The sequence below is a fragment of the Aeromonas sp. 61P genome, from assembly GCF_051919545.1.
GTDB lineage: Bacteria > Pseudomonadota > Gammaproteobacteria > Enterobacterales > Aeromonadaceae > Aeromonas > Aeromonas veronii.
Genome location: NZ_JBQBEL010000001.1, coordinates 275,001 through 330,683, shown reverse-complemented (window position 1 = coordinate 330,683; position 55,683 = coordinate 275,001). Strand labels below are relative to the sequence as shown.

Genomic DNA, 55,683 nt, shown 5'->3' with positions numbered 1-55,683 from the left:
GAGGTAAGCAGAACAGTGAGAGATGGATATTTATCATGATGCTACTGGGCGTTTTTCTTATTGCGGCAATCTACATTTTTGCTGGTTTTGGGCGGCTTGAGGATAAGAGTTTTTTATTTGGTTCGCTCTTGATGATATTCTACCTTATCCTCTATTACACTTTCCCAGTTACTACTTTCGGCACTTCAATTTATATTGGCCGCTTGACCCAATATCTCCCTGTTTTTTCATATGGCTTGATATTGTTTGGTTCATCATTTATCCCATTTAAAAAAGAAGTTGTATATATAGCTGGGTTTTTAGGGTTGTTGCTCTCCATTTTTTCTCAATTTTTGTTAAATGTCATTATTTAGCTTGGTAGTGGTTTTTTGACAAGTTTGAAAAATGGAGGGGTAACTCATGGAGTTTGTCCAACCGATGGTTATGTATATGGCAATTCGATTTCTCTAAAATTCAAGGCGAATTGATACTTGCTTAAGCTAGCTTGATAGCAAGGTATTTTCTTAAATGAATTTTCCTCGAATGCTAATTTTCCTAGTGATATTTTGTCTGATTCGGTTAGCCTACAACCTAAAAATATCCCAGTAATACATTCTACAGGGATATCAAAAAGGAAAATGGATGTCGGAACAGCAGCAATAAAAGAAAGTAGCTCGTTTAATATTGTCCCGCTTGGAGAAAATCTCATCTCCTCCATATCATCTGTAGCACTGCCATCTTTTTCTTGTTTATCCATTAAGTCGCATAATTGATGGTTTATGGATATTTTAATCACCCCTTTACATTCTTGAAAATTAAGAAGTGCAAGGTAGTTCTCATCATAGAAGTCTAGGATGTATTCATAGGTGTCTTTATTTATGATAAAGTAATCAGCATTCGATACTTTAGTTATTACTCGATGTTCTTTTTCATAAATCCAGTCATCACTCTTAGTTAATAAATTTCTTTTGGGTGAGGTGGTATATGGTAGTACCTCATGTCTTTCTCTATTATATAATACACGTTCAATAGAGTTACTCACAGATAGTATTTTATTGAAGTGAGTCTTCAAAGCATTGTAGTCAAACTCAATAACAATACCCTTATGCTCGTCAGCGTAGTGAGACCACATCAATAAGTTATTGTAACTTTCCGTGAAAGAGATGATTCCTGTATCATCAAACCCTTCATCACTTGCATATTCTGCAATTTGTTGGAAGAAATCCTCTCGATGAGCATCTTCTAATATTTTATCTAGCGTATCTTGGTCTGGGCTGAGCTCAAAAGGGTCATTCAGTGCACAGCGCTGACTTAACCTAAGACTAGGTTTTTTAAAAAAATCAGGTCTAAATTTCATGTATTTGTAAATTTTATTCATTACAAATGCCTTGCTTCTTCAAAAAATAACTCACATGCCCCGGCGGCATATCGGGCAGCTGGCCAAAGACTTCGTAACCCTGCTTCTGGTAGAAGGGGAGGGCCTGAAAACTGGTGGTTTCCAGATGGTAGTTGCTGATGCCCTTGCTTTGGGCGTACTGCTCCATGGCGCCGAGCAGGCGGCCGCCCCAGCCGTCGCGGCGGATGCTTTCGTCGATCCAGAGCCAGTCGACGTGCAGCCAGCCCCACTTGATGTCGGCGATGATGCCGCCGTGTACCTTGCCCTCTTCATCCTTGATAAAGCTGGCGATCCGTTCGCGCAGATGGGTGCCGGCGTGATCCTTGTTGAAGCCCGAGAGGCCAATGCGCAGCGCTTCGATCTCATCGTCCTGAGGCGGTTGGGGTGGGGTGAGTTGCATAGTACTTCCTGCTTGATAGTGGTTGTCTCTAACGGGTTGCCGCTTCCAGCGCGGCTATCTCGCCGCCGCTAATAAGCGGCAGGTTGCGGCTGATCTGCTCTACCGGCCAGTCCCACCAGGCGATGGCGTTGAGACGGGCGATGGTGTCGTCGTCGAAGCGGTAGCGGATCACCTTGGCGGGATTGCCGCCGACCACGGCGTAGGCGGGCACGTCGCCGGTGACCACGGAGCGGGCGGCGATAATGGCGCCGTTGCCGACTTTTACTCCCGGCATGATCAGGGCGTCATAGCCAGTCCAGACATCGTTGCCGATCACGGTATCGCCCTTGTAGGGGAGGCTGCCCGGGGCGGGTGCGGCATGCTCCCAGCCGTTGCTGAAGATAAAGAAGGGGTAGGTGGAGAAGCCGGAGGTCTGGTGGTTGGCGCCGTTCATGATGAACTTCACCCCGCGGGCGATGGCGCAGAACTTGCCGATGATCAGCTTGTCGCCGATGAAGGGGAAGTGGTAGAGGACGTTGCGCTCGAAGCCCGCCGAATCCTCCGGGTCGTCGTAATAGGTGTAGTCACCCACCTCGATATTGGGCCCCTTGATGGTGTTCTTGATAAAGCACACCTGGGGGAAGCCGTTCATGGGGTGGGGATTGGCGGGGTCGGGTCCGTGCATCTGGTCTCCTTGGGGTGGCCGGGCTAGAGCGCCGGGAAGTAGCAGGCGCTCATGTCGATGGGGTGATCTGGGCAATTGGGCAGATAGAATTGCCAGCCCGCATCGGAGAAAGCGCGCAGTTCGGTCTCGACAAACTTGATGGCGAGGCTCAGGGCCTGCAGGCTGTCGATGCTGTAGATAAAGGTCTTGTCGCTCAGCCCCGCCAGCTTCACCTTGCAGCGCCAGTCACCGCTGGCGGACTTGGGATCCGGCTCGGGGGCCTTGATGGCGATCTTGAGGGTGAGCTGTTCCCCTTCGAGACTGACCGCCTCGAAACGGGCTTTGACGATGGCATTCTTCATCCTGCAACTCCTTGTGCGATTCCCCTCCTGCTGCATCGGGCTGCGTCTCCATGGAGGGACAAAAATGGGGGCGAGCTACAGGAGCCTAAACGAAGCCTCTTTTTGAAACAATGGGATATGGGTGGATCCCGGTGGTTTGCCGGTCACAGCGGGCTGTTTCACCGTGCGGGGTACACTTGCTGTAAAGGATTGTTGGCTACCGCTGCAAATCTATCTCTTATGCTGATTGCTGGTGGGGCACCGGCTTGGGGCACAATAGGCGGCCCCTGCTGGCCACACACAAGCCACACACAAGAAGTACAGGAGCATCCATGACTCTTTCGGTATCGCAGCTTTACGAGGTGATGGCCCAGTTGCCCGATCCCGTTTTTATCCTGAGTGAAGATGGCTATTACGTGGAATACATAGGGGGCGTGGAGCAGCAATCCTATCAGGACGGCAATCCGCTGGCAGGCAAGCAGCTGCGGGATGTGCTGCCGGAGACGATGGCGCTCTGGGTAATGGCGCAGGTCGCGCTGGCGCTGGATAGCGGCCAGGTGCAGGTGGTCAAGTACGATCTGGCTGCCAGCGAGGTGGGCGGTATTGATGCCGGTGTCGGGCCGCAAGGGATGCAGCGCTTTGAGGGCAAGATTGCCCCCCTGCCATCTCTTTACGACGGCAAGCGGGCGGTCGCCTGGGTGACCCGCAATATCACCCGCCAGTTCGAGTTGCAGCAGCGCCTGCAGCATCAGAGCGAGACCGACCAGCTGACCGGCCTCCATAACCGCCGCTACTTCTTCGAACATTGCCAGCAGGTGAGGGGCAACGAGGCCCCCTGCGGCCTGCTTATGCTCGACATCGATCACTTCAAGCAGATCAACGATCGCTTCGGCCATCGGCAGGGGGATCTGGCACTGCAGCGTTTTGCCACCTGCGTCGATGGCCGGTTGCGGGCGGACGATCTCTTTGTGCGCAGCGGCGGCGAGGAGTTCGTGATCCTGCTGCCACGGCTTGATGAGGCCGGGTTGCTGGAGATGGCCGAGGGGATCCGCGCTGCGGTCGAGGCGCTGCCTGCCGATCCGGTCGCCATCACGGTCAGTCTGGGCACAACTCTGGTGCAGCCGGAGGAGGAGATCAATCAGGCGCTGGCTCGGGCCGACGAGTGGCTCTATCGGGCCAAGCGGGCAGGCCGCAACCGGGTGGCGCACTGCCCGGCAGGTTGAAAGTGCCGCCTCGGTCGCAGTGGGAAATAGCCTGCTCTTTTACCCTGAATAAATTGGCTGACATCACTGTCAATTAGTAGAAAAGTTGGCCGTATTATTTAACTCATATTCCACAGCTTAAGGTGTTAATATTATTGGCCTGATCGCTGGTCTTATTTGTGTTGTTGGGCAACAGCATGAGGTTTTATCGGTATGTTATCAAACAGGCGTGAATCTGGTTTTGGGTGACGAATGTGATACATCCTGTTGTCTTTTGAAACATTCCGATTCAAACAGTCATGAATTATTAACCTTGACCCGGATGGCGATTTCAACGATGGTAGCGTGGCAGCTCCGTTTCTCTCCGGTGGCCCTGTTGGCCGCTGGCGGCGTTGTTTTTTCATGTGCATGGCGATATGCAACGACATATCTCCAGCCTGTTATTCGGGCCAATAAAAATAATGATGACAGACTAATAAGGTATATATTGCAATGAGTGTTTCTATTGCTGAAAAGAGTAACCCTGTTTCAAAATTGAAATGGGAGAAAAGCGATTCGGTATGGACCATGGGCCTATATGCTACAGCTGTCGGTGCCGGTACGTTATTTCTCCCTATTACTGTTGGCAGTAATTCTCCGGTTATTTTGCTATTCATTTTATTGCTGGCTTTTCCGCTCTCTTATTATTCCCACCGGGCATTGAGCCGCTTTGTGCTCTCCAGCTCCCACAAGGAGGGGGATATCACCCATGTGGTGGAGGAGCACTTCGGTGCCAAGGCGGGCAAGCTGTTGATGCTGGTCTATCTGATGGCCTTCTACCCCATCATTCTGGTCTACAGCATCTCCATCACCAATGCGATCCAGAGCTTTGTAGTCCACCAGCTGGGGGATGCCGAGCTGCCGCGCGGCTTGCTGGTGCTGGGGGTGATGCTGGGTCTGCGTCTGGTGCTGCTGGCTGGCAAACAGATCGTGGTATCGGCCATCAGCGTGCTGGCGCTACCGATGGTCGCCTTTCTGATTGGCCTCTCCATCTATCTGCTGCCCCAGTGGAGCCTCTCCTATTTCAGCGAGAGTCAGGCGGTGGACTGGCGTGATCCGGCGTTCTGGAAATCCCTCTGGCTGATCGTGCCGGTGATGGTCTTCTCCTTCAGCCATGCGCCCATTATTTCTTCCTTCAGCGCGGCGCAGAAAAAGCGTTGTCAGGAGAGTGCCGACCTGCGCGCCAAGCGGATCATCAAGTGCAGCAGCATGCTGATTTGCGGCAGTGTGCTCTTTTTCGTGGTGAGCTGCGTGATGAGCCTGAGTCAGGCGGAGATGGCGCTGGCCCGCACCGACAATATCTCGGTGCTGTCGGCGCTGGCGAACAAGTTCTCCAATCCGCTGATCGCCTATGTGGGGCCACTCATCGCCATTCTGGCCATGTCCAAATCCTTCCTCGGCACCTCCATGGGGGTGAGCGAGGGGACGGTGAGCATGGTGAGTGGTGCCTGTCAGGGGCTGGGGCTCTCTCTCAGGGAGTCGACCATCGCCCGGGTGTCGTCGGTGATCCTGTTTATGGTGACCGCCGTCATCACCTATCTGAACCCCAACGTGCTCGACATCATCGAGCGCGTCAGTGGCCCGCTGATCGCGGTGATCCTGTTTCTGCTGCCGGCCTGCTCCATCTATCGCTTGCCCGCACTCAAGCGTTATCGCGGGCCGAGTACCCTTTTTGTGTTGGTGATGGGGCTGCTTGCCATCTCGGCCCTTATCTACGATCTGCTTTGACCGGGCGGTATCCCGCACAAATCAAAAAGGGCGACCATCTGGTCGCCCTTTTTCTGTGCATCGGGGTTAGCCGAGCAGGCCGCTGGCGCTTTGGCCCGCCATCAGCAAGCCGATGGCCAGCACGCTGAACCAGACCAGGGTTGCGCTTACCAGCAGATAGCCGCTGGCGACGAACAGACCGTCCCGCTGCAACATGCCGGTGGCCAGCAGCAGGATGGCCCAGGCAGGCATGGCGTTGGTGAACGGGATGGCGCCCAGGGGCAGCATCAGCAGCAGGGCGGCCAGCATGATCAGCAGGCCGTTGCAGCGGTTGACTGTGTTGCTGCCGGTCAGCACCAGCAGGCGCGGGCGGATAACGCGATCGACCCGGGCCAGCAGATCCGCCCCCTTGTGCAGGGTCGGCTTGAGCTGGTCGGCAGCGAAGCGGCGCTCCATCAGCATGGCGGGCAGCCAGGGCACCCGATTGAGGGTGATGCCGATGCCGATAAAGAGGATCAGCAGGCCAAACGGGGTGCTGACCCCGGGAATGGAGACCGGCAGCAGGAAGGGGACGGTGAGCAGCACGCAAAACAGCAGCATCCCCTGCTCGCCCACCAGTGCGAGCATCTGGCGCAGGCTGATGTGGCTCTCGTCGATGGCATGCGCGGTGGCCCGCAGGGTATCCGCGAGGGTAGTTTTGGGGTCGTTGAGTTGCGCGGAAACCATTCCCTGATGTCCTTCTGAGTGGTGATAACGGGCCCCGATGACCCGATTTGGCGCCAGCATACGTGGCAGAGGTTAACCGTCGATGAATGGTGGCTGGGGCGCGTAGCTGCGCCAGTGGTGCGGCTCGGCGGAGGTTCCGGCGAGAGGGAAATCCCGCGATGAAAGTGATCCGGTACAGCCGCCGTTTAGGATGGGCCTAGGACGCCTCTGGTATGCTTTCTGCACAATCACACAGGGAGCAGGGGATGATGATGAAGAGAGCCGGGATAGCGATGATGGGGTTGTTGCTGCCACTGGGGCCGGTCTGGAGTGCCGAGGGCGCGACCACATCCGGTTGGCAGGTGACGCCATTTTTCGGTTACAGCTCGTCCATCGACTTCGAGAAGAGTGACGAGGTGGTGCAGCCGGTGCCGGTCTCGGCCTCGCTCGATTCACTCCAGGGGCAGGGCTCCGGCAGCTGGGGCTTCTTTATCAGCAAGGAGGTGGATGACCCCGGCATGATCGAGCTGCTCTACAGCCACCAGTCCACCACCCTCTCTCCCGACCAGCCGGATCGCCTGACGGTCGATACCCTGCACTTTTCCGGTGCTTTGACCCTCTCTGACAACCTGATGGCGCCCTACATCGGCGCCGGGATCGGGGTGACCCGCTTTGCCGCCTACGACAGCGAGGTGACTCCTTCCATGTCGCTGGCGCTCGGGGTGCAACCGCGCCTCGCCGAGCATCTGGCCCTGCGGGCCGAGGTGCGCGGTTATGGCTCGCTGGTCAACGACAACAACCAGTTTCTCTGCAACCCAGAGCAGTGCGTGTTCAAGGTGCGCGGGGAGCTGGTAACCCAGTGGCAGGCCAATATCGGTCTTACCTTCCGCTTTTAGGCGAGGGGATTTTCCCTATGAAACAGGGGCCCTTGGGCCCCTGTTTCAGCAGCAATGTTTCGCCGTTATCGGCAATCAACCTGCAGATCTTCATACCTCCTTGTTAGTCGGCATCGCCCATACCGCGCAGTTTCTGCCCGCCTCCTTGGCGCCATAAAGCGCCTGATCCACCCGTTTGAACAGCGAGACTGCTGGTTCCTTGGGCTCGCGGATCCCCACTCCCAGACTGACTGTCATGGTATGGGTCGGGTCGGGGGCTATGGTGCGGGTCGCAGTGAGCAGGGTGTTGGCCAGTTGCTGCAGCTCGGCTTCGTGGGCGATGGGCAGCAGCAGGGCAAACTCTTCACCCCCGACACGGGCCGCCAGCGCACCGGGCGGGCAGTGCTGTTGCAACAGCTCGCCAAACTGCTGCAACACCCGATCCCCGATATCGTGGCCGTAGTTGTCATTGATCACCTTGAAGTGATCCAGATCCAGCAGGATGAGGGCGTGGCAAATCCCTTGTTCCAGAAACAGCTGCTGATGAAAGTAGCGCCGGTTTGGCAGCCGGGTCAGATCATCGAACAGTGCCTGTTGTCTGAGCTGGGTATTGATGTGAAAGAGATGGTGCATGGTGCTCAGGATGCCGATGCTGCTGAGCAGGATGCCGCTGGAGCGCAGCAGATCCTCGGCATAGATGGCGAGCCAGAGTGGCTGCGCCACCAGCTCATCCATGATGTCGGCGGTGGCCCCCATGATCCACAACATCAGACCGCAGGAGAGCATGCGGTAGGTATGGGTGGGCAGGTGGGCGCACTGCACCACCCAGAACAGGAACAGCATGGTGAGCCAGTTGATCACCTCGAAGCCAAAGCTGACGGCGTAAAAGCGCTCGTAAGGGAAGTGGGGCAGCAGCAACAGATGCAGGGCCATGATGGCCAGCATCACTATCCCCAGCAGCGCGATGTGGGCGCGATGCTCCCGGTCGAGATGACGGTAGTGGGAGAGGCTGATGTCGAGACGATCGAACTGCATGGTGTTCCTCGGATTGGGACTGCCATCAGGTTGCAAACAAGAGGCTGCGTAATGGCATGCCGTGGTCGGATAACAGGAAACGGCTGGTCTGTCAGTGTAAACGAGCGGACCCGCAGCGCGCGATATCGATGACGTCAGCTTGTGGGCTGGCTCAGGGTTTGCGCACTTCTGGTGCGTGAAGTATCGCCTGCCCTGTGACAGGGCGACCCTGGGCAGGTTAGCGCAGCTCATGCGCCAAATTGGTGCGTTGATGATGCGCGATCTTATTAATACCATGATTTAAAAGGATTTAAATTTATGGCCCGCTTTATGCTTTTTACATGTCAGACGGTCTCTTGCGGTCATCGGCGGCAGATGCAGTGATGAGGAAGTGGCAAGAGGCATCCCCGTGCAGGGCGCGGGTGTGATTCTGGCGGGTTGCAGCAACACCTTGCGGTTCGCCACAGATTCAATCAGGGAAACGGAGCCGGTCTTGTACCGGTACGACAGGGAAGGAGAGTGCTCTATGGTCAAAAAATGGATGATGGCGGGTCTGACGATGTTGCCTGCCTTGCTGGTTACCCCAAGTTGGGCCGAAGAGGTCGCTCAGGTACAGGCGGCGGTGGCACCGGTTGCCGCCATGACAATCAACAAGGGTGACAACACCTGGATGCTGCTCTCGGCGGCGCTGGTGATCCTGATGTCGATCCCCGGTCTGGCCCTCTTCTACGGTGGTCTGGTGCGGGCCAAAAACATGCTGAGCGTGCTGATGCAAGTCTTTACCCTGTTCTGCCTCATCTGCGTGCTCTGGGTGATCTACGGCTATTCGCTGGCCTTTACCGAAGGGGGCAATTTCTACGGCTCCTTCAGCAAGGTGCTGCTCAAGGGGGTGACCCCTGACTCCATCGCCGCCACCTTCAGCAAGGGTGTCGGGATCAGCGAGCTGATCTATGTGGTGTTCCAGGGGGCCTTTGCCGCCATCACCTGCGGCCTTATCGTGGGGGCGTTTGCCGAGCGCATCAAGTTTGCCGCCGTGCTGCTCTTCTCGGTGATCTGGTTCACCTTCGCCTATATCCCGCTGGCTCATATGGTGTGGTACTGGGCGGGTCCGGATGCCTATACCAGCGCCGAGGCTGCGGCCACAGCGACCGCCACTGCCGGTTATCTGTTCCAGCATGGTGCGCTGGACTTTGCAGGCGGCACAGTGGTGCACATCAATGCCGCCGTGGCGGGTCTGGTGGGTGCCTATCTGGTGGGCAAGCGTCTGGGCTACGGTCGTGATCCCATGACCCCCCACAGCCTGACCATGACCATGATCGGTGCCTCCCTGCTCTGGTTCGGCTGGTTCGGTTTCAACGCGGGCTCCGCGCTGGAAGCCAACGGTATCGCCGCACTCGCCTTTATCAACACCTGGGTGGCGCCGGCTGCGGCAGCTCTCTCATGGACCCTGGCCGAGTGGGTGATGAAGGGACGTCCCTCCCTGCTGGGTGCGGCATCCGGTGCGGTGTCCGGTCTGGTGGTGATCACCCCGGCAGCCGGTTTCGTCGGTGTGGGTGGTGGTCTGGTGATGGGCCTTATCAGTGGTGTGGCGGGTCTGTGGGGTGTCCACGGTCTCAAGCGCATGTTGGGGGCCGATGACAGTCTGGACGTGTTTGGCGTACACGGGGTGTGCGGTATTCTCGGCGCCCTGCTGACCGGCGTTTTTGCCAGCCCGGACCTGGGCGGTACCGGGGTGTGGGACTATGTCACCAATCAGGTTGCCGAGGGTTACTCCATCCTGACTCAGGTGAAGATCCAGGCTATCGGGGTCGGTGTTACTCTGCTCTGGTCCGGTGCCGTGGCGGCGATTGCCTTCAAGGCGGTCGACATGCTGGTGGGTCTGCGGGTGAATGGCGATGCCGAGCGGGAAGGGCTGGATGTCACCTCCCACGGCGAGAAGGCTTACAGCATGTAATCCCGAATGCCAGACAACAAAAAACCGCCGGGATCGGCGGTTTTTTTATGACTCTAAAGCCGCAAAGCCTGAGTTCACACTCTTAGTTCACGACGGCCACGTTGATGCTGCCATTGCCCTGGGTCATGCGCATGCGAGCACCCGGGGTGAAGGTGGGGCTGGCTTTCTGCACGACCACGATGGCTTCGCCGTTCTCTTTCTTGATCTCCAGCTCGACGCCGTCGACCTGATTCATCTTGTTGCCGATGGCGTTACCTGCCGCTGCACCGGCGATGGCGCCGCCTGCGGCTGCGATGTCACGTCCGGTGCCGCCACCGACTGTGCTGCCCAGCAGGCCACCGACTACGGCGCCGCCAATGGTGCCAATCAGGGAGTTCTCATCGGCCTGGATTTTCACCGGGCGGGTGGAGATGATGGTGCCGTAGCTGACGGTCTGCACCTGTTTGGCGCGGTCTTTGGTGTAAACATCGCCAGAGTAAACGTCACTGTTGGCGCATCCGGTGATGGTGGTCGCTGCCAGCAGGGCAATAAGGGTCATACGCTTCAACATGGTGGGCCTCCTGGGCTGCACGTAATTTGAACAATCCGGTTGATGAGTGAACTTTACTCCAACCCCGTCACACATGAAATCGGCAAAATGTAACCAATTATGCGTTCTGTAACCGGTTTTGTCCTTGAATCGCAGCTGTACCGGAGAGGGTTTTAACCAGCAGCAGACGGTCTTCTCCGGGGCCGAAATAGTCGGCTACTTCCGCCTGCAATGTGTAACCGAGCCGGTAGTAGAGGCGCTGGGCCGGATTGGCCGGATCGACCGTGAGCCGCAGTTCGCTGATCTGCAGCGCCTGCTGGTTGGCCTCCATCTGGCGCATCATTCGCTCGGCCAGACCAAAACCGCGTGCCTCGGGCAGTACCGCCAGCGAGAGCACCCAGCCTTGCGACCGCTCCTGACCAAATCCCCCCAGCACATACCCCACCAGCTGCCCCTCGTATTCGGCCACCAGCAACAACTCGGGCCACAAATCCATCGCCTGACGGAAGAAGAAGGCGGGATAGACATCTTCACCAAACACCTTGGCATCGATCTGCCAGATGGCGTGCATGTCATTGTGGGTGGCGGTGCGTAGCAGGGGCGGGTTGTGGTGCATCAGGACTCCATCGGCAGCAAACGGATCGGCAACGCCGCTGACCTTGGGGTCAACGGCAGAAAAGGAGCCATAGGGTAGTGGTCATCCCCTGCCGGATGCAAGGGATTGGCGGTTATGGCGGCAGGGGGCGGCTCTGGGGCAGTTTGGGCGCTTTGCGCAAGCCGTCGAGCAGGTGGCGGAGGGTGAGCCAGGGGTGGCGCAGCAACATGCGCGGGCCGCTCCACTTCATCACCTGCTGGATCTGTTTGCGCATCGCCGGTGCGTAGCAGTGGATATTGCAGTTGGCGCAGGTGGGTTTGTGGCCGTGGCCATAACGGCAGCGACGCAGGCGCTGATGGGCGAAATCCCGCAACTGGCGACAGTGGCGGCAATGGGGATCCTGATGATGGTGCTGGCAGTAGAGGCGGATCATGGCGCTGACCGTCTGCTGCTCGCGCATGAGTCTGGGATGGTCACTCGCCTTTTTGCTGGCTGCGGCGTGTGAGCCCCGGGCTGGGCTGGCATGATGACTTTTCATGGCCGCCATTCTCCTGACCTGCTCGCTTGGGGTGTTGATACAGGTCAAAAGGGGGGATAAAAAACAGGGCCCGCAGGCCCTGTGTCATCAGATGAGGCTGGTTGCCTGCTCCAGCCAGGCGAGATCCTCGCCCTCGAGCAGCGGGCTCAGGCGGCGGAACACCTCGACATGGTATTCGTTGATCCAGCGGAATTCGGCCGGGCTCAGCAGGCTGCGATCGATCAGGCGGGTATCGAACGGCACGTAGGTCAGGCGCTCGAAGCCCAGCATCGGTAGCTCGCCAACCTGTTCCAGCTCGGTCACCACCACCAGGTTTTCGCAGCGGATGCCGAAGCCATCTTCGCGGTAGTAACCCGGCTCGTTGGAGAGCACCATGCCCGGTTGCAGGGCGACCATGCTCCCTTTCGGCGCGATGCGCTGGGGCCCTTCGTGGACACTCAGGAAGTGGCCGACGCCGTGGCCGGTGCCGTGGTCATAGTTGTAACCGGCTTGCCACAGCGGCATGCGGGCCAGCACGTCGAGCTGAATACCGGCGGTGCCACGGGGAAAGCGGGCTTGATCCAGCGCGATATGGCCCTGCAGCACCCGGGTAAACATCGCTTTCTGCTCGTCGCTCACCTCACCCACCTTGATGGTGCGGGTGATGTCGGTGGTGCCATCCATATACTGGGCGCCGGAGTCCAGCAGATAAAGGCTGTCCTGACCAAACGCACGCGGGGTGCCGTTGGTGTGGTGGTAGTGGCACATGGCGGCGTTGGGGCCGAGCGCGGAGATGGTATCGAAGCTCGGCTCGACGTAGTGCTCCTGCTCGCGGCGGAACGCTTCCACCTGATCGGCCAGGGTGCCTTCATCCACCCCCTCGAACTCGCCGGAGGCGACCAGCCGATCCAGCCAGGCAAGGAAGCGGGTCATGGCCACGCCATCACGCAGGTGAGCGGCACGCATACCGGTCAGCTCGATCTCGTTCTTGCACGCTTTCGGCAACATGGTGGGGTCTTGCCCTGCCACCAGAATGGCGCCCGCCTCTTCCATGACGAGCTGGGTCCAGGCGTTGGCGCTGTCTGGATCGGCCAGCACTTTCTGCTGATCTTCACCGATGCGCTGCAGCACGTCGCCCAGCTTGTCGATGGGGTAGACGGAGACATCCTGTCCCACGTGCTGGGTGAAAGCGAAGCAGTCAATTTTGTCGGTATCGACGAAGAAATCCATGCTGGTGTTGGCGTAGAGCACCGCAAAGCCCAGCACCACCGGCAGCCGGTCGATGTCGCGGCCGCGCAGGTTGAGCAGCCAGTTGATGGGCTCGGCCTGGGTCAGCAGCACGGCATCCAGCCCGCGCTTGCGCAGGTCGGCCGCCAGCTGTTCACGTTTGGACTGGCTGGACTGGCCTGCCAACTCCTCGCTGTAGAGGATGACCGGGCTCTTGGTCGGCTCCGGGCGATCGCTCCAGTTCAGGTCGATGGGGTTCTGCTCGACGCGGATCAGCTCGATACCGCGGTCGGCCAGCACGGCCTTGGCATTCTTGTACCAGGTCAGGCTGTGCAGGCGGGCATCGAAGCCAACTCGGGAGCCTGACGGCAGCTGCTCAGCCAGCCACTGCACATGGGGATTTTCAATGAGGTGGAGGAATTCGAACAGTTCGGCGGGAGTTTGCATCCGCGCCTGCACCGTATAGCGACCATCGACAAAGAGGGCTGCCCGCTGGGCCATGATGATGGCAACGCCGGCAGAGCCGTTGAAACCGGTGATCCAGTCAAGCCGCTCGGCATAGGCGGGGATGTACTCGCCGAGGTGCTCATCATCGTGGGGGACGATAAATGCGTCCAACTCCTGCATGGCCAGCTCGGCCCTGACTTGGGCGACGCGGGTTTCAATTATCTCGAAATTATTCATGTCGTTAGTGCCAGATGGTTGCTATATGAGTGTTCAGTTTTTATGGCCGCTGGCCAGGATCCGCTTGATCGACTGACCTGCCGCTTCGATATGCTGCCTGAGCAGTACCACCGCCTCGTGCTTGCGCCGGGCGCGGCACAGTTCCAGCAATTGGGCGTGTTCACGCTCCGCCTTGTCCACCCCGTCGCTGGCAAAGAGCAGCTCGAAGCGGACATAGCGGTCACAGCTCAGATTGATCTGGGCGATCAGTTCAAGTGCCTGGGGGCGACCGGCTGCCTGATAGAGGGTGGCGTGAAAGCTGTGGTTCAACTCGGCCCAATGTTCGATCTGGGTGCCTGACTCCAGGGCGTGATCAAACTGGGCGAGGATCGCCTCCGCTTGCGCGAAGGTGGCTTCCGTCATCTTGTCGACGGCGTGAAACAGGGTATCGGCTTCCAGCAGCGCTCGCAAATAAAAGAGCTCTTCAATGGCCGAGGCGTCCAGCATGGTGACCACGGCGCCGCGATGGGCTTCGAACTTCACCAGCCCCTGCGCTTCCAGCTGCATCAGGGCTTCGCGCACCGGAATGCGGCTCACGGCCAGCTCTTTGGCTATGGCATCCTGACGCAAGGGGGCGCCAGCGGGGAACTCCCCACGGAGGATCCGGCCACGGAGGTTTTCCATCACCATCTGGGTTCGGGTCTTGTAGGGTGGGGTCATGGTCGGGTCACGATTGGGCGTTACAGAATTGTATATTGTATAAAGTTTGGCTGAATCTAACCTGTCACAATGGGCAAAGGCAAGGTTTTGGCCCCTTTAACGGGGCCGATGGCGGCGTTCGGGGCTCCACAAAAACAAAAACGCCGGTCAGCGTGGCTGACCGGCATGATGTCACTGATACGAAGCGAGCCTGTTACAGCTGCGGGCCTGCCGCAACCAGACGTTTGCCTTCGTCGTTATCGGTGAAGCGCTCGAAGTTCTTGATGAAACGCCCTGCCAGATCGACGGCCTTGGCATCCCACTCGGCCTTGTTGGCGTAAGTGTCGCGCGGGTCGAGGATCGCCGGGTTCACATCGTGCAGCGCGGTCGGGATCTCCAGATTGAAGATCGGCAGCACCTTGGTCTCGGCCTTCTCGATGGAGCCATCCAGGATGGCGTCGATGATGGCGCGGGTATCCTTGATGGAGATGCGCTTGCCGGTGCCGTTCCAGCCGGTGTTGACCAGATAGGCCTCTGCACCTGCCGCTTCCATCCGTTTCACCAGCTCCTGACCGTACTTGGTCGGGTGCAGGGAGAGGAAGGCTGCGCCGAAGCAGGAGGAGAAGGTCGGAGTCGGCTCTGTGATGCCGCGCTCGGTACCGGCCAGTTTGGCGGTGAAGCCAGACAGGAAGTGGTATTTGGTCTGCTCCTTGGTCAGTTTGGAGACCGGGGGCAGCACGCCGAAGGCGTCGGCAGTCAGGAAGATCACCTTGGTGGCGTGACCTGCCTTGGAGACCGGCTTGACGATGTTGTCGATGTGATAGATGGGGTAGGAGACGCGGGTGTTCTCGGTCTTGGAGCCATCATCGAAGTCGATGGTGCCATCTGCGGCAACAGTCACGTTCTCCAGCAGCGCATCGCGACGGATGGCGTGGTAGATGTCCGGCTCGGCCTCTTCGGAAAGCTTGATGGTCTTGGCGTAGCAGCCCCCTTCGAAGTTGAACACGCCGTGGTCATCCCAGCCGTGCTCGTCATCGCCGATCAGCTGACGCTTCGGATCGGTGGAGAGGGTGGTCTTGCCGGTGCCGGAGAGGCCGAAGAAGATGGCGACATCGCCGTCCTGACCCACGTTGGCGGAGCAGTGCATGGAGGCAATGCCGCGCAGGGGCAGGAAGTAGTTCATCATGGAGAACATGCCCTTCTTCATCTCGCCACCGTACCAGGTGCCACCGATGAGCTGCATCTTCTCGGTCATGTTGAAGGCAACAAAGTTCTCGGAGTTGAGGCCCTGCTCCTTCCAGTTCGGGTTGGTGCACTTGGCACCGTTCATCACCACGAAGTCAGGCTTGAAGGTTTTCAGCTCTTCATCGCTCGGGCGGATGAACATGTTTTTCACGAAGTGTGCCTGCCAGGCCACCTCGGTGATGATGCGCACGGCCAGGCGGGTATCCGGGTTGGCACCGCAGAAACCGTCGACCACAAACAGGCGCTTGCCGGAGAGCTGTTTGGTGACCAGCCCTTTCAGATGTGACCACACTTCCGGGGTAATGGCTTTGTTATCGTTTTTACCCTGGTCAGACCACCACACAGTATCCTGGGTAGTGGCATCTTTGACGATATATTTATCTTTCGGGGAGCGACCGGTGAAGATACCGGTGTTTACGTTGACGGCGCCCAGCTCGGTCACCACACCGCGCTCGAACCCTTCCAGGTCAGGGCGTGTCTCTTCCGCGAAAAGTTGCTCGTAAGAGGGGTTGCGAACGATTTCTTGGCTGTTTTTGATGCCGTACTGGTCCAGTCCTAATTGTTGGGCCAGGGTGGGTTCTGCCACGATTGTCATTGTATTCTCCTGGGTTCAGAGGTTGGTAGGGTTCTATCTGACGGTCATCCTATCACTTAGGTGGTAGAGTTTAGCGATCGCCATCAAACTTTATAAAATAGGGTATTTTTTTGTTATTAAAGTTAAAGGCGGGTTTTGCCCGCCTTTAATTAGTGTAACTGGTTTGCATCATTGCCGGGAGCCCTGCTGAACAGGGTTTCGACATCGATCCCATTAAATTGGTACTGGGCGCCGCAATAATCACAGTGCATGTCGATCTTGCCGAGCTCCTGCACCATCTCCATGACCTCTTCCTTTTCTATCTGCAACAGGGCCCCTTCGCAGCGCTCGCGGGAGCAGGTGCAGCGGAACTCGACCGCCTGCGGATCGAATACCCTTACCTTGTCCTGATGGTAGAGACGGTAGAGGATCTCTTCTGCCTGCAGGCCGAACAGCTCTTCATCCTTGATGGTGCTGGTGAGCTGGGTCAGGTGATCGAAATCGTTGCTGTGATCCTCGCTCTGGGCGGGCAGCTCCTGCAGCATGATGCCGGCGGCGCGCGGTTCGCCCTCGTGGTAACCAGTGCGGATCCACAGCTTGGTGGCCAGCTGTTCGGAGCGGGCAAAGTAGTGCTCCAGGCAGCCCGCCAGGGTGTCGGCATCCAGCGCGATGATGCCCTGATAGCGCTCGCCCTGCTCCGGGGTGATGGTGATGATCAGCTGGCCGTTGCCAATCAGGCTCTGCAGCTTGCCATCGCTCGGCAGCTCGCCTTCATAGCGGGCCACGCCGCGCAGCTGCTGGTTGTTGTCACCGTTGATCACGGCCAGACGCACCGGGCCATCGCCCTGCAGTTGCACCGTGATAGAGCCTTCAAACTTGAGGGTGGCGGTCAGCAGGCTGGTGGCGACCAGCAGCTCGCCCAGCAGTTTTTGCACCTGCACCGGGTAGTTCTGGGCTTCCACTACGTGGCGGTAGGTGTGATCCAGCTGGACCAGCTCGCCACGCACTTCGTACTCTTCAAACAGATAGCGATACAGCAGATCTTGGTTGCTCATCATATGTTCCTGGGTTCTTCGGTGAGGTAAATCGGGCGGGCTGGGGTTGAGGCCAGCCCGGTATCAAATCGGGGTCGGTCAGTACTGTTTGACCTTGAGCAACTGGCGTCGCTCCTGCTTGTCGGGGCGGCGCTCGGGGCTGGGGGCAAACTGGCTGTTGAAGCGGCGCGCCTCGCTGTTCGCGGCCCGTTTTTTCAGGCTCTCGGCGGTCTCTTCATAGAGTTGCTGGGCCAGCGGTGCCGATTTGCGCTGCTCGCTCAAGGCCAGCACCCGCACTTCGCGTTCGTCCTGCCCCTGCCAGAAGCGGATCAGTGCACCCACTTCCACCTGTTTGCCCGGTTTGCTGCGCTGACCATTGTAGTGCACCTTGCCCCCGTCTATCTGATCCCGCGCAATGGAGCGGGTCTTGTAGAAACGGGCCGCCCACAACCACTTGTCGAGACGAACCTCGAGGGCACTTTCTGCATGATTGGGCATGAACAGGCTCCATAACGGGGAAAAGAGGTGGTCGATTATACCAGAGCACGGGGTCGGGATAGAAACCGGGCAGCCGCCGCGCGGGGCGCAAACCATGTCAAGGTGATGCAACATATGGGCAGTTTGCTGATTCACAAGGGAAAGCCGCTGCTTTATCGGGTATCCATGGGGGCTGGGAAGGGCCTTCATACCGCGCATATAAAGCTGCCGCCCCGGTTGGGGGCGGCAGCGTTCACATCCGTTGACCATGTCAGAGTCAGAAGTGATCGTGCTGATCCGGCTTCTTCTGGTCGTGGGGGCCTTCGCTGTGGGTGATGGCGGTGCGGATGAGATCAACCCCGGCACGGATAATCAGCACCCCCATGTTGACCAGCTTGACGCAGACCCACATGAAGGTGATGAGCAGGATCAGCTTGAGCACGGTCTGGAAGGCTTCCAGGAAATTCTGCTCCAGCTGGGCGGTCAGGCCGTTGGCGCTGGTCATCAGCCAGGTGTAGACCTCGCGCACGAACGGGATGCGGCTTGGCATCTCCAGTACATCCAGTGCGGCAGGGAGCGCCTGGAAGATGACGATGCTGCCGAACAGGATCAAAATGACACCGATGGCGATGCCGAGGAAAAAGCCGAACTGTCTCATGGAGGGCTCCAGCGTTTGCTGCATGAAATTGAAGATAGCCGCCAATAGTAGGGAGTGCCCTGCTTCATCGCAATCTTCCGTGCACCGCCTGCGCGGCGGGAACGGCGGCGATCTGGCCGCTACCGTTGCCCAACTATCTGATTTCTGGGAGGCTTGTCGCCATTGTGCATAGGGAAAGCAAATTGATGTCGAGAACCCTCTTTTTACTCTTGCTGGCGCTGTTTGCCGCTCTGCCAGCCCTGAGTGCCGAACCGGCGGCTCCCTCGGCGGCGGCCTGTGCCATCCGCCATCAGGATCAACTGCTGCTGGTGCAGGATCGCATCTCCTCCCGCTACAGCCTGAGCGGTGGCTATATAGATGGCGACGAGATCCCGCAGCAGGCGGCGCTGCGTGAGCTCCATGAGGAGACCGGCTTGCGGGGGGAGGTGGTGCAGGAGTTGGGCCGCTGGCAGCGGGCGCTTATCTTCGCTTGTCGCACTCTGGAGCCTATCGTCGCCCAACAAGATTCCGATTTTGTCTCGCTGCTGAAAGCTCCCAATCTGGGGGGAGAGATCCTTAACGCCCGGCTGATCGCCATCGACCAGCTGCCCCGCGAGCAGCGCCGCTTCCCGGATCAGCTCGACTGGCTGCGATCCCGACTGGATAAGGTGCCCGAGAGCGAGGTGCACTGGCAGGCCGATTTCGTGGCGCAGGGCAATGCGCTGCATCAGGTCGAGATCCCGCTGATGCTGCGCCTGCAGCAGTGGCTGGGGCCCGATGTCTGGTGGCTGTCGGTCAGCAATCTGTTTGGTTCAGGCGGCTTTCAGCTTGCCCTGATACCTTTGCTGCTCCCGCTGCTGGGGTGGCCGCGGCTGCGCCAGCTGCTGTTCGCCATGCTCTGGCTTGGCTTGCTGGTGCAGGCGAGCAAGGAGGGGATTGGCTGGCCGCGCCCCTTCCATCTGCAACCTGAACTGGCAACCCAGAGCGCGCAAGGCTTTGGCATGCCGAGCGGCCATACCGCTTCGGCCTTGCTGTTCTGGGGCGCGCTGCTTGGCTGGCTCTGGCCTGCCCGGCGGGGGCTGGCCTATTCGCTGGCGCTGCTGCTGGCGCTGACCACAGGTCTGGCGCGCGTCTGGCTCGGGGTGCACTTTATTTCCCATGTGGCGGCGGGGCTGCTGATCGGCGCCTTGCTGCTGGCGGTTCGCCCCTATTGGCGTGCCGACAGGCAGTCGGCGGCTTGGCTGCTGCTGATTACATCTGCGCTGGCGCTCGGGGGGCTGACCCAGTCGGCCCATCTGGCCGGGATAGGCATGGCGGCCTTCGGGCTCTGGGTTGGCGGTTTGCTTACCCTGACCCGCGGCGGTTATCCCCCCATTGTGACCGGCGCGGTCACCCTGGCGGGGGGCGCTCTGATCGGGGCGGGGCTCTGGGCGCTACCGCTGCTGACCAGCAGTTCGCTGGCTATCCTGCTTGGTCAGTTTGTGCTCTTTTTCGGGCTGGGGCTCTGGTTGAGCGCTGGCCTCTGGTGGATACTCTCTTTCTTGAAATGCGACACACGACCCAAGGGCAACGGCTCTGACAAGGGAACTCTATGAATGTGAAAAAAGTGGATTTGGCCAAGATAACCCTGGGGGTGCTGTTTCTCAGCATCCTTATTATCTCCTGTTTCTTGGTGTTGCAGCCCTTCCTGCCTGCGCTGGTGTGGGCCACCATGATCACCATCGCCACCTGGCCGTTGATGCTGATGGTGCAGCGCCTGTTGTGGGGCAAGCGCACCCTGGCGGCACTGTTTATGACGCTGGTGCTGCTGCTGATGTTTGTCATCCCGCTCTTTATGACGCTGGCCAATGTGGCGGAGAAGGCGCCCATGCTGATCGAGCTGGGTACCCATATCAGCCAGTCACCGCCGCCGGAGCTGCTCTGGCTGCAACAGATCCCGCTGGTGGGCGACAAGCTCTATGACTTCTGGCAGCAAATTCTGGCGAGCGGTGGTCAGGTGCTGTTTGCCAAGCTGGCCCCCTATTTCGGTCAGACCGCCCGCTGGCTGGCCTCTCAGGCCGGTAATCTTGGCTTGCTGTTCGTTCACTTCCTGCTGACCGTCGGTATCTGTGGTGTGCTCTATCACTCCGGTGAAGTGGTGGCGACCGGCATTCGCCGCTTTGCCCACCGGCTGGCGGGTCAGCGTGGCGACAATGCTACTGTGCTCGCTTCACAGGCGATCCGCGCCGTGGCCATGGGGGTGGTGGTGACTGCGCTGGTGCAATCCTCGGTGGCCGGTGTCGGCCTGCTGATTGCCGGTATCCCTTACGCCATGGTGCTGGTGGTGGTGATGTTCCTGCTGATCGTCGCCCAGATCGGCCCCTTCCCGGTGCTGCTGGCCTGTATCGGCTACCTCTACTGGAGCGGTGACACCACCTGGGGCACCTTCCTGCTGGTGTGGTCACTGATTGCGGGCACCATGGACAACTTCCTGCGCCCCTTCCTGATCAAGCGGGGCGCCGACTTGCCGCTCATCCTCATTCTGGTGGGGGTAATCGGTGGCTTGCTGACCATGGGGATCATCGGTCTGTTTATCGGCCCCGTGGTGCTGGCGGTGGGCTACACCCTGCTGGATGCCTGGATCAAGGAAGATGACCAACCGGCGACCGCTGCGGTTGAAGCGCCCAAAGCCCAATAACGATTCAGTAAAAAGACGATTTGGTAACAAGACGATTCAGCCATCCATCGCTGATGCCAGGAGCCGCCCATAAGGGCGGCTCTTTTATTTGTGGTGATTATGATTATGGCGATCGTGTCAGATTGGCTGATCCGCGCCAGCCTCCATATCCCACATATGACCGTCTCATGTAGGTTCGATTAGCGAAGCGTAATCGGACGATCGAGATGCCGCTGTTCTGGTTTTATCCGTGAATCAGCGGCATCTGGCAGAGGGGAAATATGGATGGCCGTTATTGCGGGGAAATAGATTTACGCGAACGTCCGATTACGCCTGATAGCTAATCGAGTCTACGGGCTGATTTCACTCACATTACCCCAAAATTGCTCTAGTGCGTGCCATTACATAGAGGATTGGGGGCCCAGAAATCGAATTAACGCATTAGGGGGGGCGGGCCCCATTAGATTCGTATTTTGCAGGTCCTCGAGTATTCCGACGCGTGTCGCTTCTCTAACATAGTCGTCGCCCTCTGTACACCAACGTTCGATAACAGAAAAGATATCACGAAGCTCATTTTCACAACCCTCCTGATAGAGCGAGGAGACCAGCCGTGCGATGTCGCCAAAAAATAAATAAAGAGGAAGAGCTACACCATCATCCCGCCAATCTTCGAGAAAAGCGGACCACAGCGGCTTTACCCTAGGGCAAACAGTCAGCAAAGGTCCCATCATTTCGTTGCGGTTGATCATTCAAGTACCATCTAATGCCGCGCTCTGCGGCAATTTAGAACACAGCAGAAAGTTAGCCCTGCTGCAAAAAAGACATCCGTATTGTCCGTCACGGCATACTAGCCATTGCCCAAACAAGCCAAGCATTGTAAGCCGTCTCGGTAGCGGTATTCAGCCTTCCAGTAATGGCTAATATCGAGTTCGGCAAATTCCACATACTTTTCCAGTTCATATCGCCGATTGAAAGACCGTTTGAGAACAATAAGTAACTGACATTTAGGCTGCCAATCTGAAACTTCTTGAATGGAGTTTCCCAATGCCAGTTCCGCCTCGAGGATCTTCTTTAGCGGTGCAGCGATAAGTTCGATGTTCATGATTTCCTTGCCACCTAGCACTGTTGAGATAAAAGGCGATACGAATCCGTTAAGAGATTGCTCTATATAACGCTGACATACCCAGAAAAATTTACTTTAAATCAAGATATCACCAACCATTCTTTGGTGCTAAGCGCATTCGCTTTGCGTTGTCTTTTGGCCCTGCTTTTTACTGCCGAGCAAAAATACACTTAAGGAGCGCCCATGGAAAGCGCCACCCAGTTTCAACTTTTTGAATAACTAGGGAGTGTGATCGCGGTGATACCCCATATGGTATTGCTGGCCAATATGCGGAACGGTGGCGGATCAGGGGCCCGTGGTTAACAGAAATGGCATGAATAAATAACCCGGGGCGTGGCAACACCCCGGGTTATCAGTGGGTAGATGAGGGTCAGGCTGGCTGGTGCAGGGTGATGCAGCGAATTCCACCACTGGCGACGACCTTATCGTCAGATTCGGAGGCGAACCCGACCAAGAGCAGAGCGGGCTTGCCACCCTCTGAGGTAGGTCACTGAATCGGGGGCGCTGGCGTGGTTAAATGGTCGGCTCACATCTTGCCGGATATTGCTGTGACCATGCCATCTGACCTTCAGCCATTGCAGCCCAGGCCTGACTATCTGCAGGCATCCTGGCTGCGCTGCGCCCACCAGACCAGTGCCACCCTCTGGCATCCGCCCCACAGCGCCAAGGGGCAGACCTTGCAGAGCCTGCGCCAGCGCAAGCGCGACCTGCTCACCACCGGCGAGATGGCCCTCGAAGATCTCTACGAATTTATGGAGGGGCGCCCCTGCGCTCTGCTGCTCACCGACGAGAGCGGCTGCCTGCTGGCCCAGACCGGCCACCCCGACACCCTGCGCGAGCTGGCGGTGCTGGGGTTTGGCCCCGGCGCCTTTTTCAGCGAGGGGCGCATCGGCACCAATGCCATCAATCTGGCGGCGCTGGAGGGCGTGCCGCTCTGCGTCAGCGGTGCCCAGCACTTCAACCAGACCCTCCATCCTTGGCACAGCTGCGCCAGTCCGGTCTACAACAGCAATGGCCGTCAGGTCGCCATCATCGCCTTGATCTGCAAGGTGGAGGAGGCGAGCGCCGGCGATCTGGCGCTCACCGTCAGCGCCGGGCGCGAGCTGGCCCATCTGCTGCAGATGGAGACCCTGATGCAGGAGTCCCAGCATCACCTGAGCGAACTTTATGCCCTGCTCGACGGTATGGATGACGGCGTGCTGGCCTGGGATCCGCAGGGCCGCTTGCGCTACCTCAACGCGCTGGCGGCCCACCGGCTGTGGCTCGATCCCGCGCTCTGTCTTGGTCAGCCGCTGGAGCAGCACCTGCTGCTACCCCAGCGGTTGCAGCTGGCCATCAGGGGGCAGACGCCGCTCAGCCATGTGGAGGTGACGCTGGAGCGGCTTGGTGCGCAGGAGGGGGAGTTTATCAATGCGCTGGTGAGCCTCAAGCCGTTGCCGGGGCCGGAGGGGGTCAGCTTTATCGCCTTGCTGCACCCGGTCGATCGGCTGCGGGCCATTCATCAGCTGCGCCAGACGGTGCCCGAGCTGTCGGCGCTGGTGGGGGAGTCGAGCGCCATGCGCAAGCTGCTGCGCTATGCCCGGCAGGCGGCCCAGAGTCAGGGGCCGATCCTGCTGCGCGGCGAGGAGGAGGTGGGCAAGGCCCAGCTGGCGGAGGCGATCCACTTTGGCAGCGAACGGGCCGCCGGGCCCCTTATTACCCTCAACTGCAAGGCGCTGCCGAGCGAGCGAATGGCGCTGGAGCTGATGGGCTCCGACGAGGCGGGGCAGGAGCGGGCGGGCAAGTTCGAGCTGGCCCACGGCGGCACCTTGGTACTGGAGCAGGTGGAGTGCCTCTCTGCTCCTATGCAGGCGGCGCTGCTGCAACTGCTCAAGACCGGTCGCATCCAGCGCTTTGATTCGGCCCGCATCCTGCCGCTCAAGGTGCGGATTATCGCCACCAGCAGCGCCCCGTTGGAGCAGCTGGTGCAGGAGGGATTGTTTGGCCGCCAGCTGCTCTATGCCTTGCAGGCGTGCGAGCTGTGGCTGCCGGGATTGCGGGAGCGCGCGGCCGATCTGCCGGGCCTGATCAGCCAGCAGCTGACGGCGCAGGGGCGCGAGCCGGTGCGCCAGTTCAGTCCGGCGGCTCTGGACTGTCTGCTCGCCTATCCCTGGCCCGGTAATCTGGGGGAGCTGCGCAGCGCGGTCGAGCATGCGCTGCTTCACGCCGGTCAGGGGCCGATCCCGCCCGAGGCGCTGCCCGCAGCCATTCGGCACGGCTATCAGCAGGTGGCGGACGAGGTGGTGGGGCAACCGCTGCTCACCCTGGCGGAGCTGGAGCGACAAGCCATCTTGCGCTGCGCCCATGCCAGCAAGGGGCAGGTGAGCCAGATGGCCCAACATCTTGGCATCAGTCGCACTACTCTGTGGCGGCGACTCAAGCTGCTCGAGATCGATCCCGCCGACTATCACGGCTGATAGTTATTCAGGCTGTTGCGAACCGGCCCGTAGAAAATGAAAAGGCCCCGCAGTTGCGGGGCCGTTTTTATATGGAAGGGTCAGCTGTGGTGCAGTTACAGCCCAAGCTGGTGGGCGGTGACGATAGCCGCCAGCACATCCTCGGCGGTGACCTTGAACGGCATGTTGTGGATGGTCTCGCCCTCGGCTGTGGAGGCTTTGGCCACCTCCATCAGGCGCGCCATATCCAGCTCCTTGACCCCCATCATATGCAGGTTGGTCGGCAGGCCGATCGAGCGGCAGAACGCCAGCACCGTCTCGATCTCCGCCATCGGCGCATTCTCCAGCACCAGCTGCACCAGGGTACCGAACGCCACTTTCTCACCGTGATAGAGGTGGTGACACTCGGCGAGCTGGGTCAGGCCGTTGTGGATGGCGTGGGCGGCGGCCAGTCCGCTGCTCTCGAAGCCGATACCGCTCAGGTAGGTGTTGGCCTCGATGATGTTCTCCACCGCCTTGGTGCAGAGCCCCTGTTCCACCGCCAGCTTGGCCTTGTAACCGTCGGCCAGCAGGGTCTTGTAGCAGAGCTCGGCGATGGCCTGCGCCGCCAGCGTCGAGGCACCACCGGCCATGGTCTGGCAACCGGAGACCTTGTTGGCGCGCGCCTCGAAGTAGGTGGAGAGCGCATCCCCCATGCCGGAGACCAACAGCCGTACCGGAGCGCGGGAGACCACGCCGGTATCCATGATGACCATGTTGGGGTTGGTCGGGATCATCAGGTATTCGCTGAACTGCCCTTCCGGGGTGTAGATGACCGCCAGCGCACTGGTGGGGGCATCGGTGGAGGCGATGGTCGGCACTATGACCACCGGCACCTTCTGGTAGAAGGCGACCGACTTGGCGGTATCCAGCGTCTTGCCGCCGCCGATGCCGATGATGACGTCAAACGGGGTCAGCTTGCAGCGGGCCAGCAGACGGTCGATCTCGGGGCGGGAGCACTCGCCGTTGAAGCAGTCGAACTCCGGCTTGATACCGGCGCCGTGGAAGCTGGTGGCCACGGTATCGCCTACCAGCTTGGTGACGAAGGCGTCGGCCAGAATAAGCGGCTTGCTACCGAGTGCTTTAACGTAGTTGCCGATATTGGCGAGGGCCCCGTTGCCTTGCACGTATTTGCTGGGGCTGATGATGATGCGGTCCATATTCTATCCCTCTCTCTAGTTCATAAGACGTCTTTTGAAACTAACAGGGGCGAAGGGGCGGCAGTGCCGGGGACTCCTTCGTCTTGAATGAAGCTGCACAGGCTCAGCGAGCGAGTGCAGCCCTTGAAACAGTGGTGTGCGGCGTCAGTCGCCGAAGCGCTCGTCGGCCAGCTGCTGGAAGCAGGTCAGTGCGGCGCTGGCATCCTCCCCGCGTGCCAGCAGGGTGAGTTGGTCGCCCTGACGCACGTTGAGCATGGCGAGCCGGGTCAGGCTGCGGGGATTGGCCTCTTTATCCCCCTTTTGCAGCTTGAGTTCGGCGGCAAAGGGCTTGAGGGCGGCCACCAGCCGGGCGGCGGGGCGCACATGCAGGCCGTGGGGGTTATCCACCACCACCTCGCAGCGCAGCCAGCCGTCGTCGGCAACGGGGGCCGTCTCGGTGGCGGCCTGCGCTGCGCTGGCTGGCAGCATCGCCTGTTTCGGGCCCAGCGCGCCGAGCGCCTCGGCGGCTACCTCATCCAGCGTCAGGCCGGAACCGGCCGCCACCACGGCGGCCAGAGTGCCTTCGACCAGCGGGGCCGGGCAGAGCCGCACCCGGGCGCTCAGCTCCGGGGGCAGCAGTTCGAGGGCGGTTTCGGCGCTCAGCAGGGCGCTGCCCAAGTCCATCAGCACCAGCACGCCGCTGCCGTCATCCGCCTCTTCAATCGCACTCATCACGGCGATGGCATCGGTGCCGATGGGGTGGTCGGGGTCATCGACCCCAGCCGCCAGCAGCAGGCGGGCCGGGCTGCCGAGCTGGTCGGCCAGCGCTTTCAAGCCTGCGGCCAGCATGGCGCTGTGAGAGACAACTACGATTCCGATCATGTCACAACCTCGCTCTGTCACGCAGGGCGGTCAGCAGCAGCAGGGTCGAGGTGGCCCCTGCATCCTGATGGCCGATGCTGCGCTCGCCAAGATAGCTGGCGCGCCCCTTGCGGGCCTGCATCTGGATGGTCGCCTCGGTACCGGCCGCAGCGGCTGCCACCGCCTTGTCCAGCGCTTCGTTGAGGGGCAGCTCTTGCTGCTGCGCCTGTTGCAGGGCGGCCAGTGCCGGCCACCAGGCGTCGCACATTGTCTTGTCGCTCGGCTCGGCACGGCCGCGGGAGACGATCCCCTCCACCCCGTCACTCAGCATTTTGCACAGCTGGCTGAGGCTCAGGCTCTGGCAGGCATCGCTGCTGGCCGCGGCCCGGATAAAGAAGGTGCCGTAGAGCGGGCCGCTGGCGCCGCCGACCGAGGAGAGCAGGGTCATGCCGGTGGTTTTCAGCACCTGCCCGATGTCCTTGTCCGCCACTGCCGGCAGCTTCTCGGCCACCTTGGTAAAGCCGCGCTGCATATTGAGGCCGTGGTCGCCGTCGCCGATGTCGGTATCCAGCGCGGTGAGGTAGTCACGCTGCTCGGTAAAGATGTGTTCGCAGTCGAGCAGCCAGTTGACGATTTGGTGTTTGCTTAGCATGGCTATCGGCACTCCTTAGCAGCCGCGACGTAGGGCGGGGGTGTGAACGGGGGCATCCCACAGGGTCATCAGCTCGTCATCCACCTTGAGCAATGTGATGGAGATGCCGGTCATGTCGAGGGAGGTGCAGTAGGGGCCGATCAGGTTGCGCACCAGATGGATGCCCGCCTCTTCGCAAAGGGTGGCAAGGCGACCATAGACGCCATAGAGCTCGGAGATGGGGGTACCACCCAGGCTGTTGACCAGCGCGATAACCCGATCGCCCGCATTCAGCGGTTCGATAAAGGTGTGCTCTTCCTGCCAGCTGCCGCTGGTGCGATCCCAGTGACGCAGGGTGCGGCCATAGGGGGTATTGTCAGCAAGCTCGCTGAACATGTCGTCCACCAGGGTATTGAGGTCGGTGAAGGGGCGGCGCTCGATGCCCGGTTCGCCGTGGATACCGACGCCGAACTCCAGCTCGTTGTCCGCCAGAGTGAAGGAGGGCTTGCCAGCGGCAGGCACGGTGCAGGCATGCATGGCCACGCCTATGGTGCGGCTCTGGTTGTTGATGCGACGGGCCAACGCCTCGCAGCGCGCCAGATCGTAGCCCGCCTCGGCGGCGGCACCGACCAGCTTCTCGCACAGCACGGTCGTGGCAACGCCACGGCGACCGGCGGTGTAGAGGCTGTCTTTGACTGCCACGTCGTCATCGATCAGGGCGAAGCCCACTTTTACACCATCGCCATGCAGCAGCTCGACCGCGGTCTCGAAGTTGAGTACGTCGCCGGTGTAGTTCTTCACCAGAAACAGCACGCCTGCGCCGCCATCAACGGCCTGACCGCACTCGTACATCTGATCCGGGGTCGGGGAAGTAAAAATCTCGCCGGGGCAGGCGCCATCCAGCATCCCTTTGCCCACCAGACCGCCGTGCATCGGCTCGTGGCCGCTGCCACCGCCGGAGACCAGCGCCACCTTGCCCATCACGGGGGAGTCGGCGCGGGTGATGTAGTGGGGTTCGATACGTACCTTGAGCTCGGGGTGGGCGGCTGCCATCCCCATCAGTTGTTCACGGACCACGGCATCGACGGCATTGATCAGTTTCTTCATGGCTCACTCCTTGGCTTGCCACCGCTCGGGTGGGCAAATGGTTGATGGAGCCAGTCTAACGACAGAAAAAGGGATAAAAATGACGGTCGGTTTGGTTCGGATTTGAAACAGCAGGAGGGTGATGGATGTTTCAATCTGAAACGGCGCAGGGCAAGCGAGCGGGAAACTGTTAGCTGACTCACAGCCATGAAAAAGGGCCCCGCAGGGCCCTTCGCTATAACCGGAATATGTAGACGGGTTAGATGGCCCAGCCACCGGCGTAGAAGACCACCAGCGCCACGGCGATGATGACGGTGCCGACGTTCAGCTTCTTCCACTCGGCAGCGAACAGACGACCGATGACCAGCGCTACGAAGCCCAGCATGATGCCGGTCACGATGTTGCAGGTGAGCACGATAAAGACGGCGCACAGCATGCCGGAGAGCGCATCGACCGAGTCGCTGAAGTCCAGCTTGGTGACGTTGCCCAGCATCAGCAGACCGACGTACATCAGGGCCGGTGCGGTGGCGTAAGCCGGTACCAGATAGCTCAGCGGGGAGAGGAAGATCATCAGCAGGAACAGCACGCCGACCAGCGCGGCGGTCAGACCGGTCTTGCCGCCAGCTGCGGTGCCTGCGGCAGACTCGATGTAGACGGCAGCCGGAGCGCCACCGACGGCGCCTGCCACCATGCTGCTGACGGAGTCGGCAGTCAGGGCCTTGCCGCCGCTGATGATATGGCCACGCTCGTTGATGAGGCCCGCCTGACCGGCCACGGCACGGATGGTGCCGGTGGCGTCAAACACGGCTGTCATCACCAGTGCCAGTACGGTCGGAATGACCACCGGATTGAGGGCGCCCAGCAGATCCATGCTGCCTACCAGCGAGCCCTTCTCGCCAGTCAGGCTCGGCATGGCGAAGAAGCCCTGCCAGGTCACTTTGGGGTCGAAGATAAGGCCGAGGATGGAGATGGCGATGATCACCATCAGGATGCCGCCCGGCACCTTGCGGCGCTCCAGACCGAAGATGGCAGCCAGACCCAACACCGTCATGATGACCGGGAAGGAGGTTACTTCACCCAGTTGCACCGGCAGACCGGCCCCTTCGTTCTTAATCACCATGCCGACGCCGTTGGTGGCGATCAGCAGCAGGAACAGACCGATACCGATGCCGGTGCCGTGAGCGATGCCGGAGGGGAGGTTATCCAGGATCCACTGGCGCACGCCGGTGACGCTGATCAGGGTAAACAGCACCCCCATCAGGAAGATGGCGCCCAGGGCGACCGGAATGCTCAGTCCCTGACCCAGCACCAAGCTGAATGCGGTAAATGCGGTCAGAGAGATGGCGCAACCGATAGCCATCGGCAGCTTGGCCCACAGGCCCATCAGCAGGGAGCCGAAGGCGGCGATCAAGCAGGTGGCAACAAACACCGGGCCCTGCTCAAAGCCGGCAGCACCCAGCATGTTAGGCACCACTATGATGCTGTAGACCATCGCCAGGAAGGTGGTCAACCCCGCGACCAGCTCCTGACGCACGCTGCTGCCGCGCGCAGAAATGGAAAAATAAGAGTCCAGAAAGCCGCCAGTCCCTGTTTGGGCGGCCATATCTTGCTTTGCCATAACTAATCCTGAAAGTGTGAAGGAAATCGTTTGCGTTGGTGGCGCGCAAAATAGCAAGAATTCGCGGCAAATACAGCGGATAGCCTGACTTTTTCGTCACTATTTTACATTTTGAGTCCATTCGGAGCTCATTCTAAGACTCAAGCGGTGAGAGCGTGTAAGGGAGGGATCAAGCGGTCGGGGGAGGGGAGATCTGTGAGGAAAAAGCGGGGAAAAACAAAAAACCCGCCTAAGCGGGTTTTTTTAAATTCTTGCAGAGCTGTCAGCAGTTGGCATGAGCCATCAGCAGCATGCTCTGGCTTGAATTACAGACCAACTACGTTGGCAGCAGCCGGGCCTTTCTGACCTTGCTCGATGGTGAACTCAACGCGCTGACCTTCGTCCAGAGTTTTGAAGCTGGTGGACTGGATAGCGGAGAAGTGTACGAACACGTCTTTGCTGCCGTCAGCCGGGGAGATGAAACCAAAACCTTTCTCAGCGTTGAAGAACTTAACGGTACCAGTCATTTTGTTAGACATAATAATTTCCTTAAATAGTGTTGAATGCCACCTAAATGGCAATTTTTGATTTTTCGTCAGCAATACGTATGGGGAGCACTAAAGAAGGAGAATTATTTGATAAGAGTTATCCGAGGATAACGCTTATGCTAATCACTGCTTTACTAAAATGACTGCCTAACATAATCAGGTCTGAACTGCCGAACCATCGAGAAAGATTAAAACACGCTCTCATTTTTAAAGCAAACTTTATCTCGATATTAATGTTTTGTAACAGCCAAAAATATCATTTTTTATAGTAAACATGATGCATTTCAACGGCATAGAAAAAGCAGTGCAGACTCATATCACCCTGTAGCAAACCGGATTCGGCTTTTTTGTCCTGACTATGTAGCCAGTCTGGCAAAAAATATGAGAAAAAATGAAAAGGTGGCGATAGATGGGATTGTCAGTGAGCGTTCTCTCTAACTCACAATGTAAATCACTTCTTTGCTGCTGCGATTAGCTTCTGAGCGGCAAATCAATGGCAGCGCCAAATCTGGCGCATCGAGCATCGCCCAGACATGCAAACGCCCGCAGGCACAAGTGCCAGCGGGCGTTTTGCAAGAAGGGATCAGCGCTTGCTGCGAAACTTGTTGCTGACCGAATCAATCCAGCTGAAGGTTTCCGGCAGTACCTGATTCTTGGCGCGCTCTTTGGCTTTCTCGCGAGCCAGCTTGGAGGCTGCCTTGGCCGCTTCGGCGCGGTCGGCCACAATTTTCAGGCGACCCTCTTCGCGGATCTTGTTCCGCTCTCCGTTGGTCAGCTGGTGGTCTGCATTGGCTTGTGCCTTTTGCAATAACAAGGCTATCTCGGCTTTTTCGGCCTCGGTCAGATCTTTCATTTCCAGCTTTTTCACGGCGCGCTCCTGCGGCAGGGTGGTTAGACACCCTAACACAGTTGTGCCGATCACTTCTTATGCAATCGGCTTTCCTGCAGTAAAAATGCGGGTTTGTGCCAACTTTCCGTTATTTCGCTGCCACTTTCCCGCCTGTTTGCCACATTTCAATTTATGGCGAGCGGTGAGTGCAGCTCTTGCTCCTCCGGCTCGACGTGGATAAGCACGATGGCGTGGGGCAGCTGCGCCATGATGGCGTGTTCGATGCGATCACAGATATCGTGGGCTTCTCCGATGCTCATCTCCGGGGGCAGGGTGAGGTGGAAGTCGATATGGCGGCGGCGTCCGGCACGACGGCTGCGCAGATCGTGGAAACCACTGGCGGCAGGGCAGCATTCGGTGATGATGCGGCTGGTCATCGCCAGCTCTTCCGGGCTCATGCTCTGGTCGATCAGCGGCTGGAAGGCCTCGTTGAGCATGCTGATCGCCTCTCTGACAATAAAGATGGCGACCGCAATGGCGACCAGCGGGTCGAGGATGGCGAGGGAGTAGCCGAACAGACCGGCCAGCCAGATCCCGCCAAGACCGACGGCGACACCGGCTGAAGTGAGTACATCCGCCTTGAGATGAAGCGCATCGGCAGCCAGCGCGACCGACTCCTCCTCTCGGGCCACCTTGTAGAGGTAGGCCGAGACACCGCTGTTGACCAGCGCCGAGATCACCATCACCAGCACGCCCCAGCCAATGCTTTCAATCGGGCTGGGGGTGATCAGCTTGTCGACGGCTTCGAAGATGATCCAGCCCGCGGCCAGCAAGATAAGCAGTGCTTCGATGACGCCGGAGACATTTTCAATCTTGTCGTGACCATAGGGGTGGCGTTCATCGGGCGGGAGATCGGACTTTTTCACCGCGAACAGGGCGATCAGGGCCGCCACCAGATCCATGGCGGAATGGATCGCCTCCGAGATGATACTGACCGAGCCGCTGGCGAAACCGGCCACCATTTTCATGATGATCAGACTGATATTGGAGCAGACCGACACCATGGCGGCTCTGGTTTTTCTGTTCATGTCACAGCTTCCTGAATAAAACGGATATTTCGGTGCGGCGCGCATTATATCCGTCTGACCGGAAATAACCTATTCGGTGTTGTAACCTGATGTTTCCGATGATATTGCGAATGCTTATTAAAATGGTGGCTTCTTGAACGGCAATAAATAATGAGATGGATTTATATTTATCCGTGAAAATATCTAGCCCACGATGGATTAATATAAGCGTGACAACATTTAATAATGCGAATTACTCTTTTTTGGTCTTTCCTGTCGAGGTCGTTTGGCCTCCGCGCTCAGGGGGCGGAGACCGGCATTTTTTGGACGAGAATGAGGCTGGATCCGGATGCCGCTGGAGGGTATGCTGGGTCTGGTGATGGTCTTGCACCATCCCACCAAGCGTACTGAAGTTGATGATTCGGATGGCATGCTGGCTCCCATGAGGAGCCAACTGTCTGGGTAACATTTTTGGAGTTTGATGATGAGTAACAAAGAACATCACAACGGCAAAGATGCCAAGAAAAAACCGCAGATGTCACTGAAAGAGAAACGCGAAGCCAAACGTCAGAAAGCAGAACTGAAAAACGGCAGCGCAATGAAGTAACGCTCCCCTACTGCTGTTCCTTCGGAGCCAGTACAAAGCCAGCCCTTACCGGCTGGCTTTTATGTTTGTGGCTCACGGCGTGGCGCCGTAAGCCGCGAAAATCTGGTGATAACGACCATCCTGACGCATCGCCTCAAGGCGCTTATCAAACAGATTGCGGGCATCGGCCGTTCGGAAGGCAAAGTGATAGACGGTGGGCGGGAAGAGGTCTGCTTGCCTGACCTGATTGCGCTCGTAGTGCTCGCCTGCCTGAGCGGTGGCAATCAGCTGGTCGAGGTAGTAGTAGAACACCCGCTCTTCCAGTACCACTGCATCTACCCTGCCGCGCATTAGCTGATGTACCTGCACCTGCTGCTTGGCTACCTCCTCATAGTGGGGATTCTGGTTGGCCATGGTGGCGAACGCGCCCCCCAGAATGATCCTTGCCCGTTGAAAGGCGGTGACCCGTTTTGAATGCAGATCATCCAGGGTACTGATGTGGGTGCTGCGCAGGGTGAAGATCCGGTTATGGAAGGTGATAACGGGCTGGGTCAGAACGTGAGGATCAACCATACCGGGTCTGACGTTGATGATGGCATCCAGCTTTCCTGACTCGAACAGGCGGAAGGTGCGCTCCAGCGGCAGAAATTCAAAGCTGGGCTCATAGCCGCTGCCAGCGAACGCCTCTTTCAGCAGATCCAGCTCGATGCCACGCTGATTACTTTCGATGACATAAGGGGGGATGGCAAAGCTGACCCCGACCTTGAGTGGCGTTGCCTGCAACTGGCCGGAGAGCATGCTGGTCAGCATCAGCAATAAAGGGGTGAGCAGTTTCATTGCACTTTTCACAAAGCGTTCCTGTGGAGAATATCCATCACTGTAGGGGAGGCAACCAAAAAGCGTTATATCCCTTTCGGGCTGAGAGGTTCAGCCTGAGTGCATAAAAAAAGACCCTGAGTTATCAGGGCCTTTTCAATATTCTGTTCTTAGAACGGGATATCGTCGTCGAAATCCATCGGTGGCTCGTTATATACCGGCGGCGCAGATTGCGGCTGCTGGGCAGGACGGCCATAACCGCCTTGCGGCTGCATGTTCTGCTGCGGAGCCGGCGCCGGGCGCTGCTGATTCATCGGCTGCTGCATGGCTTGCTGCGGTTGACCCCAGCCACCTTGTTGGCCACCCATGTTCTGGCCCATGCCCTGACCACCTTGCGGACGGCCACCCAGCATCTGCATGACGCCGGTGAAGCTGTCGACCAGCACTTCAGTGGTGTAGCGCTCCTGGCCACTCTGATCCTGCCACTTGCGGGTCTGTAGTTTGCCTTCCACATAGACCTGGGAGCCTTTCTTCAGGTACTCGCCAGCCACTTCGGCCAGCTTGCCCATGAAGACGACACGGTGCCACTCGGTGCGCTCTTTCTGCTCACCGGTCTGCTTGTCGCGCCAGGTTTCAGAGGTGGCCAGAGTAATGTTGGTCACAGCACCGCCACTCGGCATGTAGCGTACTTCCGGGTCTTGCCCGAGGTTACCGATCAGAATGACTTTATTGATGCCTCGACTGGCCATAATCTCTCTTCCACCTTATTTACCGGCCAGGTCGAAACCTGGTCCAACACGACTAGATACCTGATTAGTTGCTGTGTGCGGGGCGCAATGTCCCGCAGACGCATGTGACGGTCATAGTAACAGTTGCGAAGCGGATTGGCAGCATCCTTAACCGGCTTGATGTGCCAAAGGCAACGGTTGGCTCCTGCTGTGGTGATGGTCGGGTTGCATCTTTTTTCGGCGCATCCTGCATCACATTTCTGCCATATATTCCTGTTATGCTGGCAGATTGGCGAATTGGGAACAGTTTTTAAATCGACTAAAAACATATGGTTACGATATTTATGAGATCCATTCTCATACTTTTTTAATATTGTGCTCCCATACCTCCTTGGTAGACTCAGTCGGCCAGATTAGGTGGTTTACAGGTTCAAGGAAGAGCACACAATGAAAGCCGCATGCCCGATCGCACTGGTCACTGAAAATAATGTGCAGGCCAGCACATTTGCTGCATATCTCATCTCTCATTTGAGCCGTCCCGTCCAGCTAATCCACGAGATTAATCAGCTAGATAACCAGTGTGACGGCACGCTGTTTCTCATCGATCTCGACTATATCCGCTCCGGCCAGTCACTGGGCTGGAACCGGGCGATCTCTGAACGCTTTGGCATGGCGGCCACAGTGCTGCTCAATGCTCCCACTGCGACGGATCGCGACCTGCTGCTGATGTGGCCGCAGATCTGCGGTCTGTTTTTCCGTCAGGATCCGCTCGACCGACTGGTTGCCGGGTTGCAGAAAATCCTGTTGGGCGAGTACTGGATGCCGCGCCACCTGCTGTGCGAGCTGGTCGAATACTATCGCCAGGGCAATAGCTACCTGCTGCGTAACGACACCCTGCTGACAGCCAGAGAGCAGGAGATCATCCGTTATCTGATGACGGGCGCCTCCAATGTCGAGATCGCCGACAGCCTGTTTGTCAGCGAGCACACCGTCAAATCCCACCTCTATAACGTTTTTAAAAAGCTGAACGTGAAGAACCGGATCCAGGCGGTGAGCTGGGCCAAAGAGTATCTCGATGCTCCGGACTCCCACTGATGAAAGCGTTCTCTCTGGCGTGTTGCCTTGTGCTGCTCTGGGGCTTCACGACCGTTGTGGCGGCCGAGGCCGATGCTCCGCTGGAGTCGGTACAGCCGGAGCAGGAGAGTGATCGGCTGGATGTGGATGGTTTGGTGCTGGACCGCACTTTTACCCGCTTCGGTCAGGGCTTTTATAACGAATTTACCCGGTTGCGCAGTGATGAAGACCCGAATGCCAGAGAAAATCTGACGATTCATGAGCGCCCGACTGCTCGCTGGGGCAGCCTGATCTGGATCACCCATAACCGGAAGGTGATTTTTAAAACCGCGCTCTCTCCCGGCCGCAATCAGCAGGAGCAGAGCGCCAAACTGGCTTGGTCACAGGTCAGGCAGACCCTCGAACAGCAGAAGATCGCGACCCTGTTCATGGATACCTTCGATTTGGAACATGATGAACTATAAGGATATTTCTCATGCGTGCCCGGTTATTGCTAGTTGCAGCACTGATAGCGCCAGCGCTCCATGCGTCGGAGCTTGTCTATCGCCCCGTCAACCCCAGCTTTGGGGGTAACCCTCTCAACAGCAGTCATCTGCTTGGCACCGCCAATGCGCAGAATGATTACAAGGATCCCGCCAGTGGCAGCGGTAGCAGCGGTACCTCGGCGCTGGATCGCCTGACCTCCAACCTGCAATCCCGCTTGATCAGCCAGCTGCTGGCCGATATCGGCAAGGATGGCAGCCAGAGTGGCAGTCTGGTGACCGATGATTTTGCCATCAATGTGGTGGATGAAGATGGCACTCTGGTGGTTTCGATCACCGACCGGGTGACCAACCAGACCACCATGATCGAAGTGAATGGCCTGATTGCCGACTGAGGGCGCGATGAAACGACAACTGTTATTGATAGTGCCCCTGCTTGCGCTGGCTGGCTGTGCGACCCATATCGGCTCGCCCGTTGCCGATGAGAAGGCAACCCTGATGCCGCGATCCGTCTCTTACAAGGAGCTGATCAGTCTGCCCAAGCCAAAAGGGAAAATTGTCGCGGCCGTCTACGATTTTCGCGATCAGACCGGTCAGTATCTGCCAGCACCGGCATCCAACTTCTCCACGGCGGTCACCCAGGGCGGGGTCGCCATGCTGAGCACGGCTTTGTGGGATTCCCAATGGTTTGTGCCGCTGGAGCGGGAGGGGCTGCAGAACCTGCTGACCGAACGCAAGATTGTGCGGGCGGCCCAGAACAAGCCCAACGTTCCCGGCAACAATGCCAATCAACTGCCCTCGCTGGTCGCCGCCAACATCCTGATCGAGGGGGGGATCGTCGCCTATGACAGCAATGTGCGCACCGGCGGGGCGGGGGCCAAGTATTTTGGCATCGGTGCCAGCGGGGAGTACCGGGTCGATCAGGTGACGGTCAATCTGCGAGCCGTCGATATCCGTTCAGGCCGGATCCTGAACAGTGTCACCACCTCCAAGACAGTGCTGTCGCAACAGGTGCAGGCAGGAGTATTCCGCTTCGTCGAGTACAAGCGCCTGCTGGAGGCCGAGGCCGGTTTCAGCACCAATGAGCCGGTACAGATGTGTGTCATGTCGGCTATCGAGTCCGGGGTGATCCGGCTGATTGCCAATGGCGTGCGGGACAATCTGTGGCAACTGGCCGACCAGCGGGATATCGACAATCCGATCCTGCAGGAGTACCTGCAAGACAACGCCCCGCTGCTTTGAGTTTTCCCGCTCTCGCAATGCCCTCCCTGGTGGAGGGCATTTTTTTGGCCTCTATCGAATACGACTTAAGACTTTCTGCTCAACGACAGGGCGGCGCTTTTCATCCTCGAATCAGCGGAGTGCCTGATAGGCCGCCTCTTGTCTGACAGGGATACTGTGGGCGTTTTCCAACAAGGCGATGGCGCGATGAAACATCTGTTGAGTGCTCTCTTTTTTCTGCTGATATCGGGCGCCCCGCAACTCGCCGCAGAGCCTGCCGTCTTTGATGAGCTGGCGATGGCAAGCGAGCTGGATTCCGGTTTGCAGAACGACGGGAATCAGGCGCTGTTGTGGCAACTCGGTAGCGAGCAGCAACTGCACCTCACCCAGCAAGGGGAGCTGAATCAGGCGCGCCTGCTGCAACAGGGTTGGGCCAATGAGTTGGCGCTCTCCCAGGTAGGAGATGAGAACTGGGTCAATGGTGCGCAACTGGGCGAGGGCAATAGCGCCGAACTCTATCAGGCGGGCATCAATAACCGGATTTGGCTGCTGCAACAAGGCAGCGGCAATGAAGCCTGGATCAGTCAGCAAGGGGCAGACAATCAGGCCCGGGCGATCCAGCTGGGTGATGGCAATCAGGCCAGCATCGAGCAAAACGGTAACGGATTGGCGGCAACCGTTATTCAGACGGGAGCCAATCAGCAAGTAAATGTCGTTCAAACCAACTGAGCCTAGGCTCAACCATTAGCACGAGAGGGAAATCATGTTTAAACGTACCATCATTGCCTCGGCAGTTCTTCTGGCGACCAGCACCGCTTGGGCTGCATCTACTGGCAATCAGGCTGAGGTTACTCAGGCTCAATTCTCCAGCGGCAACCTGGCGTACATCCAGCAGGTCGAGGAGAGCACGGCTAACAAGGCGGCGATCTATCAACAGGGTAACGACAACCTCGCCTTGACCGAGCAGCGCAATACCGGTGCTTCCACTGCTGATATCAAGCAAGCCGGTGGCCAGAACGAAGGGGAGGTATTGCAGCAGGGGGTGACCAATAAATCGACCGCGACCATTGATACCAGCGGGCAGCTGAACAAGGCCTCGATTACCCAGCAGTACTATAACGGTGAGGCCACTGCCCGGGTGAGCCAGCTCGGTGACAGTAACAATGCTCTCATTAAACAGGATGATGGTAACGGCGCCATTTCAGTGATTGAGCAGCAAGCGGATGGTAACAGCGCGCAGATCAATAACTACTGGTCTGATTATGCCAGCGCGACCATTACCCAGTCAGGAGAAGGTGGGCATATTGCGGATGTCGATCAACGCGAATCCGATGGTGCCGTTGCCAGCGTGGCTCAAGAGGGTGGCAATAACACGGCCTTAGTCGCACAACGTACAAGCAACTTCGGTTACGGCGCAAACGAGGGCACCTCTGCGGTCGTCAAGCAAAGTGGCAATGACAACACTGCCGAGGTCACTCAGCTGGGGCTGGCCAACGTGGCAACAGTGGAGCAAAGCGGGACCGCTGGCAGCGTGACAGCCCAGCAGTCTGGTGCAACCGCCGGACAAGGGAACAACCTGCTGGCCAAGCAGGCTGGTTCCGGTGAAACCGCCCTTCTGACCCAGACCGGGAGTCGTAACCAGATCGACTCTGAGCAGAGAGGTTCTGAGGATCTGTTGACCATCACCCAGAATGGTAACGAGAACATCGCCAATGCCAGACAGAGCGGAACTGGTGAAACGGCGGTCGTGACTCAGCTGGGTAATGGCAACCAGGCCGATACCAACCAGCAGGGGTCTGGCAACACTGCACAGGTCACTCAGAATGGCAGCAATAACCAGGCAGTGGTTGATCAGCTGGCCAGCAGCGTGGGTGGGTCTGTCACTATCGATCAGTTGGGTAGCGACAACTATGCCAATGCAGTGCAAGAGGAAGGTAGTCGCAACAAGGTCGATATTGACCAGAACGGCACTGGCAACCAGGTTGCCGCCGCGCGTGGCGTTGAGGGCAAAGGAGCCTGGACCTGGGGCTCGGACAACAAGCTGGTCGTGGCTCAGAAAGGCACTGACAACTGGGCTTATGCCGATGCGTCTCACTCTGACTCTGTGGTCAAAGTGACCCAGGATGGCGAGCTGAACAATGCCAAGGTCGAATCCTATCTGGGTAGCGACAACACGCTCACCGTGAGCCAGTTCGGTGAAAAACACGTGGCCAACGTTTACGTCAATGGCGGTATGGGCGGTGGCAATAATGAAGTCGACGTAGCACAAACCGACAGCCTCAACACTGCCAATGTGACTGTCTATGGCAGCGATAACATGGCCTATGTCTATCAGGGTTCTGGTAGCAACTGATGGTTATCTCCGGATTCAGGGGCCTGCGGGCCCCTCTTTTATTAGTGCTGCTCTGTGGGTTGATGCTGGTCCATCGCGTCGCGACCCCAGCAAGTACAAGAAACACTGAGATGGAACCCGAACCGTCGATCCGCTTGTCCCTCAATATGGTGCAGAGCGAACAGGGGTTGTCACTTGCACCGACGCTGCTAAGCAAGCGCGACGTGACGGTGAGTGTCAGGTTGCTGGTGCATGGCGAAGGGGTGGCCGGGAGCACGACTCAGCGCCAGAGTCGCAATCTGTCGCTGCAGGCTGGAGTGGTCATGGCGGCTGGCAAAATTGGGCTGGGTTTGCGTTGCCCCTATCAGGTCGAGGTCACTGCCCGGATATGGCAAAACGAGCGGCTGCTGGTGGAGAAAAAAGAGCAGATGGCGTGCGCCGGATGATGCGCATTTCATCTCATGACTGTCTATTCATCCAGTAGTCTCTATGCCATACTGACTCGCTCAGGTTTCTGTATCGAGCGTGCAACAAGATGGAAAAGATCGTGGTCCGGGGTGCTCGCACCCACAACCTCAAGAACATCAATCTGACCCTGCCCCGCGACAAGCTGATCGTGGTCACCGGCCTCTCCGGCTCGGGCAAATCCTCTCTGGCGTTCGATACCCTCTATGCCGAGGGGCAGCGTCGCTATGTGGAGTCCCTCTCCGCCTATGCCCGCCAGTTCCTCTCCCTGATGGAGAAGCCGGATGTCGACCATATCGAGGGGCTCTCGCCCGCCATTTCCATCGAGCAGAAGTCCACCTCCCACAACCCGCGCTCGACCGTCGGCACCATCACCGAGATCTACGACTACCTGCGTCTGCTGTTCGCCCGGGTCGGTGAGCCCCGCTGTCCGACTCACGCCATTCCGCTCGCCGCCCAAACCATCAGCCAGATGGTGGATCAGGTGCTGGCCCAGCCGGAGGGGAGCAAGCTGATGCTGCTGGCCCCGGTGGTGCGTGATCGCAAGGGGGAACACACCAAGCTGCTGGAGAATCTGGCGGCCCAGGGCTACATCCGTGCCCGTATCGACGGCGAGGTGTGCGATCTCTCCGATCCTCCTACGCTGGAGCTGCACAAGAAGCACACCATCGAGGTGGTGGTGGATCGCTTCAAGGTGCGCGAGGACCTTGCCTTGCGTTTGGCCGAGTCGTTCGAGACGGCGCTGACCCTCTCCGGCGGCATAGTACTGGTAGTGCCGATGGACGAGGAGGAGGGGGTCGCCCCCATGACCTTCTCCGCCAACTTCGCCTGCCCGGAGTGCGGCTACTCCATGTCGGAGCTGGAGCCGCGCATCTTCTCCTTCAACAACCCGGCCGGTGCCTGCCCGACCTGCGATGGCCTCGGGGTACAGCAATATTTCGATCCGGCCAAGGTGATCGGCGATCCGGCCATCAGTCTGGCCAACGGCGCCATCCGTGGTTGGGACAAGCGCAGCTTCTACTACTTCCAGATGCTGAAATCCCTCTCCGAGCACTACAAGTTCGATCTGGAGACGCCGTGGGAGGATCTGCCGGTCAAGACCCAGGAGGTGATCCTGCGCGGCTCCGGTCGCACCGAGATCGAGTTCCGCTACATGAACGATCGCGGCGATGTGGTGGTGCGCAAGCACCCGTTCGAGGGGATCCTGTACAACATGGAGCGACGCTACCGGGAAACCGAGTCCAACTCGGTGCGTGAAGAGCTCTCCAAATACATCGCCAACAAATCCTGTACCAGCTGCGGTGGCAGCCGACTGCGGGAAGAGGCGCGTCACGTCTTCGTCGACAACCGCAACCTGCCGGCCATCGCCGAGCAGTCTATCGGCGATGCGCTCGCCTTCTTCGAAGGGCTGAACCTCACCGGACAGCGCGCCCAGATCGCCGAGAAGATCTTGAAAGAGATCGTCGAGCGGCTTGGCTTCCTGGTGAATGTGGGTCTCAACTACCTGAGCCTGTCGCGCAGCGCCGAGACCCTCTCCGGCGGCGAAGCGCAGCGCATTCGACTGGCCAGCCAGATCGGTGCCGGGCTGGTGGGCGTCATGTATGTACTCGATGAGCCTTCCATCGGTCTGCATCAGCGCGACAACGAGCGGTTGCTCAAGACCCTCACCCATCTACGCGATCTCGGCAACACGGTGATCGTGGTGGAGCACGACGAGGATGCCATCCGCCTCGCCGACCACGTGCTCGATATCGGCCCGGGGGCGGGTGTGCATGGCGGCGAAATTGTTGCGCAGGGCACCCCCCAGCAGATCATCGACAATCCGGAATCGCTGACCGGTGACTACCTCTCCGGTCGCAAGCAGATCGCCATTCCCGCCAAGCGCACGCCGCTCACCGGCAAGTGGTTGAAACTCAAGGGGGCAAGCGGCAACAACCTGCGCAACGTCAATCTTGATCTGCCCATCGGGGTGATGACCTGCGTGACTGGCGTCTCCGGTTCCGGCAAGTCGACCCTGATCAATGACACCCTGTTCCGCATCGCCCACCGCGAGCTTAACAAGGCCACCGAGTCCACCCCGGCGCCCTATCGCAGCGTCGAGGGGCTGGAGCATCTGGACAAGGTGGTGGATATCGACCAGAGCCCCATCGGTCGTACCCCGCGCTCCAACCCGGCCACCTATACCGGTCTGTTCACTCCGATCCGCGAGCTGCTCTCCGGCACCCAGGAGGCGCGTTCGCGCGGCTACCAGCCGGGCCGCTTCTCCTTCAACGTGAAGGGGGGCCGCTGCGAGGCGTGTCAGGGGGATGGCGTCATCAAGGTAGAGATGCACTTCCTGCCGGATGTCTACGTGCCGTGCGATGTCTGCAAGGGCAAGCGCTACAACCGCGAGACCCTGGAGGTGAAGTACAAGGGCAAGAATATCCACGAAATCCTCGAGATGACGGTGGAAGATGCCCGCGAGTTCTTCGATCCGGTGCCGGCGGTGGCGCGCAAGCTGCAGACCCTGATGGACGTGGGCCTCTCCTATATCCGTCTCGGCCAGTCTGCTACTACCTTGTCGGGCGGGGAGGCGCAGCGGGTCAAGCTGGCGCGGGAGCTCTCCAAGCGGGATACCGGTCAGACCCTCTATATTCTGGATGAGCCGACCACCGGCCTGCACTTCCACGACATCCAGCAACTGCTCAAGGTGTTGCACCAGCTGCGGGATCGCGGTAACACCATCGTCATCATCGAGCACAACCTTGATGTGGTAAAAACTGCCGACTGGATTGTCGATTTGGGGCCAGAGGGAGGCGCCGGTGGTGGCCGCATTCTGGTGACGGGGACGCCGGAGGAGATTTGCGCTAATAAAGAGTCTCATACAGCTCGTTTTTTACGACCGCTATTGGCGCGATAAGCCGTTATAATCGAGGGGCCTTTGGCCCCTTTTTGTTATAAAAATCGGGAGCATAGGGGGAAGCTCGTCAAGTGTGGGCAGGCTTGGCATCTCAGCATCATGGTAATGGATATATCGGGTTATGGCTCAGGCTCCGCGCACGATTGATCATCAGTTGGCTTACTCCATGTTCCCCATCTGGCTGGGGGCGATCCTGCTATTGCTGGTCCTGCTGGCGTGGGCCCAAATCCCGGCTGCCAGCCGGATTGAAGAGCAGCGAATGAAGGAGCATCTGCTGCGCGTGACCAAGGCGGTGCAGGCGGATGTGGCCGCTCTGGATGCATTCAGTCGGGATTGGGGCATCTGGGATGACAGTCACCGTTTTATGGACAACAAAAGCAGGGCGTACATCGAATCCAACCTGTTCAGTGATATGCCGATGCGGGATTTTAGTCTCAACCTGATGAGCTTCATGGATCTCACCGGCTACGAAATCTGGACGCGCACCCTGCTACCCGATGCGCCGGGGATCAATCCGGACCAGTTTCCCTACTTCCTTGATGAACTGAAAAAGCAGTTAAGGGCGCGCTCGGTGGCGCAAGGGGGCATCAATCTGCACGGGATCCGTGCTTCCCAGTGGGGGCCGCTGATGTACTCGTGGCAGCCGATCAGAAACAGTGACGAGTCGGCACCGTTCAACGGTTTCTTGCTGGTTGTACGTTGGCTCGACAAGGCCTATCTCGAGCAGGTATCGGAGCGTACCGCGCTGCCTCTGGCGATTTCCCACGCCAATCTGGATATCACCGCTACCTTCAAACAACTGAAACCGCAAATAACGTATCGCCTGATCGACCTTGGGCTCACCCGGCTTAGGGGAGAGGTGCGACTGCTCAACAGCGATAACCAGCCGGTGCTGACTCTGGTGATTGAGGAGGAGAGAAAGATCTTGAGTGGTGTCATGGAGGGGGCGCTCTGGACCTTTATCGGCATGCTGTTTATCAGTTTTATCTGCGTCATGATCGCCATGTATCGGCTCAATAGCATTGTGCTTACCCCGTTGCAGCAGCTGGTGTCGGCGCTGCAACGCTTTGGCGATCGGCCAGATGCCACCTTGATCCCCTATATCGACAGCAGCGCCGAGATGGCGACCCTGAGCGGCAAGTTCAAGGAGATGGCCAGCAAGGTCAGTCAGCAACACGATGATTTGTTGGAAAAATCCAGCCAGATGGAGATGGCTGCATTCACCGACCCCTTGACCCGTTGTTTCAATCGTCGCTATCTCGATGGTTGGTTGCAGGCCAACCGGGCCAAACCTTGTCTGTTATTGCTGCTGGATCTGGATCATTTCAAGCGGATCAATGACCGCCTTGGCCATGACATCGGGGATCTGGTGCTGAAACAGTTGGCGGATCTGCTGCGCAAGGTGGTGACAGGAGAGCGCGAGCCGATCATCCGGTTGGGCGGGGAGGAGTTCTTGTTGCTGCTACAAGTGGATGACGAGCAAGAGTTGGCGTTGCGGGTCGAATATCTGCGCCAGCGTGTCGCTCAGCACCGCTTTGGCAGAGAGGATGCGCCACTCAGGTTGACGGTGTCGCTGGGGTTCTGCCGCTATCCGTTGCACCCGAGTGTCCGGATTCATTCTGGAGTCATAGCTTCAAACTGGCTGACATGGCGCTGTATCAGGCCAAAGTCGGCGGGCGAAATCGGTGGTGTGGCTACGCAGGTAGCCTCTCTGCTGAGGGAATGGGCCAGACTCCGGAACAGCTTGCCGAAGGGGGGCATATCACCCTGCTGCACTCTATCAATCCGGATTAACCCTGCCGTACCAATACCAGATAGGCCAGGGCGACAATAAAACCGAGCAGGATAAAGAGAAAGGATCCGATTCCCCACACGGCTGCGAGAAAGGCCCCCACCTTTTGCCATTTCGACTCATTTTTCATAAATAAACCATTACTTCCCAGTAACTTGTATGGCGCAAAAAATACGCTGATTTGCCCATATTAACAACAATTAATAGCCGCTCTGCCGCGCAATAAGGTGTGGTTTGTTTGCTCCTTTTGGCGCTGGGTGCGGGTAGTTACAACCTGTCGAAACAGGTATTTCGGCTTGTTTTCTGGGGACTCAACGAGATTGGGATGGTGCGCAAAGATGTCACACCAATCGATTTATTTCTGTGCAACCTTTGCTCCAAGTCAATAACTTTGCATTTACAAGGGCATATAGTCAGCGGGCTTACAGCATCAAATGAAAACAAAAAAGGGATTACGTGATGAAAAAATTACTTCCTCTGATGATTGCCGCTGCAGTGACCTCTCCTTTCGCCATGGCCCATCAGGCTGGCGATATTCTGGTTCGTGGTGGTTTGGCTGTAGTGTCTCCACAAGACAGTGGTAACAGCTTTGAAATCAATGACAATGCTCAGCTGGGTTTGACTTTGACCTATATGGCTACAGATAACTTCGGCGTTGAGTTGCTGGCTGCTACCCCATTCTCCCATTCAGTGAAGATTGGCGATACCGAAGTAGCCAAGGTCAAGCATCTGCCGCCAACCCTGATGGCTCAGTACTATTTTGGCGATGCCCAGAGCAAGGTTCGTCCGTACGTCGGTGTTGGTGTTAACTACACCAATTTCTTTGACGAGAAAGGTCGTGGCCCTCTGACCAACAGCGATGTGAGCCTGGATGATTCTTGGGGTGTTGCTGGTCAGGTTGGTATCGATATGGCGATCACTGACCGCTGGTTTGTCAACGGCTCAGCCTGGATCATGGATATCGACACTGATGTGCATGTAAACGGTGGAGATGGAATCAAAACCAAGATTGACCCAATGGTCTTCATGGTTGGTGCGGGCTACCGCTTCTAATGATTCTGACTGCGGTTCTGAACGGACCGCGGAAGATAGCAAAGTACGTCTCTTTCAGCCCGGCTTGTGCCGGGCTTTTTTCGTATGGCTGATTTTGTCTGTACTGTGATCCAACCCGATACAAATCAATTAAATACCTACCGCTTTATTTCAGTTATTCGCCACCCCTGCCGATAGTGACTATGTTCACTTTACCTTCCCCCAATGAGTGAGGATGTCTCCATGGGCTTATCTATCGTGCAGCGGATCATCGCCGGATTCGTGTTGATGCTGCTGTTGCTGATCCTGCTTGGTGTGATCAGTACCTTTAAAATCAAGGGTATAAATGACGGCCTCTCTGCCGTATCTGACCGGGCAACCCCGCTGGTCGTGGCTGTCGCAGGTCTCAAGGGGGCACTGCAGGATAGTAACCGCTGGGTGCTTGTCTACCGCACCAGTGAAGATGCCGCCCAGTTGCCGCAGCTGGCCAATCAGTTCAAGGAGCAGCAGAACCGCTTCGCCCAGCTGAGTCAGGAGATGGGTAAATTTACCGACGTAGCGGATGCTCGTGCCCGCTTCCAGCAGGTCGAGAGTGCTACCACCCAATTTTATGGCTTGGCGGATCAGGTGTTGGCCCAGCATCGGCAGTGGGTCAGTGCACTGGAGCAGCGCCGCAAGTTGGAGATGGAATTTATCCGCCTTGAGGATACCTACCAGTGGGCGGCGGATTTGCTGCTGCAACAGACCGCCAGCAAACGCTCCATGCGCAACAAGGCGGAGCTTATTACCTCGGGTATCGCCCGCGACCTGAAGAATATCCGTCGTGCCGATGCCAAAACCGACCTGAACGAGCTGGAAAAGGTACTCAGCAAGGATATCGAGATGGCCCGCAAGCGGTTGGAGCGGGTGCTGGTGCCCGATGATGTGAAAGCGCGCTTTGTCTCCAATCTGGATCGGATGCAGGAGCTGGCGCTCGGCGCTCAGGGCTTGTTGGCTACCATGCGTCAGGCTCAGCAACTGGCGCTGTCGCTGGCCACGCAAAATCAGCAGCTGGATGCCAGTCTGGCCAACAGCCTCAATTTGCTCGATGAGATGGGCAAGTCTGCCGGAGCCATCGCCAGCGATAGCCGGATCAATGCCGATGCAGCGGTCAGTAGCGCCAGCTTCTGGATCCTGGTGGTTGCCGCTATGTCGGCCGCTGCGGCGCTGGTGATCGGTTATACCACTGCGCGCAGCATTCAGCGCCCGTTGCAGATGATCAACAAGGAGCTCGATTACATGGCGGCCGGCGACATGACCCGCCGCATCAACTACCGCAGCAGTTGCGAATTTGGCAGCCTCTCTCGCTCTATTGATACGCTGGCGGGCAAGACCGGCGAGCTGCTCTCTCAAATCAATGCGGGCTCCCGTCATCTGGTGGATGAAGCGAGCCGCGCCGCCGAGATCAGCGAACGGGCCATGTCCCGGGTGCAAGAGCAGAAGAGCCAGACCGATCAGGTGGCCGCCGCCATTACCGAGCTGGAAGTGAGCGCCACCGAGGTGGCCCGCTCTACCGATGGCACCAAGCGGGAAGTGGACCTGGCCGATGAAGAGGCGCGCAATGGTCGCCAGAAAGTGGCCACCACTCGCCGGATCACCGAGCAGCTGGCTGGCGCCATGGAGGAAGCGGTCGGGATCACCTACAAGCTGGGCGAATTCAGTAACAACATTGGCAGCATTCTCGATGTGATCCGCAGCATCGCCGAGCAGACCAACCTGCTGGCCTTGAACGCCGCCATCGAAGCGGCCCGTGCTGGCGATGCCGGCCGCGGTTTTGCGGTGGTGGCCGATGAGGTACGGGCGCTGGCCAATCGCACCCAGACTTCGACCGAAGAGATCCAGGGGATGATTGAGAACCTGCAGAGCTCCAGCAAGCATGTGGTTGAAGTGATGGGGCGCAGCCAGGAGCAGACCCAGAGCTGTGTCGAGCAGACCCGCGAGATGGATGTGGCGCTGCAATCCATTGCCGAGCGGATGGGGGCCATCAAGTCGATGGCTGATCAGGTGGCCCATGCCGCTCAGGAGCAGATCTCCGTCAGTCAGGGGGTCGCTCGTCATATCGCCGGTATTGCCGATGTGGCATACGAGACAGAGCGGGAGGCGCGCGAATCCGCCAGCAGCAGCGAAGTGCTGGCCGACCTGGTCGCCAAACAGCAGCAATTGATCGCACATTTCAAGGTCTAGGAGGGCTTATGTCTAAAAAGTGGATTGGAGCCCTGAGTCTCCTGTTGTGTGGCCAGCTGATGGCCAGCGAGCTGGTGATTGAAAGCTGGCGAACCGATGACAAGGCGTTGTGGGAGCAGAAAATCATCCCGGCGTTTGAAGCGGCGCATCCCGGCATCAAGGTGAGTTTTCATCCGGTGCAGAACGTCAACTACATGCCCACTCTGTGGGAGAGCCTGAAAGGCGGTAAGGCGGGGGATCTCATTACCTGTCGTCCGTTTGATGACTCGCTCGCCCTGTTCAAGGCGGGCCATCTGGCCGAGCTGACCGAAATGGCAGGGATGGAGAACTTTCCGAGTTTTGCCCAGTCACCCTGGCAGACGGATTCCGGTGCCCAGACTTTCTGCGTGCCGATGGCCTCGGTGATCCATGGTTTCTTCTATAACAAGAAGATCTTCAGTGAGTTGGGACTCACCTTGCCGCAAACCCGCGATCAGTTCTTCGCTGTGCTGGACAAGATCAAGGCCGACGGTCGCTATGTGCCGCTGGCCATGAGCGGTTCCGAGAGCTGGGTTGCCTCCGAACTGGGGTTCCAGAACATTGGCCCCAACTACTGGAAAGGGGAGGACGGCCGTCTGGCACTGATCGGCGGGCAGGAGCGGTTGGACAACCCGCAATATGTGAAGGTGTTCGACGAGCTGGCCCGCTGGCGTTCCTACCTAGGTGAAGGTGGCGAGAGCCGCGATTATGTGACCAGTAACGAGCTGTTCACCTCCGGCAAGGCAGCCTTCTATGTGGCGGGATCCTGGGAGATTGCCCCCTTCACCGGCAAGGTCGATTTTGGCGTCATGCGTCCGCCGGTGGCCAAACAGGGTGATGGCTGTTTCTTTACCGACCACACCGATATCGGTATGGGGATGAACCCTGCCAGCAAGAACAAAGAGGGGGCAATGGCCTTCCTGCAGTGGCTGACGACGCCGCAATTTGCAGAGCTCTATACCAACTCGCTGCCGGGATTCTTCTCCCTCTCCAACCACTTTTTCGATGTCACCAATCCGGCGGCCAAAGAGATGATGGAGTGGCGCGATCAGTGTGACTCGACCATTCGGGTAGCGACCCAGATCCTCTCCCGTGGTACGCCCAAGTTGGGGGATGAACTGGCCGAGGTGAGTCAGGCGGTGCTGCTTGGCAAGATGGAGCCCAAAGCTGCAGCGGAACGACTGGAAGGTGGCTTGAAGAGTTGGTATGCCCCTCATCAGGGCAATAAGGCCAAGAGCGCGGATTGTCAGTGTGATGCGGTTGCCCCTGCTCCTGTTTCAGCGCCGACGACTGAGGTGTCCGCAGCTCCCGCGACCAGTGAAACATCGGCCGTGGTGTCACCTGCTGTGACTCCCGCAGAACCCGCATCAGCGGCCGCTGCCCCATTACCGGCGCCGTCGGATGAGGTGGAGCAGGCGCTCTCCAACGAGCTGGAGGCGCCACAGCAGCCACAGCAATAGGTCATCTGCATCAATAAGAGCGGGAGGCATCAGCCTCCCGTTTTTTTATGGCTCGCGGCCAGCATGTATCGCTTTATTGTGCTTCGTGGGGCCAGCGGCAGAGGCTGCCGATGCGGGCAACCGGGGCAAACCCCAGAGAGCGGTAAATGCGCTGGGCATGGTAATGCTCGTCAGCCACTATGATCAGCTGTTTGGCACGGGATAATCCTGCGCGAGCCACTTGACTCAGCAGCTGGCGGCATAACCCCTGATTGCGCCACGCATGGTGCGTGCGTACCAACTGGAAGCGCCCAAGTGTGCCGCAAAAGAAGAGGCCACAGCTGGCGACCAGTTGTTCCTCTTTCCAGATCCCCCACCAGTCCCCGAGACCATCGGCAATCATGGCCTGATAGAGCGCCTGGCGGGATCGCAGATAGGGGAGATAGCTCTGTTCCGAGTGTCCCTCATCCCGTTCATTGAGTTCGAAGTCGAGCCACTCAGGCCAATCAGCAGTAGTGAAGGTGCGTGCCTCAACCTTGTTCATGTCGTCGTGAGGAGGTGGGCAGCTCTGTTCATCCAGCGCCAGTACCACGCACTCCATATATTGGTATCCCGTTGCGACAAAACCGGCGATCCGGCTGTTTTGCCCGGCGGCCAGTGGCCATTGGAAGGTGCGGTGGCGCACTCGAGGATCCTGGCCGATCAGCTGATCAAATGTGGCTTCCAGCCAGCCTTTGTCACGGTCGCTGGGTGGGTTGGGGAGTAGCAGGTAGTTGCCGAAGTAGTAGTCGGGAGCATCCGGCGTGCGAACCGCCCAGAACTGATCGTGCTGAACAACCTCGCCCTGATAGCGATCGAACAGCAAGTCGGTGGCAAAGCCGGGGTGGGTATCCATGATGGTGCTCCTGCAAAGACTCATTCTGTTATCGGCAGGAGTGGGAAATAGATGAAAAGGGGCCGGAGAAACCTCCGGCCAAACAATCACACGCAGATTCAGAACGTCCAGGACGATCTGCCCCCATCATAACTCGACTGGGGCAATTTTGGGATGGGCACTTTTCGGTTACGTACCGTTAATTTTGTAAATATGAAGTTCGTCAGATCGGATGTGAGGTAAATCTCTGTTGACTTTGTGTCGTTTTGCCCATAAATATAAAGACGTTTAGACGTCCAAACATCCGTTTTGACGTAGACAGATGGATTGCAGGACAGGGAGAAGAGCAGATGGGATTTCACAGTGCACGTCAGGTTGAGGCGCTCAACCAGAGCTTGGCAGATTTGAATGGCGATATATCGGTCAGTTTCGAGTTTTTTCCGCCCAACAGCGAAGGGATGGAGAATACCCTCTGGCAGTCCATCGAACGGCTGAAGGTACTGGAACCCAAGTTCGTCTCCGTCACCTATGGTGCCAACTCCGGCACCCGTGATCGCACCCACAAGGTGATCAAGGACATCAAGGAACGGACAGGCCTGATTGCGGCGCCTCACCTGACCTGTATCGATGCCAGCCGCGACGAATTGCGCACCATCGCCCGCGATTACTGGAACAGCGGCATTCGCCATATTGTGGCTCTGCGCGGTGACTTGCCGCAGGGGTTGGAGAAGCCGGATATGTATGCCACCGATCTGGTTGCTCTGCTCAAGTCAGAGGCGGACTTCGATATCTCGGTTGCCGCCTATCCGGAAGGGCACCCGGAGGCCAAGAGTGCACAATCCGACCTGCTCAACCTCAAGCGCAAGATTGATGCCGGTGCCAACCGCGCCATCACCCAGTTCTTCTTCGATGTGGAAACTTACTTGCGCTTTCGGGATCGCTGCGCCGCCATCGGCATCGATGCCGAAATCGTGCCGGGGATCCTGCCGGTCTCCAACTACCAGACTCTGGCCAAGTTTGCCGGTTTTACCAACGTGAAGATCCCGCGCTGGATGCATCAGCGTTTCGAGGGGCTTGATAACGATCAGATGACCCGCAATCTGGTGGGGGCGAGCATCGCCATCGATCAGGTGCGCGTGCTGAGTCAGGAAGGGGTGAAGGATTTCCACTTCTATACCCTGAACCGCTCCGAGCTGACCTATGCCATCTGCCATACTCTGGGGTTCGTCCCAAGGGTTGACCTGTGGTCACCGCGATAAAAGCAAAAAGCCAATGAGTTGCTCATTGGCTTTTTTGTTATGGCCGATTATCAAGGTCTGGTCGGGGCGATCTCTTTTGGCTCAAGATCGATAACCGCATTACCGGCAGCCCCCGGATACTGGCGATAGACCTGATCCTGCTCCAGTGTGTAGAAGGTATCCAGATAGTCGTCGTTGTTGGTCATCCAGGAGTCGGGCAGTGCCTTGACGATGCGACCGCCGAGATCGAGGAAGGGCAGTGCTTCCGGCACGCCACCCGCAGTAAAGCCGAGTTTGAGAGCTTCAATCAGCAGGGCGCTCAGCTCCTTATAGTTGACGTTGTCATCCTGCTCCATCATCACCACGTCGACGGCTCCCCAGCGATAGCGATCCCAGTAAACCAGGATTTGGTTGGGGGTGTAGTCTGTGTTGTCATAGTCGAGGTAGGGCATGTCGACAATATCGACTACTGGCTCATCGCGGCTGGGATTGACCCCTGCGACCACTGCATACACTTCGGCTGCGCCGAGCAGCCAGGGCTCCTGATCATCCTTCAGTCTGATCTTTTTCAGGATACTGGTCTTGAGTGGCGCCGTGCTGGCCGCCACTCGCGGAGCGCTTTGCAGATCCGCATCGGCCAGCGCCTTGCGCATCACCTTCAAGCCTGCGTTCTTGGCTTTGACGGGATCGGCTTCGACTACCAGAACCGGCCGGGCCGGTGCCTTGTCCACATCCAGATAGACGGGATTGCCAGCACTATCGAACGCTTCAATGGCGCTCCAGCTCTTCTCATCCCCACTAGGAACGTAGGCGACCAGCGGTTCGACGCCCTGTTGCAGTGCGGCGGCCTGATCAGTGTTGGCCAGTCGCAACTGCATCAGTTGCTTGACCTCGCCATCCAGTCCTTGTCGGCTGATGGCCGCCTGGTTGGCATCGCTCGCCTGCCGTTTAAGGCGTGGGCTGGCCTTCTGCAGCAGGTTGGGAAGCGGGCTCTGATATTGCTGATTGCTCAGCAGGGGCAGCAGGTTTTTCTGCTGAAGTGCGAGCTGGCGAGCCAGCTCTCGATCCGTATCGGCAGCCTGGACGCTCGTAGCACCCAGTATGGCCAGTAGTAACAAGACAGCCTGATTTTTCATTTTTATTCTCCGTTGCATGGAACCTGACAGGGCCCCATGTCCGGGAAGATTGGTGCCCTGACGCCACTAGAAGGAAATTAGTTTCACTTGTGAATCATTTTATCTGGATAGTGTGCAGAGGTTCACGGTTTGAGGTTCAATTGATTCCTTTGTCGATATAATTGGAACTGATAGATAACCAGACCAATCAGCAGACCCCAGCAGGCTGCCGCGATGCCGAGCAGGCTGATCCCGGACGCGGTAATGATAAAGGTGAGCAGCGCAGCTTCTCGCGCTTCATCCTGCTGCAAGGCAGAGTGCAGGCTGCTGCCGATGGTGCCTAGCAGGGCCAATCCGGCGATGCAGGTGACAAGAGCTGCCGGAAAGGCGCTAAACAGGGCCGCGATGGTCGCGCCGAAGCAGCCGGTCACAAGATAAAAGCAACCCGCCCAAATCGCAGCAGGCCAGCGGCGCTTGGTATCCGGGTCGACCTCTTTGCCCATGCAGATGGCGGCAGTGATGGCGGCCAGATTGAAGGCATAGCCGCCAAAAGGGGCGAGCAACAGGCCGGTCAGGCCGGTCCAGCTGATCAGCGAGGAGGTGGCAGGCTGATAGCCATGGGCCCGCAAGATGGCAATTCCCGGCACGTTTTGCGATGTCATGGTGACAATGAACAGCTGCAGCGCGATACCAAACAGAGCATCAAGGGAGAAGGCTGGCCATGTCCAGACCGGGCTGGCGAGTTGCCAGTGAAGGGTGCCCATTTGCAAATCCCCCCGCACGCTGCAGATCAGCATCCCCACTCCCAGTACTAGCACCATGGTATAGCGGGGCCAGAGATGACGACCCAGCAGGAAGGCCAGCAGCAGGGTGCCAAGCAGCAAGGGATCTTGCTGGGCGACCTTGAACAGCTCCAATCCGAATCTGAGCAGCACGCCAGCGAGCATGGCGGCGGCCAGTGGAGCCGGAATATGTTTCATCAAACGGTCGAACCAGCCGCTGATGCCACACAGCGTGATCAGCAGGGACGAGATCACAAAGGCGCCGATGGCTTCCGCCAGAGTGAAGTTGCCCAGCGTGGTGATCAGCAGTGCCGCGCCCGGTGTGGACCAGGCGGTTAGTATGGGTATGCGGTAATAGAGAGAGAGGCCGATGCAGCTCACCCCCATGCCGATCCCCAGCGTCCAGAGCCAGGAGGCAACTTGGGCAGTATCAGCACCTGCTGCCGTGGCGGCCTGGATGATCAGGATAACGGAACTGGTGTAGCCGACCATCACGGCGATAAAGCCTGCGACCAGATGGGGGATGGCGAAGGGCATGACTCTTCCTCTTGGCGTTGTGACGCGCTGTGCGTTATTACGTACAATACAGCTTTGACTATATCGTCGTGCGCTATAGCGCACAAGGCGCATCGTGCAAGAGTAATAAAGAGGCAGTTATGCAAGAGATGAGTCAGCATCTGGCTGCTCGACTGAAGGGGCTACGCAGCGAGCGCGGTTGGAGCCTGGATGCCGCCGCGCGCGAAACGGGTGTCAGCAAAGCGATGCTGGGGCAGATTGAGCGGGGAGAGTCCAGCCCAACGGTGGCGACGCTGTGGAAGATAGCCACCGGTTTTCGAGTCTCATTTTCCAGTTTCATTGAGCCCACACCCGCCGCGCAGGCTGAGGTGCTCTATCGCACCGCCGATGCCATTCGCCAGCAGCCAGCGGGAGAGGGCATGCAAGTGGCTCCGCTCTTCCCTTATGAAAACCGGTTTGGCTTCGAATTGCTTGAGCTGACCCTGTTGCCGGGTTACCAGCGTGAATCCGAGCCCCATGAGCCGGGAGTGACCGAACATGTCATCGTCATAAGTGGCATGATGGAGGTGCTGGTGGAAGGGGAGTGGCGTTCATTGGTGCAAGGGGAGGCTGTGCGTTTTGCTGCCGACCGTCCCCACGGTTATCGCAATCTGGGCATAGCCCCGGCGATTTTCCACAACCTCATCCACTATCCGGTGGCAACACCCTGAACATGTTCCGCAGTCATCAACCCGGTCGACCATCTGCTCTGGGGCGGATCAGTATCGGGGTATAGACCCAGACAAACAGACCATAAGCAGCGATCCAGGCAAGCGCGCTGAGGTTCCAGCCATGCAGGGTATAAGCAGGCCAGAACAGCGGAATCGCCACCCGCATTGTAGCGGCAGCGATGACCAGGGCGAATGCGCCAGTGATCCTGCGTCCTATCAGCAAGGCCCGACCGCTATGGCCGAGGGAGACTCGCGCAATCATGCCCAGGATCATGGTGCCCATACAGCCTGCGCTGAGCAGGTGACTGGCCATCGACAACGTGATGGGCAGACCCGCGCTATGTGCCGCAAGGGCGAGCAGGCCAAGAGGGATAAACAGATAGGCGAGATGGAGTGACCACAGCAGAGGATGCGCAACGGTCGATGGCAGATGCCAACGCAGTTGTCGCCACAGATGCAAACTCGCCGCCACTATATAGAGAGGCACTATATATATGCTGGTGACCCATTGAGTGGGGAGCAGCAACCAGCAGAGCAATATAAGCCACAGTGCCGCGAGCGCAGTCCGTTCCAGCCAGAGTAGAGGTGCAGCTTTCTCCTGACCGGTTGCCCGGGCGGTGAAGAACGGAATCACCCTTCCCCCCATCACGGCGATCAGGGTGGTAAACAACAGCACAGTGGTAATCAATAGGTGCTCAACGGTGGTCCAATCGGCCTGCCATAACCAGCTGGCACCATTGAGCAAGGTCAGTATCAGCAACAGGGGCACGAAGAAGAGGTTGCGCCATTGCCGGGTTATCAAGATAGGCTTGGCAAGGAACCAGGTGCAAAGCGGCAACCAGAGCAGGTCTGCCGCCATCAGGAGCGTATTCTCTTCA

The 55,683-nt window shown here is 58.3% G+C and carries 53 protein-coding genes and 1 pseudogene (1 of these 54 cut by a window edge); 23 read left to right on the top strand and 31 right to left on the bottom strand.

Features of this window, described 5'->3' with window-relative positions; genetic code table 11:
* Positions 1 to 35: 35 nt before the first annotated feature.
* Positions 36 to 353: a hypothetical protein gene (locus ACTG2O_RS01625; RefSeq protein ID WP_275057079.1), complete on the top strand. Its 318-nt coding sequence runs from the start codon at positions 36 to 38 to the stop codon at positions 351 to 353.
* A 68-nt stretch (positions 354 to 421) separates the two neighbouring features.
* Here the strand turns inward: ACTG2O_RS01625 and ACTG2O_RS01620 are convergent, their stop codons facing one another.
* Genes ACTG2O_RS01620 through ACTG2O_RS01605 form a run of 4 tightly spaced genes read right to left on the bottom strand, consistent with a single transcriptional unit; the run spans position 422 to position 2,780 of the window.
* The gene (locus ACTG2O_RS01620; protein WP_275057078.1) at positions 422 to 1,357 is read right to left on the bottom strand and encodes a DUF2971 domain-containing protein; all 936 of its coding nucleotides are present in this window, start codon (positions 1,355 to 1,357) and stop codon (positions 422 to 424) included.
* A complete protein-coding gene (locus ACTG2O_RS01615; protein WP_275057077.1) occupies positions 1,350 to 1,775 on the bottom strand; it encodes a GNAT family N-acetyltransferase in 426 nt (141 codons plus the stop codon). The genes ACTG2O_RS01620 and ACTG2O_RS01615 overlap by 8 nt, the downstream gene beginning before the upstream one ends.
* A 28-nt stretch (positions 1,776 to 1,803) precedes the next feature.
* On the bottom strand, positions 1,804 to 2,439 hold the full coding sequence (locus ACTG2O_RS01610; protein ID WP_439975262.1) for a Vat family streptogramin A O-acetyltransferase: 636 nt from the start codon (positions 2,437 to 2,439) through the stop codon (positions 1,804 to 1,806).
* A 23-nt stretch (positions 2,440 to 2,462) separates the two neighbouring features.
* Positions 2,463 to 2,780, bottom strand: a complete 318-nt coding sequence (locus ACTG2O_RS01605; RefSeq protein ID WP_439975261.1) for a DUF6968 family protein — start codon at positions 2,778 to 2,780, stop codon at positions 2,463 to 2,465.
* Between the two features lie 311 nt (positions 2,781 to 3,091).
* Here ACTG2O_RS01605 and ACTG2O_RS01600 point away from each other — a divergent pair, with 311 nt between their 5' ends.
* Together ACTG2O_RS01600 and ACTG2O_RS01595 are read left to right on the top strand one after the other, a co-directional pair.
* Positions 3,092 to 3,982, top strand: coding sequence for a GGDEF domain-containing protein (locus ACTG2O_RS01600; RefSeq protein WP_439975260.1), 891 nt, complete (start codon positions 3,092 to 3,094; stop codon positions 3,980 to 3,982).
* Between the two features lie 471 nt (positions 3,983 to 4,453).
* A complete protein-coding gene (locus ACTG2O_RS01595; RefSeq protein ID WP_439975259.1) occupies positions 4,454 to 5,728 on the top strand; it encodes an amino acid permease in 1,275 nt (424 codons plus the stop codon).
* A gap of 66 nt (positions 5,729 to 5,794) precedes the next feature.
* Here ACTG2O_RS01595 and ACTG2O_RS01590 read toward each other — a convergent pair whose 3' ends face one another.
* The gene (locus ACTG2O_RS01590; protein ID WP_439975258.1) at positions 5,795 to 6,433 is read right to left on the bottom strand and encodes an exopolysaccharide biosynthesis protein; all 639 of its coding nucleotides are present in this window, start codon (positions 6,431 to 6,433) and stop codon (positions 5,795 to 5,797) included.
* 251 nt (positions 6,434 to 6,684) lie between these two features.
* On the opposite strand from ACTG2O_RS01590, the gene ACTG2O_RS01585 reads away from it, so the two are divergent.
* Entirely contained in the window at positions 6,685 to 7,308 is a 624-nt protein-coding gene (locus ACTG2O_RS01585; protein WP_439976643.1) for an outer membrane beta-barrel protein, read from the top strand.
* A 90-nt stretch (positions 7,309 to 7,398) separates the two neighbouring features.
* Here the strand turns inward: ACTG2O_RS01585 and ACTG2O_RS01580 are convergent, their stop codons facing one another.
* Positions 7,399 to 8,322 carry a GGDEF domain-containing protein gene (locus ACTG2O_RS01580; protein ID WP_019445172.1) on the bottom strand — a complete coding sequence of 308 codons (924 nt, stop codon included), beginning with the start codon at positions 8,320 to 8,322 and terminating at the stop codon, positions 7,399 to 7,401.
* A 505-nt stretch (positions 8,323 to 8,827) separates the two neighbouring features.
* Between ACTG2O_RS01580 and amt the strand changes: the two genes are divergently transcribed.
* Positions 8,828 to 10,255, top strand: coding sequence for an ammonium transporter (amt, locus tag ACTG2O_RS01575; protein WP_005342989.1), 1,428 nt, complete (start codon positions 8,828 to 8,830; stop codon positions 10,253 to 10,255).
* Between the two features lie 82 nt (positions 10,256 to 10,337).
* Here the strand turns inward: amt and ACTG2O_RS01570 are convergent, their stop codons facing one another.
* The 9 genes from ACTG2O_RS01570 to ACTG2O_RS01530 all read right to left on the bottom strand — a co-directional run bounded on the left by ACTG2O_RS01570 (position 10,338) and on the right by ACTG2O_RS01530 (position 18,473).
* Entirely contained in the window at positions 10,338 to 10,805 is a 468-nt protein-coding gene (locus ACTG2O_RS01570) for a glycine zipper 2TM domain-containing protein (protein ID WP_439975257.1), read from the bottom strand.
* 97 nt (positions 10,806 to 10,902) lie between these two features.
* The gene (locus ACTG2O_RS01565; RefSeq protein ID WP_005340127.1) at positions 10,903 to 11,400 is read right to left on the bottom strand and encodes a GNAT family N-acetyltransferase; all 498 of its coding nucleotides are present in this window, start codon (positions 11,398 to 11,400) and stop codon (positions 10,903 to 10,905) included.
* Positions 11,401 to 11,512: 112 nt separating this feature from the next.
* A complete protein-coding gene (locus ACTG2O_RS01560; protein ID WP_005356534.1) occupies positions 11,513 to 11,917 on the bottom strand; it encodes a nitrous oxide-stimulated promoter family protein in 405 nt (134 codons plus the stop codon).
* 87 nt (positions 11,918 to 12,004) lie between these two features.
* Positions 12,005 to 13,807 (bottom strand): aminopeptidase P family protein, encoded by a 1,803-nt coding sequence (locus ACTG2O_RS01555; protein ID WP_005355029.1) that lies wholly within the window; start codon positions 13,805 to 13,807, stop codon positions 12,005 to 12,007.
* 33 nt (positions 13,808 to 13,840) lie between these two features.
* Complete coding sequence (locus tag ACTG2O_RS01550; RefSeq protein WP_005340138.1) at positions 13,841 to 14,506, bottom strand: GntR family transcriptional regulator; 666 nt, start codon at positions 14,504 to 14,506, stop codon at positions 13,841 to 13,843.
* Positions 14,507 to 14,699: 193 nt separating this feature from the next.
* Positions 14,700 to 16,325 (bottom strand): phosphoenolpyruvate carboxykinase (ATP), encoded by a 1,626-nt coding sequence (gene pckA, locus ACTG2O_RS01545; RefSeq protein ID WP_439975256.1) that lies wholly within the window; start codon positions 16,323 to 16,325, stop codon positions 14,700 to 14,702.
* Positions 16,326 to 16,474: 149 nt separating this feature from the next.
* Entirely contained in the window at positions 16,475 to 17,359 is an 885-nt protein-coding gene (gene hslO / locus ACTG2O_RS01540) for an Hsp33 family molecular chaperone HslO (RefSeq protein ID WP_019445177.1), read from the bottom strand.
* A 78-nt stretch (positions 17,360 to 17,437) separates the two neighbouring features.
* Positions 17,438 to 17,836: a ribosome-associated heat shock protein Hsp15 gene (gene hslR, locus ACTG2O_RS01535; RefSeq protein ID WP_439975255.1), complete on the bottom strand. Its 399-nt coding sequence runs from the start codon at positions 17,834 to 17,836 to the stop codon at positions 17,438 to 17,440.
* A gap of 256 nt (positions 17,837 to 18,092) precedes the next feature.
* Positions 18,093 to 18,473 carry a hypothetical protein gene (locus ACTG2O_RS01530; protein WP_439975254.1) on the bottom strand — a complete coding sequence of 127 codons (381 nt, stop codon included), beginning with the start codon at positions 18,471 to 18,473 and terminating at the stop codon, positions 18,093 to 18,095.
* Positions 18,474 to 18,658: 185 nt separating this feature from the next.
* Between ACTG2O_RS01530 and ACTG2O_RS01525 the strand changes: the two genes are divergently transcribed.
* Both ACTG2O_RS01525 and ydiK read left to right on the top strand, forming a co-directional pair.
* Positions 18,659 to 20,047, top strand: a complete 1,389-nt coding sequence (locus ACTG2O_RS01525; RefSeq protein ID WP_439975253.1) for a bifunctional NUDIX hydrolase/phosphatase PAP2 family protein — start codon at positions 18,659 to 18,661, stop codon at positions 20,045 to 20,047.
* Positions 20,044 to 21,129, top strand: coding sequence for an AI-2E family transporter YdiK (gene ydiK / locus ACTG2O_RS01520; RefSeq protein WP_005356525.1), 1,086 nt, complete (start codon positions 20,044 to 20,046; stop codon positions 21,127 to 21,129). The genes ACTG2O_RS01525 and ydiK overlap by 4 nt, the downstream gene beginning before the upstream one ends.
* A gap of 380 nt (positions 21,130 to 21,509) precedes the next feature.
* On the opposite strand, the gene ACTG2O_RS01515 is transcribed toward ydiK, so the two are convergent.
* Together ACTG2O_RS01515 and ACTG2O_RS01510 are read right to left on the bottom strand one after the other, a co-directional pair.
* Positions 21,510 to 21,857 carry a DUF7674 family protein gene (locus ACTG2O_RS01515; protein WP_019445181.1) on the bottom strand — a complete coding sequence of 116 codons (348 nt, stop codon included), beginning with the start codon at positions 21,855 to 21,857 and terminating at the stop codon, positions 21,510 to 21,512.
* 98 nt (positions 21,858 to 21,955) lie between these two features.
* The gene (locus ACTG2O_RS01510) at positions 21,956 to 22,210 is read right to left on the bottom strand and encodes a hypothetical protein (RefSeq protein ID WP_019445182.1); all 255 of its coding nucleotides are present in this window, start codon (positions 22,208 to 22,210) and stop codon (positions 21,956 to 21,958) included.
* 575 nt (positions 22,211 to 22,785) lie between these two features.
* Here ACTG2O_RS01510 and dhaR point away from each other — a divergent pair.
* Positions 22,786 to 24,687, top strand: coding sequence for a dihydroxyacetone kinase operon transcriptional regulator DhaR (gene dhaR / locus ACTG2O_RS01505; protein ID WP_026034914.1), 1,902 nt, complete (start codon positions 22,786 to 22,788; stop codon positions 24,685 to 24,687).
* Positions 24,688 to 24,782: 95 nt separating this feature from the next.
* Here dhaR and ACTG2O_RS01500 read toward each other — a convergent pair whose 3' ends face one another.
* The 8 genes from ACTG2O_RS01500 to ACTG2O_RS01465 form a co-directional block, all read right to left on the bottom strand.
* Complete coding sequence (locus ACTG2O_RS01500) at positions 24,783 to 25,865, bottom strand: glycerol dehydrogenase (protein WP_019445184.1); 1,083 nt, start codon at positions 25,863 to 25,865, stop codon at positions 24,783 to 24,785.
* 144 nt (positions 25,866 to 26,009) lie between these two features.
* Positions 26,010 to 26,726, bottom strand: coding sequence for a dihydroxyacetone kinase phosphoryl donor subunit DhaM (gene dhaM / locus ACTG2O_RS01495; protein ID WP_019445185.1), 717 nt, complete (start codon positions 26,724 to 26,726; stop codon positions 26,010 to 26,012).
* Position 26,727: 1 nt separating this feature from the next.
* Positions 26,728 to 27,357 (bottom strand): dihydroxyacetone kinase subunit DhaL, encoded by a 630-nt coding sequence (dhaL, locus tag ACTG2O_RS01490; protein ID WP_439975252.1) that lies wholly within the window; start codon positions 27,355 to 27,357, stop codon positions 26,728 to 26,730.
* 15 nt (positions 27,358 to 27,372) lie between these two features.
* The gene (gene dhaK / locus ACTG2O_RS01485) at positions 27,373 to 28,443 is read right to left on the bottom strand and encodes a dihydroxyacetone kinase subunit DhaK (RefSeq protein ID WP_040067692.1); all 1,071 of its coding nucleotides are present in this window, start codon (positions 28,441 to 28,443) and stop codon (positions 27,373 to 27,375) included.
* Between the two features lie 238 nt (positions 28,444 to 28,681).
* Entirely contained in the window at positions 28,682 to 30,040 is a 1,359-nt protein-coding gene (locus ACTG2O_RS01480) for an NCS2 family permease (RefSeq protein WP_019445188.1), read from the bottom strand.
* A gap of 305 nt (positions 30,041 to 30,345) precedes the next feature.
* On the bottom strand, positions 30,346 to 30,558 hold the full coding sequence (cspE, locus tag ACTG2O_RS01475; protein ID WP_005316548.1) for a transcription antiterminator/RNA stability regulator CspE: 213 nt from the start codon (positions 30,556 to 30,558) through the stop codon (positions 30,346 to 30,348).
* A 592-nt stretch (positions 30,559 to 31,150) separates the two neighbouring features.
* The gene (gene yjbD / locus ACTG2O_RS01470) at positions 31,151 to 31,435 is read right to left on the bottom strand and encodes a DUF3811 domain-containing protein (RefSeq protein ID WP_005340165.1); all 285 of its coding nucleotides are present in this window, start codon (positions 31,433 to 31,435) and stop codon (positions 31,151 to 31,153) included.
* A gap of 146 nt (positions 31,436 to 31,581) precedes the next feature.
* Positions 31,582 to 32,484: a cation diffusion facilitator family transporter gene (locus ACTG2O_RS01465; RefSeq protein WP_019445189.1), complete on the bottom strand. Its 903-nt coding sequence runs from the start codon at positions 32,482 to 32,484 to the stop codon at positions 31,582 to 31,584.
* Between the two features lie 463 nt (positions 32,485 to 32,947).
* Between ACTG2O_RS01465 and ACTG2O_RS01460 the strand changes: the two genes are divergently transcribed.
* Complete coding sequence (locus tag ACTG2O_RS01460) at positions 32,948 to 33,070, top strand: hypothetical protein (protein WP_005306071.1); 123 nt, start codon at positions 32,948 to 32,950, stop codon at positions 33,068 to 33,070.
* A 72-nt stretch (positions 33,071 to 33,142) separates the two neighbouring features.
* Here the strand turns inward: ACTG2O_RS01460 and ACTG2O_RS01455 are convergent, their stop codons facing one another.
* Both ACTG2O_RS01455 and ACTG2O_RS01450 read right to left on the bottom strand, forming a co-directional pair.
* Positions 33,143 to 33,886, bottom strand: a complete 744-nt coding sequence (locus ACTG2O_RS01455) for a substrate-binding periplasmic protein (RefSeq protein ID WP_064341833.1) — start codon at positions 33,884 to 33,886, stop codon at positions 33,143 to 33,145.
* 149 nt (positions 33,887 to 34,035) lie between these two features.
* Positions 34,036 to 34,614: a single-stranded DNA-binding protein gene (locus ACTG2O_RS01450; protein ID WP_204480312.1), complete on the bottom strand. Its 579-nt coding sequence runs from the start codon at positions 34,612 to 34,614 to the stop codon at positions 34,036 to 34,038.
* A 426-nt stretch (positions 34,615 to 35,040) separates the two neighbouring features.
* Here ACTG2O_RS01450 and ACTG2O_RS01445 point away from each other — a divergent pair, with 426 nt between their 5' ends.
* The 12 genes and pseudogenes from ACTG2O_RS01445 to ACTG2O_RS01390 all read left to right on the top strand — a co-directional run bounded on the left by ACTG2O_RS01445 (position 35,041) and on the right by ACTG2O_RS01390 (position 49,591).
* Positions 35,041 to 35,688 (top strand): LuxR C-terminal-related transcriptional regulator, encoded by a 648-nt coding sequence (locus tag ACTG2O_RS01445; protein WP_158113813.1) that lies wholly within the window; start codon positions 35,041 to 35,043, stop codon positions 35,686 to 35,688.
* Complete coding sequence (locus ACTG2O_RS01440; protein ID WP_201952785.1) at positions 35,688 to 36,131, top strand: curli production assembly/transport protein CsgE; 444 nt, start codon at positions 35,688 to 35,690, stop codon at positions 36,129 to 36,131. The genes ACTG2O_RS01445 and ACTG2O_RS01440 overlap by 1 nt, the downstream gene beginning before the upstream one ends.
* 11 nt (positions 36,132 to 36,142) lie before the next feature.
* Positions 36,143 to 36,544: a curli assembly protein CsgF gene (locus ACTG2O_RS01435; RefSeq protein ID WP_270905357.1), complete on the top strand. Its 402-nt coding sequence runs from the start codon at positions 36,143 to 36,145 to the stop codon at positions 36,542 to 36,544.
* A 7-nt stretch (positions 36,545 to 36,551) separates the two neighbouring features.
* Positions 36,552 to 37,391, top strand: a complete 840-nt coding sequence (locus ACTG2O_RS01430) for a CsgG/HfaB family protein (protein WP_005355003.1) — start codon at positions 36,552 to 36,554, stop codon at positions 37,389 to 37,391.
* Positions 37,392 to 37,577: 186 nt separating this feature from the next.
* Positions 37,578 to 38,099 (top strand): curlin, encoded by a 522-nt coding sequence (locus ACTG2O_RS01425; RefSeq protein ID WP_042080925.1) that lies wholly within the window; start codon positions 37,578 to 37,580, stop codon positions 38,097 to 38,099.
* Between the two features lie 34 nt (positions 38,100 to 38,133).
* Complete coding sequence (locus ACTG2O_RS01420) at positions 38,134 to 39,723, top strand: curlin (protein WP_439975251.1); 1,590 nt, start codon at positions 38,134 to 38,136, stop codon at positions 39,721 to 39,723.
* A gap of 110 nt (positions 39,724 to 39,833) precedes the next feature.
* The gene (locus ACTG2O_RS01415) at positions 39,834 to 40,148 is read left to right on the top strand and encodes a curli-like amyloid fiber formation chaperone CsgH (RefSeq protein WP_439975250.1); all 315 of its coding nucleotides are present in this window, start codon (positions 39,834 to 39,836) and stop codon (positions 40,146 to 40,148) included.
* Positions 40,149 to 40,237: 89 nt separating this feature from the next.
* Positions 40,238 to 43,066, top strand: coding sequence for an excinuclease ABC subunit UvrA (uvrA, locus tag ACTG2O_RS01410; protein WP_439975249.1), 2,829 nt, complete (start codon positions 40,238 to 40,240; stop codon positions 43,064 to 43,066).
* A gap of 121 nt (positions 43,067 to 43,187) precedes the next feature.
* A pseudogene (locus tag ACTG2O_RS01405) lies at positions 43,188 to 44,860 on the top strand (sensor domain-containing diguanylate cyclase).
* A 457-nt stretch (positions 44,861 to 45,317) separates the two neighbouring features.
* Entirely contained in the window at positions 45,318 to 45,911 is a 594-nt protein-coding gene (locus ACTG2O_RS01400) for an OmpW family outer membrane protein (RefSeq protein ID WP_019445202.1), read from the top strand.
* A gap of 222 nt (positions 45,912 to 46,133) precedes the next feature.
* Positions 46,134 to 48,113 carry a HAMP domain-containing methyl-accepting chemotaxis protein gene (locus tag ACTG2O_RS01395; RefSeq protein WP_439975248.1) on the top strand — a complete coding sequence of 660 codons (1,980 nt, stop codon included), beginning with the start codon at positions 46,134 to 46,136 and terminating at the stop codon, positions 48,111 to 48,113.
* Positions 48,114 to 48,121: 8 nt separating this feature from the next.
* On the top strand, positions 48,122 to 49,591 hold the full coding sequence (locus ACTG2O_RS01390) for an ABC transporter substrate-binding protein (protein ID WP_429186250.1): 1,470 nt from the start codon (positions 48,122 to 48,124) through the stop codon (positions 49,589 to 49,591).
* 73 nt (positions 49,592 to 49,664) lie between these two features.
* Here the strand turns inward: ACTG2O_RS01390 and ACTG2O_RS01385 are convergent, their stop codons facing one another.
* Positions 49,665 to 50,465: a GNAT family N-acetyltransferase gene (locus ACTG2O_RS01385; protein ID WP_258721854.1), complete on the bottom strand. Its 801-nt coding sequence runs from the start codon at positions 50,463 to 50,465 to the stop codon at positions 49,665 to 49,667.
* 329 nt (positions 50,466 to 50,794) lie between these two features.
* On the opposite strand from ACTG2O_RS01385, the gene metF reads away from it, so the two are divergent.
* On the top strand, positions 50,795 to 51,703 hold the full coding sequence (metF, locus tag ACTG2O_RS01380; protein ID WP_439975247.1) for a methylenetetrahydrofolate reductase: 909 nt from the start codon (positions 50,795 to 50,797) through the stop codon (positions 51,701 to 51,703).
* 50 nt (positions 51,704 to 51,753) lie between these two features.
* On the opposite strand, the gene ACTG2O_RS01375 is transcribed toward metF, so the two are convergent.
* On the bottom strand, positions 51,754 to 52,818 hold the full coding sequence (locus ACTG2O_RS01375) for a DUF3103 family protein (protein WP_021231648.1): 1,065 nt from the start codon (positions 52,816 to 52,818) through the stop codon (positions 51,754 to 51,756).
* 122 nt (positions 52,819 to 52,940) lie between these two features.
* Positions 52,941 to 54,116: a benzoate/H(+) symporter BenE family transporter gene (locus ACTG2O_RS01370; protein ID WP_439975246.1), complete on the bottom strand. Its 1,176-nt coding sequence runs from the start codon at positions 54,114 to 54,116 to the stop codon at positions 52,941 to 52,943.
* 119 nt (positions 54,117 to 54,235) lie between these two features.
* Here ACTG2O_RS01370 and ACTG2O_RS01365 point away from each other — a divergent pair, with 119 nt between their 5' ends.
* The gene (locus tag ACTG2O_RS01365) at positions 54,236 to 54,805 is read left to right on the top strand and encodes a helix-turn-helix domain-containing protein (protein ID WP_019445207.1); all 570 of its coding nucleotides are present in this window, start codon (positions 54,236 to 54,238) and stop codon (positions 54,803 to 54,805) included.
* Positions 54,806 to 54,821: 16 nt separating this feature from the next.
* On the opposite strand, the gene ACTG2O_RS01360 is transcribed toward ACTG2O_RS01365, so the two are convergent.
* Positions 54,822 to 55,683, bottom strand: the 3' portion of a protein-coding gene (locus tag ACTG2O_RS01360; RefSeq protein WP_026034916.1) for an NnrS family protein. It continues 335 nt past the right edge of the window; 862 of the gene's 1,197 nt are visible here — the last part of the coding sequence; the start codon falls outside the window, past its right edge; the stop codon is at positions 54,822 to 54,824.

Bases quoted from the DNA above. Each gene is read 5' to 3' on its own strand.
- amt (WP_005342989.1), top strand. From the start codon at position 8,828: ATGGTCAAAAAATGGATGATGGCGGGTCTGACGATGTTGCCTGCCTTG.
- dhaM (WP_019445185.1), bottom strand. From the start codon at position 26,726: ATGATCGGAATCGTAGTTGTCTCTCACAGCGCCATGCTGGCCGCAGGC.
- hslO (WP_019445177.1), bottom strand. From the start codon at position 17,359: ATGAGCAACCAAGATCTGCTGTATCGCTATCTGTTTGAAGAGTACGAA.
- uvrA (WP_439975249.1), top strand. From the start codon at position 40,238: ATGGAAAAGATCGTGGTCCGGGGTGCTCGCACCCACAACCTCAAGAAC.
- ACTG2O_RS01570 (WP_439975257.1), bottom strand. From the start codon at position 10,805: ATGTTGAAGCGTATGACCCTTATTGCCCTGCTGGCAGCGACCACCATC.
- ACTG2O_RS01440 (WP_201952785.1), top strand. From the start codon at position 35,688: ATGAAAGCGTTCTCTCTGGCGTGTTGCCTTGTGCTGCTCTGGGGCTTC.
- dhaR (WP_026034914.1), top strand. From the start codon at position 22,786: ATGCCATCTGACCTTCAGCCATTGCAGCCCAGGCCTGACTATCTGCAG.
- ACTG2O_RS01385 (WP_258721854.1), bottom strand. From the start codon at position 50,465: ATGGATACCCACCCCGGCTTTGCCACCGACTTGCTGTTCGATCGCTAT.
- dhaK (WP_040067692.1), bottom strand. From the start codon at position 28,443: ATGAAGAAACTGATCAATGCCGTCGATGCCGTGGTCCGTGAACAACTG.
- ACTG2O_RS01555 (WP_005355029.1), bottom strand. From the start codon at position 13,807: ATGAATAATTTCGAGATAATTGAAACCCGCGTCGCCCAAGTCAGGGCC.
- ydiK (WP_005356525.1), top strand. From the start codon at position 20,044: ATGAATGTGAAAAAAGTGGATTTGGCCAAGATAACCCTGGGGGTGCTG.
- ACTG2O_RS01460 (WP_005306071.1), top strand. From the start codon at position 32,948: ATGAGTAACAAAGAACATCACAACGGCAAAGATGCCAAGAAAAAACCG.
- metF (WP_439975247.1), top strand. From the start codon at position 50,795: ATGGGATTTCACAGTGCACGTCAGGTTGAGGCGCTCAACCAGAGCTTG.
- ACTG2O_RS01445 (WP_158113813.1), top strand. From the start codon at position 35,041: ATGAAAGCCGCATGCCCGATCGCACTGGTCACTGAAAATAATGTGCAG.
- ACTG2O_RS01550 (WP_005340138.1), bottom strand. From the start codon at position 14,506: ATGACCCCACCCTACAAGACCCGAACCCAGATGGTGATGGAAAACCTC.
- ACTG2O_RS01425 (WP_042080925.1), top strand. From the start codon at position 37,578: ATGAAACATCTGTTGAGTGCTCTCTTTTTTCTGCTGATATCGGGCGCC.
- ACTG2O_RS01465 (WP_019445189.1), bottom strand. From the start codon at position 32,484: ATGAACAGAAAAACCAGAGCCGCCATGGTGTCGGTCTGCTCCAATATC.
- ACTG2O_RS01500 (WP_019445184.1), bottom strand. From the start codon at position 25,865: ATGGACCGCATCATCATCAGCCCCAGCAAATACGTGCAAGGCAACGGG.
- ACTG2O_RS01525 (WP_439975253.1), top strand. From the start codon at position 18,659: ATGTCGAGAACCCTCTTTTTACTCTTGCTGGCGCTGTTTGCCGCTCTG.
- ACTG2O_RS01395 (WP_439975248.1), top strand. From the start codon at position 46,134: ATGGGCTTATCTATCGTGCAGCGGATCATCGCCGGATTCGTGTTGATG.
- ACTG2O_RS01375 (WP_021231648.1), bottom strand. From the start codon at position 52,818: ATGAAAAATCAGGCTGTCTTGTTACTACTGGCCATACTGGGTGCTACG.
- ACTG2O_RS01530 (WP_439975254.1), bottom strand. From the start codon at position 18,473: ATGAGACAGTTCGGCTTTTTCCTCGGCATCGCCATCGGTGTCATTTTG.
- ACTG2O_RS01420 (WP_439975251.1), top strand. From the start codon at position 38,134: ATGTTTAAACGTACCATCATTGCCTCGGCAGTTCTTCTGGCGACCAGC.
- ACTG2O_RS01625 (WP_275057079.1), top strand. From the start codon at position 36: ATGATGCTACTGGGCGTTTTTCTTATTGCGGCAATCTACATTTTTGCT.
- ACTG2O_RS01620 (WP_275057078.1), bottom strand. From the start codon at position 1,357: ATGAATAAAATTTACAAATACATGAAATTTAGACCTGATTTTTTTAAA.
- ACTG2O_RS01435 (WP_270905357.1), top strand. From the start codon at position 36,143: ATGCGTGCCCGGTTATTGCTAGTTGCAGCACTGATAGCGCCAGCGCTC.
- ACTG2O_RS01600 (WP_439975260.1), top strand. From the start codon at position 3,092: ATGACTCTTTCGGTATCGCAGCTTTACGAGGTGATGGCCCAGTTGCCC.
- ACTG2O_RS01590 (WP_439975258.1), bottom strand. From the start codon at position 6,433: ATGGTTTCCGCGCAACTCAACGACCCCAAAACTACCCTCGCGGATACC.
- ACTG2O_RS01455 (WP_064341833.1), bottom strand. From the start codon at position 33,886: ATGAAACTGCTCACCCCTTTATTGCTGATGCTGACCAGCATGCTCTCC.
- ACTG2O_RS01510 (WP_019445182.1), bottom strand. From the start codon at position 22,210: ATGAACATCGAACTTATCGCTGCACCGCTAAAGAAGATCCTCGAGGCG.
- ACTG2O_RS01585 (WP_439976643.1), top strand. From the start codon at position 6,685: ATGAAGAGAGCCGGGATAGCGATGATGGGGTTGTTGCTGCCACTGGGG.
- cspE (WP_005316548.1), bottom strand. From the start codon at position 30,558: ATGTCTAACAAAATGACTGGTACCGTTAAGTTCTTCAACGCTGAGAAA.
- ACTG2O_RS01415 (WP_439975250.1), top strand. From the start codon at position 39,834: ATGGAACCCGAACCGTCGATCCGCTTGTCCCTCAATATGGTGCAGAGC.
- ACTG2O_RS01615 (WP_275057077.1), bottom strand. From the start codon at position 1,775: ATGCAACTCACCCCACCCCAACCGCCTCAGGACGATGAGATCGAAGCG.
- ACTG2O_RS01580 (WP_019445172.1), bottom strand. From the start codon at position 8,322: ATGCAGTTCGATCGTCTCGACATCAGCCTCTCCCACTACCGTCATCTC.
- ACTG2O_RS01560 (WP_005356534.1), bottom strand. From the start codon at position 11,917: ATGAAAAGTCATCATGCCAGCCCAGCCCGGGGCTCACACGCCGCAGCC.
- ACTG2O_RS01430 (WP_005355003.1), top strand. From the start codon at position 36,552: ATGAAACGACAACTGTTATTGATAGTGCCCCTGCTTGCGCTGGCTGGC.
- ACTG2O_RS01370 (WP_439975246.1), bottom strand. From the start codon at position 54,116: ATGCCCTTCGCCATCCCCCATCTGGTCGCAGGCTTTATCGCCGTGATG.
- ACTG2O_RS01595 (WP_439975259.1), top strand. From the start codon at position 4,454: ATGAGTGTTTCTATTGCTGAAAAGAGTAACCCTGTTTCAAAATTGAAA.
- ACTG2O_RS01565 (WP_005340127.1), bottom strand. From the start codon at position 11,400: ATGCACCACAACCCGCCCCTGCTACGCACCGCCACCCACAATGACATG.
- ACTG2O_RS01610 (WP_439975262.1), bottom strand. From the start codon at position 2,439: ATGCACGGACCCGACCCCGCCAATCCCCACCCCATGAACGGCTTCCCC.
- dhaL (WP_439975252.1), bottom strand. From the start codon at position 27,357: ATGCTAAGCAAACACCAAATCGTCAACTGGCTGCTCGACTGCGAACAC.
- ACTG2O_RS01450 (WP_204480312.1), bottom strand. From the start codon at position 34,614: ATGGCCAGTCGAGGCATCAATAAAGTCATTCTGATCGGTAACCTCGGG.
- ACTG2O_RS01400 (WP_019445202.1), top strand. From the start codon at position 45,318: ATGAAAAAATTACTTCCTCTGATGATTGCCGCTGCAGTGACCTCTCCT.
- hslR (WP_439975255.1), bottom strand. From the start codon at position 17,836: ATGCCCAATCATGCAGAAAGTGCCCTCGAGGTTCGTCTCGACAAGTGG.
- ACTG2O_RS01480 (WP_019445188.1), bottom strand. From the start codon at position 30,040: ATGGCAAAGCAAGATATGGCCGCCCAAACAGGGACTGGCGGCTTTCTG.
- ACTG2O_RS01390 (WP_429186250.1), top strand. From the start codon at position 48,122: ATGTCTAAAAAGTGGATTGGAGCCCTGAGTCTCCTGTTGTGTGGCCAG.
- ACTG2O_RS01515 (WP_019445181.1), bottom strand. From the start codon at position 21,857: ATGATCAACCGCAACGAAATGATGGGACCTTTGCTGACTGTTTGCCCT.
- ACTG2O_RS01365 (WP_019445207.1), top strand. From the start codon at position 54,236: ATGCAAGAGATGAGTCAGCATCTGGCTGCTCGACTGAAGGGGCTACGC.
- pckA (WP_439975256.1), bottom strand. From the start codon at position 16,325: ATGACAATCGTGGCAGAACCCACCCTGGCCCAACAATTAGGACTGGAC.
- ACTG2O_RS01605 (WP_439975261.1), bottom strand. From the start codon at position 2,780: ATGAAGAATGCCATCGTCAAAGCCCGTTTCGAGGCGGTCAGTCTCGAA.